The organism is Methylosinus sp. LW4 (assembly GCF_000379125.1).
Lineage (GTDB): Bacteria > Pseudomonadota > Alphaproteobacteria > Rhizobiales > Beijerinckiaceae > Methylosinus.
Genome location: NZ_KB900627.1, coordinates 59983 through 117653 on the forward strand (window position 1 = coordinate 59983; position 57671 = coordinate 117653).

The 57671-nt window shown below is 64.6% G+C and carries 34 protein-coding genes (2 of these 34 only partly in view); 17 read left to right on the top strand and 17 right to left on the bottom strand.

Translation table 11 applies throughout. The features are described from left to right. Together METLW4_RS0120075 and tam are read right to left on the bottom strand one after the other, a co-directional pair. On the bottom strand, positions 1 to 168 hold the 5' end (the start) of the coding sequence (locus tag METLW4_RS0120075; RefSeq protein WP_157235511.1) for a hypothetical protein. It extends 528 nt beyond the left edge of the window; only the first 168 of its 696 coding nucleotides appear in the window; its start codon is at positions 166 to 168; its stop codon lies beyond the left edge, outside the window. Positions 169 to 324: 156 nt separating this feature from the next. Further along, positions 325 to 1101 (bottom strand): trans-aconitate 2-methyltransferase, encoded by a 777-nt coding sequence (gene tam, locus METLW4_RS0120080; protein ID WP_026191668.1) that lies wholly within the window; start codon positions 1099 to 1101, stop codon positions 325 to 327. Between the two features lie 316 nt (positions 1102 to 1417). Between tam and METLW4_RS0120085 the strand changes: the two genes are divergently transcribed. From METLW4_RS0120085 to repC, 4 genes are all read left to right on the top strand, one after another. Beyond that, positions 1418 to 2596, top strand: coding sequence for a Fic family protein (locus METLW4_RS0120085; RefSeq protein ID WP_026191669.1), 1179 nt, complete (start codon positions 1418 to 1420; stop codon positions 2594 to 2596). Between the two features lie 601 nt (positions 2597 to 3197). Further along, positions 3198 to 4403 carry a plasmid partitioning protein RepA gene (repA, locus tag METLW4_RS0120090; protein WP_018268027.1) on the top strand — a complete coding sequence of 402 codons (1206 nt, stop codon included), beginning with the start codon at positions 3198 to 3200 and terminating at the stop codon, positions 4401 to 4403. 2 nt (positions 4404 to 4405) lie between these two features. Further along, the gene (repB, locus tag METLW4_RS0120095) at positions 4406 to 5422 is read left to right on the top strand and encodes a plasmid partitioning protein RepB (RefSeq protein WP_026191671.1); all 1017 of its coding nucleotides are present in this window, start codon (positions 4406 to 4408) and stop codon (positions 5420 to 5422) included. 208 nt (positions 5423 to 5630) lie between these two features. After that, positions 5631 to 6965, top strand: a complete 1335-nt coding sequence (gene repC, locus METLW4_RS0120105; RefSeq protein ID WP_083919329.1) for a plasmid replication protein RepC — start codon at positions 5631 to 5633, stop codon at positions 6963 to 6965. A 42-nt stretch (positions 6966 to 7007) separates the two neighbouring features. On the opposite strand, the gene METLW4_RS0120110 is transcribed toward repC, so the two are convergent. The 5 genes from METLW4_RS0120110 to METLW4_RS0120125 form a co-directional block, all read right to left on the bottom strand. Continuing rightward, positions 7008 to 7943 carry a recombinase family protein gene (locus tag METLW4_RS0120110; RefSeq protein WP_018268031.1) on the bottom strand — a complete coding sequence of 312 codons (936 nt, stop codon included), beginning with the start codon at positions 7941 to 7943 and terminating at the stop codon, positions 7008 to 7010. Further along, positions 7940 to 8263: a hypothetical protein gene (locus METLW4_RS28900; protein WP_371212333.1), complete on the bottom strand. Its 324-nt coding sequence runs from the start codon at positions 8261 to 8263 to the stop codon at positions 7940 to 7942. Before METLW4_RS28900 ends, METLW4_RS0120110 begins: the two co-directional genes overlap by 4 nt. Continuing rightward, positions 8160 to 9026 (bottom strand): IS21-like element helper ATPase IstB, encoded by an 867-nt coding sequence (gene istB, locus METLW4_RS0120115; protein ID WP_018268032.1) that lies wholly within the window; start codon positions 9024 to 9026, stop codon positions 8160 to 8162. The genes METLW4_RS28900 and istB overlap by 104 nt, the downstream gene beginning before the upstream one ends. Next, positions 9023 to 10288 carry an IS21 family transposase gene (istA, locus tag METLW4_RS0120120; RefSeq protein ID WP_026191770.1) on the bottom strand — a complete coding sequence of 422 codons (1266 nt, stop codon included), beginning with the start codon at positions 10286 to 10288 and terminating at the stop codon, positions 9023 to 9025. Before istA ends, istB begins: the two co-directional genes overlap by 4 nt. Before the next feature lie 128 nt (positions 10289 to 10416). After that, positions 10417 to 11394, bottom strand: coding sequence for a Fic family protein (locus METLW4_RS0120125; protein WP_018268034.1), 978 nt, complete (start codon positions 11392 to 11394; stop codon positions 10417 to 10419). 688 nt (positions 11395 to 12082) lie between these two features. Here METLW4_RS0120125 and METLW4_RS0120130 point away from each other — a divergent pair. Both METLW4_RS0120130 and METLW4_RS27945 read left to right on the top strand, forming a co-directional pair. Next, positions 12083 to 12355 (top strand): arginase family protein, encoded by a 273-nt coding sequence (locus METLW4_RS0120130; protein WP_018268035.1) that lies wholly within the window; start codon positions 12083 to 12085, stop codon positions 12353 to 12355. 617 nt (positions 12356 to 12972) lie between these two features. Then, positions 12973 to 13170, top strand: coding sequence for a hypothetical protein (locus METLW4_RS27945; protein ID WP_157235513.1), 198 nt, complete (start codon positions 12973 to 12975; stop codon positions 13168 to 13170). Between the two features lie 23 nt (positions 13171 to 13193). On the opposite strand, the gene METLW4_RS0120145 is transcribed toward METLW4_RS27945, so the two are convergent. Beyond that, positions 13194 to 13529, bottom strand: a complete 336-nt coding sequence (locus tag METLW4_RS0120145) for a hypothetical protein (RefSeq protein ID WP_043333288.1) — start codon at positions 13527 to 13529, stop codon at positions 13194 to 13196. A gap of 55 nt (positions 13530 to 13584) precedes the next feature. Between METLW4_RS0120145 and METLW4_RS0120150 the strand changes: the two genes are divergently transcribed. Continuing rightward, positions 13585 to 15696, top strand: a complete 2112-nt coding sequence (locus tag METLW4_RS0120150; protein ID WP_018268039.1) for a phosphocholine-specific phospholipase C — start codon at positions 13585 to 13587, stop codon at positions 15694 to 15696. Positions 15697 to 15925: 229 nt separating this feature from the next. Here the strand turns inward: METLW4_RS0120150 and METLW4_RS0120160 are convergent, their stop codons facing one another. The 9 genes from METLW4_RS0120160 to METLW4_RS27950 form a co-directional block, all read right to left on the bottom strand. After that, entirely contained in the window at positions 15926 to 17131 is a 1206-nt protein-coding gene (locus METLW4_RS0120160; protein WP_018268041.1) for a PepSY-associated TM helix domain-containing protein, read from the bottom strand. A gap of 3 nt (positions 17132 to 17134) precedes the next feature. Next, entirely contained in the window at positions 17135 to 19555 is a 2421-nt protein-coding gene (locus METLW4_RS0120165; RefSeq protein ID WP_018268042.1) for a TonB-dependent siderophore receptor, read from the bottom strand. A gap of 182 nt (positions 19556 to 19737) precedes the next feature. Next, the gene (locus tag METLW4_RS0120170) at positions 19738 to 20670 is read right to left on the bottom strand and encodes a FecR family protein (RefSeq protein ID WP_018268043.1); all 933 of its coding nucleotides are present in this window, start codon (positions 20668 to 20670) and stop codon (positions 19738 to 19740) included. A gap of 75 nt (positions 20671 to 20745) precedes the next feature. Further along, positions 20746 to 21249, bottom strand: coding sequence for an RNA polymerase sigma factor (locus METLW4_RS0120175; RefSeq protein WP_018268044.1), 504 nt, complete (start codon positions 21247 to 21249; stop codon positions 20746 to 20748). A 61-nt stretch (positions 21250 to 21310) separates the two neighbouring features. Next, complete coding sequence (locus METLW4_RS0120180; protein ID WP_018268045.1) at positions 21311 to 21700, bottom strand: hypothetical protein; 390 nt, start codon at positions 21698 to 21700, stop codon at positions 21311 to 21313. A 414-nt stretch (positions 21701 to 22114) separates the two neighbouring features. After that, positions 22115 to 22573: a hypothetical protein gene (locus METLW4_RS26665; RefSeq protein ID WP_157235517.1), complete on the bottom strand. Its 459-nt coding sequence runs from the start codon at positions 22571 to 22573 to the stop codon at positions 22115 to 22117. A 14-nt stretch (positions 22574 to 22587) separates the two neighbouring features. Continuing rightward, a complete protein-coding gene (locus tag METLW4_RS0120190; protein ID WP_083919330.1) occupies positions 22588 to 22998 on the bottom strand; it encodes a DUF3617 domain-containing protein in 411 nt (136 codons plus the stop codon). Between the two features lie 12 nt (positions 22999 to 23010). Next, complete coding sequence (locus METLW4_RS0120195; RefSeq protein ID WP_026191673.1) at positions 23011 to 23976, bottom strand: OmpA family protein; 966 nt, start codon at positions 23974 to 23976, stop codon at positions 23011 to 23013. Positions 23977 to 24011: 35 nt separating this feature from the next. Beyond that, complete coding sequence (locus METLW4_RS27950) at positions 24012 to 24248, bottom strand: hypothetical protein (protein WP_157235519.1); 237 nt, start codon at positions 24246 to 24248, stop codon at positions 24012 to 24014. A gap of 78 nt (positions 24249 to 24326) precedes the next feature. Here METLW4_RS27950 and METLW4_RS25510 point away from each other — a divergent pair, with 78 nt between their 5' ends. From METLW4_RS25510 to METLW4_RS28395, 10 genes are all read left to right on the top strand, one after another. Next, entirely contained in the window at positions 24327 to 25139 is an 813-nt protein-coding gene (locus METLW4_RS25510; RefSeq protein ID WP_157235521.1) for a hypothetical protein, read from the top strand. Between the two features lie 381 nt (positions 25140 to 25520). Beyond that, a complete protein-coding gene (locus METLW4_RS0120205) occupies positions 25521 to 26360 on the top strand; it encodes a glycine/sarcosine N-methyltransferase (protein WP_018268050.1) in 840 nt (279 codons plus the stop codon). Next, positions 26353 to 27225 (top strand): SAM-dependent methyltransferase, encoded by an 873-nt coding sequence (locus METLW4_RS0120210; RefSeq protein ID WP_157235634.1) that lies wholly within the window; start codon positions 26353 to 26355, stop codon positions 27223 to 27225. The genes METLW4_RS0120205 and METLW4_RS0120210 overlap by 8 nt, the downstream gene beginning before the upstream one ends. 48 nt (positions 27226 to 27273) lie before the next feature. Further along, positions 27274 to 28665, top strand: a complete 1392-nt coding sequence (locus METLW4_RS0120215; protein ID WP_198290227.1) for an MFS transporter — start codon at positions 27274 to 27276, stop codon at positions 28663 to 28665. Positions 28666 to 29299: 634 nt separating this feature from the next. Further along, positions 29300 to 29707 (top strand): ExbD/TolR family protein, encoded by a 408-nt coding sequence (locus METLW4_RS0120225; protein ID WP_018268054.1) that lies wholly within the window; start codon positions 29300 to 29302, stop codon positions 29705 to 29707. Continuing rightward, on the top strand, positions 29707 to 30399 hold the full coding sequence (locus METLW4_RS28390; protein WP_018268055.1) for a hypothetical protein: 693 nt from the start codon (positions 29707 to 29709) through the stop codon (positions 30397 to 30399). The genes METLW4_RS0120225 and METLW4_RS28390 overlap by 1 nt, the downstream gene beginning before the upstream one ends. Positions 30400 to 30418: 19 nt before the next feature. Further along, a complete protein-coding gene (locus METLW4_RS25515) occupies positions 30419 to 32914 on the top strand; it encodes a TonB-dependent receptor (protein ID WP_018268056.1) in 2496 nt (831 codons plus the stop codon). A 2-nt stretch (positions 32915 to 32916) separates the two neighbouring features. Then, positions 32917 to 33528, top strand: coding sequence for a MotA/TolQ/ExbB proton channel family protein (locus METLW4_RS25520; protein WP_018268057.1), 612 nt, complete (start codon positions 32917 to 32919; stop codon positions 33526 to 33528). Between the two features lie 29 nt (positions 33529 to 33557). Next, complete coding sequence (locus tag METLW4_RS0120245; protein WP_018268058.1) at positions 33558 to 35462, top strand: bifunctional 2',3'-cyclic-nucleotide 2'-phosphodiesterase/3'-nucleotidase; 1905 nt, start codon at positions 33558 to 33560, stop codon at positions 35460 to 35462. A gap of 220 nt (positions 35463 to 35682) precedes the next feature. Beyond that, positions 35683 to 57671, top strand: partial view of a LamG-like jellyroll fold domain-containing protein gene (locus tag METLW4_RS28395; RefSeq protein WP_018268059.1) — the 5' portion only. Its footprint extends 4582 nt past the window's final position; only the first 21989 of its 26571 coding nucleotides appear in the window; the start codon lies at positions 35683 to 35685; its stop codon lies off the right edge, out of view.

Here is a 57671-nt window from a genome sequence, read left to right on the forward strand (position 1 = left end):
CTCTTTCGCCGGCAGCGACGAGCCGATCTCCCGGGTTCTCACGAGCAGGCTGTCGCCATTGACGCGCACGACGGCGATCTCATCTCGCCGCTCGCGGGCGGTTCCGCCCTTCTCGACCATGATATGGTAGGTCCAGGCTTCCTGCGTCGAAAGCTTCGGCCGATCCAATTCGCCCGCATGAGCGAAGGACGCACCTCCGAAAATGACCAAAAGAATGCTTTTTGTCCGCATCGCCGCGCACAGAGCCGAGTTGGAAGTCGAATGGTCGGATTCTAGACCGATCCCTCCGCCTGAACAAGCTCATGCGATCACGATTGACGGCGGCTATGATTTCTGCGCGACGAAGAATAGGCGCGGATAGCGGAGCAGAACCTTCCCGTCCGGCTGCAACGGATAGGCGGCCGCGAGCTCCGATTCGTAACGAGACAAGAAGAGTGAACGCTCGATCTTGCTCAACGGATCGAGGAACGGCCGCAGCGCCGAGCCTTCGAACCATTCGACGACGCCCTTCGCGCCGTCGAGCGGATGAACATAGGTGGTTTGCCAGGTCTCGAATACGGACGCATGCGCGGCCAGCCGCCGATAATATTCTTCCGGCGGGCTGATCACGGGCCGCGTCTTGGCGATGGGAACGAGGCGCTCCGCCCAAGGGCCGTCGGCCGCGATCATGCGCATCAGCGCATGCGACATCTCCTGCGTCGTGTTCGGCATTTGTACCGCGAGCCAGCCGCCCGGCCGCAGCACGGACAAGAGCCTGACGATCGCCTCGTCGTGATCCGGGACGAATTGCAGCGCCGCGTTGGAGAAGACGAGATCCGGCGGCTCCGCCGGGCGCCAGGCGGCGATGTCCTGCTTTTGAAATTGCGCGGAGGCGATGCCGCGACGACGCGCGACCTCGAGCATTTCGTCGGAGGTGTCGAGGCCGACGAGAGCGGCGCGGGGAAATCGCGCGGCGAGGAGCTCGGTGCTGTTCGCGGGACCGCATCCGAGATCGAAGACCGTGGTCGGCTCGAACTCCGGGATGCGCGCGAGCAGATCCCTCGCGGCCCGCGTGCGCTCCCTCTCATATTTCCGATAGAGAGCAATGTCCCAGTCGCTCACGTTGAGGCTCGCCTTCCGATCTGCGGCGCATTGATGGTCCCTACGGCGTCTATCGCTCGGGCGATCGGCGCCGGGCGCTTGCCCATTCGCATTCGCGCCTTGTCGCATGAAAATCGCTTCGAAGCCATCTCGCCGCCGCGGCGCGTGGCGGGAAGACGCCCGCAACGCTTGCGCCGTCGACGCTCGAGGTGCCTACGAACCCGATTGGCGTGCTTTTGTGGGACGCCCGGTAAATTAAGCCGCGTTAAAACTCCAGGCCGGCTATTTAAGGAAATACCGAATTGCTTAAATAAGAAACCTGGGTCATGCTGCGCCGATGAGCGCTCAGAATTCCCATAGTTCTAGGCTCGGTCGCTACGTGGAAGCGACTGTCGGCGGCGAAGTCGTGCGCGCCTTCGTTCCCCCTCCCCTGCCGCCGAGCCCGGACATCGATCTCCTGCCCCTTCTCGGTCGCGTCAGCGCCGCGGAGCGAGCGCTCGGCCGGCTCGATGGCGCAGCCGTCCTGCTGCCGCGACAGGAGCTTTTTCTCTACATGTACGTCCGCAAGGAAGCTGTGCTCTCCTCGCAAATCGAGGGTACGCAGTCGACCCTCGCCGATCTCCTTCGGTTCGAGACGGAGGCGTCGTCGGGCCAACCGATCGACGACATCCGGGAAGTCTCGAATTATGTCGACGCGATGATGTACGGGCTCGAACGGCTCGAAGAGTTCCCGCTCTCGCTTCGACTCATTCGTGAGCTCCACGCGCGCCTCCTGCAGAGCGGTCGCGGTGAGACGAAAGACCCCGGAGAGTTTCGGCGCTCGCAAAATTGGATCGGCGGCACGCGGCCCGGCAACGCGCTGTTCGTGCCCCCGCCCCCCAGTGAGCTCGGCGGCTGTCTCGACGCTTTCGAGCGCTTCATTCACGAAACCGGATCGCAATTGCCGCCGCTGATCAAAGCCGGGCTGCTTCACGTTCAGTTCGAGACCATTCATCCGTTTCTCGACGGGAATGGTCGTGTGGGGCGCCTTCTGGTCACGCTGTTCCTTTGCGCCAATGGCGTGCTGCGGACTCCCCTCCTCTATCTCAGCCTTTATCTGAAAACGCATCGCGCGGACTATTATCGTCTTTTGCAAGAGGTGCGCGAGAATGGCGCTTGGGAGAGCTGGCTCGAATTTTTTCTGGAGGGCGTTGCCGAAACGGCAAATCAGGCCTTCGAAGCAGCCGTGCGGATCGCGGGTCTTTTCACGCGCGATCGGGAGCGGATAGCAGCCGAAAGCGATCGGACGGGGTCCTCGCTTCGCATTCACGACTTGCTTCAGCTGCATCCATTCGCCACCGCGAACGATCTCGTCGCGCGTACCGGGTTGAGCGCGCCGACCGTCAATGCGGCGCTGGCCGATCTCGAGCGCCTGGGCGTCGTCGCAGAGATTACGGGCCGTCGGCGTGGGCGCGTTTTCAGCTACCGTGCTTATCTCGATATTCTCAGCGAAGGAACGGGACCGCTGCGTGGGTGACCTCCGGCTTTGGCCTTTCCGGGGCGTGTAAAAAGAGCCCCTCGTTCGAGAGAGTTTTCTCGCCGTTGACCACTCTCCGCCGAGTTGCACGCGGACAACTCAGGAACGAGTGTGCCGCGCCTTGGATCAAACAGAGCCGGCGAGTGGCCCCGGGCGCCTCCCGTCGAATTTGAGGATGATGCGCGTGCAAGACGGCCCTCGACCCAGCGGGAGGGCTCCGCGTGAGGCATGCGATGCGCCGATAAGAACGGTGGCGGGGAGGAGCAGTAGTGGATTGTGCGCTCGGTCCTTTAGCGCCGATAAGAACGGCTCCGGCGATCGGCCGTATCGTTCTTTGATAGTATCTCGATCGTGCCGAATCGAGTTGCACGCGTGCAACTCCCGAGCCGGTGCAATTGTCCTCCAAAGTCGGGGTGACCGAGCGGCCGAGTTGTCCGCGTGCAACTGGTGAGTGAGCCGCCTGACAGCGAGGGCGCGATACGTGGCGGTAACCGCTCGTTAAATAAAAACTCCTTGCGGCGTAGAGCGAATCGGCCCTTATTCCTCGATCAGCGCATTTCAGGGCCACCAGCTGAAATTTCCGCAGATCCGAGGAAGTCTAATGCCGTCATCGATCATAAGCCAGCAGCGGGGTCCCGACGACCTGCGGTCGCTGATCAATGCCGACGCCGCCGAGCTGTCTTTGCGTCTTCGCGCGCAGCAGATCAGGGATTTCCCGCCGGCCGCGCAGAAGACTATTCGGCGATTTTCCCCAGCGGAGGCCGCGCGCTTCATCGGGATACACGAAGGCTATTTGCGGCAGCTCGTTGCAGAAGGGAAGGGGCCTCCGGCCCAGCCGAACAATCGACGCACCTATTCGATCGAGGACATCGAGGGGCTCCGCGCCGAACTCGACCGCAATGGCAAAGGCGCGCGCCGCTATGTGCCGCATCGCAAGGAGGGCGAGCCTCTTCAAATCGTCTCCGTGATGAACTTCAAGGGCGGAAGCGGCAAGACCACGACTGCTGCGCATCTCGCGCAATTCCTGGCGTTTCGGGGATATCGCGTGCTGGCGGTCGATCTCGATCCGCAGGCCAGCCTCTCGACCTTTTTCGGCCATCAGCCGGAGCTCGACGTCGGCGAGGGCGAGACGATCTACGGAGCTATTCGCTATGACGCGCAGCGACGCGATATGGCGGAGATCGTCCGCGCCACGTACATACCGAATTTGCATGTGGTTCCCGGGCAATTGGAGCTCATGGAATTCGAGCATGAGACGCCCAAGGAGCTCATGGGGCGGCAGGGAAACAGCTCGCTGTTTTTCGCGCGAGTCGGGGAGGCGCTCGCGCAGGTGAGCTTCGCTTACGACATCGTCGTGATCGATTGTCCGCCGCAGCTCGGCTTTCTGACCCTTTCCGCGCTCTGCGCTGCGACCGCGGTCCTGATCACCGTGCATCCGCAAATGCTCGACGTGATGTCCATGTCGCAGTTCTTGAACATGACGGGCAGTCTGCTCGACGTCGTCGCAAACGCGGGCGGCGAAACGCAATATGATTGGATGCGATATCTGGTCACACGCTACGAGCCGAGCGACGGACCGCAAACGACGATGGTGGGGCTGCTGCGATCGATCTTCGGCTCGCGTGTGCTCACGCATCCGATGGTGAAGAGCACGGCGATCGCCGACGCCGGCCTGACGAAGCAGACGCTCTATGAGGTCGAAAGGCAACAGTTCACGCGGGGAACCTATGACCGCGCGGTCGAGGCGCTGGATCTCGTCAATGGCGAGATCGAAGGTCTCATTCGCGGCGTTTGGGGAAGGAGCTGACGATGGCGCGGAAAATCATCTTCGACGCGCCTTTGGAGGAGACGAAGCCGCCGGAATCGCTGGCGCGCGCGACGGCGCCGCATCCGGCGCGTCCTCTTCTCGGTCTCGACCGGCCGATCAAGCAATCGAGCGCTCTCGGCGCCATATCGCAATCCTTGGGAGATATCTCCGAGCGCGTGAAGCGAGCCGAGCAGATCGAGCAGAAACTGGTCGCAGGGCAAACCGTCGTCGAGATCGATCCCGATCTCATCGACGCCTCTTTCGTGCCCGATCGCATGGATGCGACGCCGGAGCAGGATGCGGCGTTTCGCGAGATGATCCGCGAACACGGGCAGAATGTGCCCATTCTCGTCCGCCCCAAGACGCCGGAGCGTTTCGAGGTCGCCTTCGGTCATCGCAGGTTGCGCGCCGCGCGCGAGCTCGGAATTAAAGTCCGCGCCGTCGTGCGCGATTTGACCGATGAGCAGCTCGTCATTGCGCAGGGGCAGGAGAATAGCGTCCGGACCGATCTCACCTTCATCGAGCGCGCCCGCTTTGCGGCGCGGCTCGAGGATCGAAAATTCTCGCGCGAGATCATCATGGCGTCTCTCAATGTCGACAAGGCCGCGCTGTCGCGCCTCATCGCCATTGCGACGCGCGTTCCCGGCGCGCTGATCGATGCGATTGGTCCTGCACCCGGATTTGGCCGCGTGCGCTGGCAGGAACTGACCGAGCTTCTCGATGTGGACGACAATCGCGCACGGGCGCGCGCCATTATCGCGGAGCCCTCGTTCGGAGATTTGGACACCGATAAAAGGTTCCAGACCCTCTATGATCGGCTGCGCGTTCGCGAAGCCCGCCTTCGCCCCGAGACCTGGAATGCAGAGGATGGGACGCGCGTCGCCCGCATCATGCGCTCCGGTAAAAAGCTGACGCTCACATTCGACGATCGTGTGGTCCCGCAATTTGGCGATTTCGTCGCCGAAAGGCTGCAGCTTCTCTATGAGGAGTACAAGGCCAACGGAGATCGTGGGAGCTGACGCTTCTTTCGCGCTGCGTATTTGGCGCTGTTCGTGCGTTCACGAAGGCAACGGAGATTTATCGCAAAAGAAAAAGGCCCCCGAAACGTCGTCTCGGAAGCCCTTCTCATCCTTCAGCAAGCTGAGAATCCCACTTCCGCGAATCACTGTCAAGAGTCGGCGCCGTTTCAGCGAGCGGATTTCTTTTGCCTGAACGAGGCAAAGGAACATGCAGACACGTTCAACGACGCCCTTCGGGCGGCGGCCGTTGTCGCTCGCCATGGTGGCGAGCCAGGCCGCGACCGAGAATTTCGCCGCCAAGCCGGGCGCATCCGAAACAGTCGTCCATAAGTGGCGGCTGTTCCGCGCGCTCACCGAGGCCAAAGAGCCGCTCGGCGTCACCGAGCGCGCGCTATCGGTGCTGCACGCGCTGCTGAGCTTCCACCAGGAGACCGCGCTCAGTCTGCCGGAGGTCGCTTCGATGTCCGCCGAGGCGGGCTCGGCCGGCGCCGGAATCGTCGTGTTTCCTTCGAACAAGGAACTCTCGATCCGCGCCCATGGCATGGCGCCGGCGACTTTGCGCCGGCATCTCGCCTGCTTGGTCGACGCCGGGCTCATCATCCGCCGTGATTCCCCGAACGGCAAGCGCTTCGCCCGGAAAGGGCAGGGGGGAGCGATAGCGGACGCCTTCGGCTTCGACCTCGCGCCACTCGTCGCGCGCTCGAGCGAAATCGAGAACCTCGCAGAGGAGGTGCGGGCCGAGAACCGCGCGATCGCGCTGCTGCGCGAGAAGATCACGCTCACGCGGCGAGACATCGTCAAAATGATCGAGACCGCTTTGGAGGAGGGCGTCTCGGGCGACTGGGACGAGGCGCATCAGCGCTATGCGACGCTCTCGGGGCGCTATGGACGGGGGCTTTCCTGCGCCGATCTGCAGGCTTTGGCCGGGGAATTGGCCGCTCTAGCGGCGGAAATCCACAAGTCGCTGGAAACGCACATAAAAGCTCAAAATATGAGCGGCAATGAGTCTCAATCTGAGCGCCACATACAGAATCAAACCACAAATTCTTCTGATCTTGAACCTAGCCTTCAAGAAGGCAGGGCGCAGCCACCCCAACCAAATCTCGAAGAGCCCGGAGGAGCGATCGATCGCGCCCCAGAAACATCCCCAGATCGCTCTCGAACCATCGATCCCAAGCCGGCCCTTCGCGCCTATCCCCTCGGAATGGTGCTGGAGGCCTGTCCAGACATCGTCGATTACGGCCCGAGTGGCGAAATCTCGTCATGGCGAGACCTCGCTGCTGCGGCGGCGACAGTGCGTTCGGCGCTCGGCGTTTCGCCAGACGCCTGGTCGCAAGCCCTGGATGTCCTGGGCGAGCATGACGCCTCCATCGTCATCGCCGCGATCCTGCAACGTGGCGATGAGATCAAGAGCGCCGGCGGCTATCTCCGCGTCCTGACCGAAAAGGCGAGGGCAGGGGAGTTCTCGCTCGGACCCGTGCTGATGGCGCTGTTGCGCGGCAAGGCCGCGAAGGCGGCGCGCGAACGCAAGAAAACAGGGTGACGCGGGATGGATGATCGGACCGAGGCCCGGCGGTCCGCTCGCTCACAGCGTTTCGGCGTCGAGCAATCGGAGCTTTTCGGCGCGATCGAGCAGGCTTTTGACGGAGGAGGGCGCCCAGCGGGTTCCGCCGCGCGGCGTGCGCTCATACATGGCCTCGAGCTGCGCGCCGATCTGCGCGAGCGTCAGATCGGGATTGGCCCGCTTGATCCCGGCGACGAGCGTGACCAGGCGTTCGCTGCTGATTTTTCGGCTGGCGGCTTGATGGAGGAGGCGGGGCTCGATCAAGCCCTCGGCGACGAAGCATTTGACGGCGCGCTTCAGGCTCTCGACGGTCCATTGGGGCAGGGGAGCGCCTGAAGCGGCATCGCGCTTGGCGTTGAGCACGCGCACGACATCCTGCCAGCGGTGATCCGGGCGCATTTGCCGGACGACCGGCAGCCAATGTTCGGCCGTTCGGTTGACGCGCTCGAAATAATTCGCCGCCTTGGCGTCGACGATGCGCTGGATGGCGTCGCGGTCGCCGGCGCGGAGCTTTGGATTGCCGCCGATGCGGCCGCGCTTCTTGGCGGCGCGCAGGCCGTCCTTGGTGCGCTCCCGGATCAGGGCGCGCTCCAATTCCGCTACGGCGCCGAGAACCTGCAGGGCGAACCGGCCTTGCGGGGTCGTGGTGTCGATGGGATCGGCGAGCGATTTGAAATGCGCGCCCTTGGCGTCGAGCTCGGCGATCACGGCCAGGAGATGCGACAGCGAGCGGGCCAAACGGTCGAGCCGTGCGACGACCAGCACATCGCCGCGTCGCACGCGCGAAAGAGCCTTGGCGAGTTCCGGCCGTGAGGCTTTCGCCCCCGACATATGCTCACGAAAAATCTCGACGCAGCCGGCCGCCTTCAGCACATCGGTCTGCGCGTCGGTGACCTGCTCCTCGGTCGAGACGCGAGCATAGCCGATAAGCCGGCCCCTGACGTTCGAATCCGTCATCGGGAGACGACGTCCGATCCGCCGCGGTCGGAAAGAAGCGTCAGCAGGGAGGGGTTCGTGTAAATTTTCTCTCTGCCTGCTTCAATCTCTTGAAGAAGCTCGAGGGACGCGAGGGCTTTCAGATAAACGGAAGCGGATTGGCGCTTGGTGTAAATGCCGATTTTAATTTCCCCAGAAGCGCCGAAGTAAAATTCCCCAGTCTGGCGGGCGTGGCGATCAGCCGTCGATGTGATCTGCTCCTCCGTTTTTGGGCGGTCGTCCGCGGCGCCTGAGCGTCGGCGGGATCGGCGCCGGCTGAATGCTGGCTTTTGTCCGAACATGTTCGGGCAAGAGGTCAGCGTGCTCGCGCAGGCGATAGCTGGAGCCTTCGATTTGGAAGACGACGGCATGATGTAGGAGGCGGTCGAGAAGCGCCGTGGCGACGACGGCGTCGCCGAAGATGTCGCCCCATTCCGCGAAGCCGCGGTTCGAGGTGAGGATCATCGCGCCTTTCTCATAGCGGGCGTTGACGAGCTGGAAGAACAGATTGCCGCCGCCCGGCGTGACCGGCAGATAGCCGATCTCGTCGACGATCAGCAGCGCGAACCGGCAGAAGTAGCGGATCTTCTCCCGCAGCGTTCCCTCGCGCTCGGCTCTGGCGAGCACCGCGATGATGTCGGCGAGGGAGGCGAAGTAGACGCTGCGGCCGGCTTTGACCGCTTCGACGCCGAGCGCCAGGCCGAGATGGGTTTTCCCCGTGCCGGGCGGGCCGATGAGATGGACGGCTTCGGCGCGGTCGATGAACTGCAACTCGGCGAGCGCCATGACGCGGCTCTTGTCGAGCGAGGGCTGGAAGGAGAAGTCGAAGCCGGCAAGCGTTTTGACGGCGGAGAGGCGCGCCATCTGAAGAGCCATCCGGACGCGGCGGTTCTCACGCAGGGTGAGTTCCTCGGCGAGGAGAATGTCGACGACATCGAGCGCCGTGGCTTCGCCGCGCTCGACGGCGCGCAGGGTGACGTCGAGGATCTCGAGGGCGCGCGGCATCCTCAGGCCGACGAGATTGCGTTTGACGCGGTCGATGATCGCGGAGGGAGCGGCGTTCATCGTGAGCCTCCCTGCGCGGCCAGGCGGCGGCCCACCGCGTCATAGAAGGCCAGAGGGCGCCGCGCGGCATGATCGCCGGCACGCCGCAACACGGGCTGCGGCTCTTCGGGCGGGCGTCGGCCCGGCGCTGGCGACGGCGTTCGGCGATGCGCCGGATCGAGACACTTCTCGCCGCGGCTTTCGAGCGGCGCATGTGTGGCGATCAGCTCGCCGTCCTCGAAGATGCGGATCGCGTCGGCGAAGACATGGACGTCGAGGACGCGCCGCCGCGTGGTGTCCGGCACGCTGTAGAGATTGCCGCCGACGCTGACCATGCCTTCATGCGAGGCGCGTCGTTCGAGCCGCAGCACCGCCTGATAAGCCATGGCAGGCAAAGCTTCGAGCGCCGCCTTCTCTTCGGCGAAGGCCTCGTCGACGACGCGCTTCGTCGTGGCATGGACGCGCGGATTGGCGATCGTATCGAGCCAGTTCCGGAGCTGAGCATTCAGATCGTCGAGATCGCGGAAGGAGCCGCCGAGGAAAAAATCCTCGCGGATATAGCGGAACGGCCGCTCGACCTTCCCCTTCGTTTTCGCGCGATAGGCTTTGCAGGCGCGCGGCCGGAAACCGTAATGGCGGGCGAGATCGAGTAGCGTGCGATTGTAGACGACGAGACCGTCCGGGTCTTCGCCGATGACAGCGGTCTTCATGCGGTCGTAGAGGATTTCGCGGGGAACGCCGCCGAGCGCCTCGAAGGCGGCCATGTGGCAGCGCAGGACGCTCTGCATGTCCTGATGCAGGACGAAGCGCGCCCAGATGAAGCGGGAATGGCCGAGGACCATGGAAAAGAGCCAGACGATGCGCTTGACGCCGGGCGCGTCGAGGAACTCGAGGTCGAAGCGGGCGAAGTCGACCTGCGCCTGCTCTCCAGGCGGGGTTTCGAAGCGGACCTCGAAGCCTTTGGGACGCGGCGGGCGAAGCTCACGCAGCAGGTCGGTGACAGCGGTATAGCCGCCGGCATATCCATGCCCCTTAATCTCCCGCCACAGCCGACGGCCGCTCAAGGCCGGATAGGCGGCGAGGCGCTCCCGCAGATAGGCCTCGAAGGACGCGATCGCGCGCTCGCGCGGCGGTCTGGCTTTGTAGCTGGGCGCCGCCAGCCCCGCGGCGATGTGCTTGCGGACGGTCTTCCGGTCGATTCCGAGCTGGCGCGCAATGGCGGACACCGAGACGCCCTGACGATGTAGTTCCAGGATCATGACAATTTCCCCGAGTTTGATCACCGCGCCCTCCCTCCCGCCGAGGGGAGCAGCATCGGCGAATTGGCGCGTCGCCGGGCCTTCCAGGGCATGCCCTGGAAGGCCCGGCGTCACGAAAACTGGGGAATTTTCAATCGGCACATTTGGGGAGTTTACGCCCGGCACTCACACTTGGCGATGCCCGCGCCGACCAGATCGGCGATTCGGCAATAGGGATTGACGAATATGATCTCGGCCAATTCGCGAGAATAGATTTTCGGCAAGCCGCGCCGGATTTGTTCGGCCGTCACATCGAGCAGGTTGCGGATCGCCCAGATTTTTGCGGTCGACCACGTCGCGGTTTCGCGTATGGCGGCGAGCATGAACAAGATCCATGGCTCCCACGCGTCATCCGTCGTGACCGCGAGCAGGCCATCGTAGTATGACTTTTTATTATCAATGATATAGCGGCTCAAATACAGGACGGGAATGTCGAGCAGTCCTTGTTCGACGAGGAACAGCAGATTGAGAACTCGGCCCGTGCGACCGTTGCCGTCTGTGAACGGATGGATCGCTTCGAACTGATAATGCATGATGGCGAGCCGGATCAGCGGATCGACGCTGTCGTCCGCGTGGATGTAGCGTTCCCAATCGGCGAGTTTATCGCGCAGCAATTCGGCTCCCTCGGGCGGCGTGTAAACCACTCGGCCCGTCGCCTCGTTCAGCAACGCCGTGCCCGGGGTTGCGCGGATATCGAGATCCACTCCTTTGATGGTCCGACATATCTCGATGGCGTTCCGCGTCGAAAGCGGGCGATCTTTCAGACTCTCGAAGCCCTGATAAAGCGCCGTGCGATAGCGGAGCGCCTCCTTGGTCGCGGGGTCGACGCCAGCTTCTGGCCGGTTGGCGAAGCGGAATAGCCGGTCCGTGGTCGTGACGATGTTTTCGATCTCGGAGCTTGCTTGCGCTTCGAGGAGGGGAATCGAATTGATCAGAACCGACGGGTTTGGGATCAGCCGGCCCGAAATCTTGAGCTCGGCCAGCGCGGAGCGGGCGCCGACGCAGGCCTTGAGAATGGCCTTGGTCTCGACGTCCTGGCTCGGCGGCAGAGCTGGAAGGTCATTGTAAGGGCGTGCAGGGTCGAACGACATGTCGAAGAAACCTCTGTCGATCGACAGATTGCTCCCAAGATGTCGATGAGATCGACAAATGCCGGAAACGTGTCGATGATTCGAGTTTCTATCGACATACAAGCTCCAGCGCAATAGGCAAATACATAATTGCACGTGACTACAAATCGGTCGTTTGAAAACGCAGCCGAAGGCCGAAGTTCGCCGATCCGACCCGGGGGACAGCAGGAGAAAGGCCCGAAAACCACGCCTTTTCGTCGATTTGTGGGCCGAAACCCCGCCGCCAGCGCCGTGACGAGGCTCGCTTTCGGCGGCCGCGGCGGCGCTTTTCGATCCAAGCCGCGAAGGAGAAAAAGGCATCTTCTATCATTCAAGCTAAATTTGAAATAACTTGAAAAACATCTTGGTTCGCACGGAATTAGAATGCTGTTAGATCTTCCCGGCTCGGTTTCATTCGAACGCCTACAAACGCCCTTCGAGAAGGCGTCGGACGCTCTCGCGCGTTCCGACGAGCGGCTTCGTTCCAGTCCGTCGCCGAAGCCTTCGTTCTTCGCGCGCATTTCCACGACGCCGGCGTGGCCTGTGGCGCGTGGGGGAATTCCTGCAATTCGAGGAAGCCCGTGCTCCATGGCGCGGGAACGGACGTGCGTACGCCGCGGCATGAGCTCGTGCGGGCCGCTGAGGCAGGCCGCAGGAGACGGCGTCGGACGTGCGTCTGCGCCAGGAAGCCGGCGCGGGGCATAGGCTTCGTATCGACTTCGATGTTCTCGACGAGGCCGTCTTCCCGGCGGTCGACTATTCGACGCCGGGAGGACTTTCCTGGAACGAACTCACAACGCTCGTTCATCCCTTCCTACCCGCCGGCTCACTGATCGGCGTTTCGACCGCTTGCTACAATCCCGATAAGGACGCCGACCTCACCGGGGGACGACAGATCGTCGGATTTCTCCATCGAGCGCTCGTATCGGGCGAATTCGAATGATCGATTTTAGGTCTGGAAGTCGCGCGCTTCGACGCGCGTCGCGGAGGATCTGCCGTCATGCGCTTCATCTCGACGACTTATCTGGCGCTGGCACATTCGCGGAGCGTTGGCGCCGTCGCGGAGTCGAGCGGCGCCGTCGACGTCACAAGCGAGCGTCCTGCGTTTTAGATATATAAACGGTATCGAAACGGCGCTTGCCCTGAAACGCCTTTGGTCGTCCCAATGCCTCCTACTTCAACTCCCGTCTACGCATCCGCGTCAAATCCAAATCGGCTCGAGGCGTCTCGATTTCTGGATAGAGGCTGTAACGCAGCAATTGCGTTCCGTTTCTTATGGCCAGACCGTCCTGTTCAATTTGGTGGATGGTCCAAGATTCGAGCTTGTCGCCGACAATTTTCCACTCGCCTCGAGGGGTGTTCGCAGACGTCAGAAATGCCTTCGCTAAGCTTCTATACTTGACGATCGCCTTCAAAGAGACTCTGGCAGGAGGGGACGGAGCGGCGGGGTCTGGCGCGTGGGGACTTGCCGCGCTTTGAGGGCGTCTGGTCCGGGAAAATATCGGTCGAGACAAAGTGTGCAGATCGACGCCGCTATAATCGCGCGTCGGAGCAACAGAAGTGAATGCCGGCGCCTTCCAGGCAACGCTCGGGCTGGGTATTGGCGTGTCACGCCGAAAATATGCAGACGTAGCGAATGTTGCAGCCAAGGCGGTCAATGCCGCTTCGCAAAGCAAGATGATCATCATCAAAGGTGACGGTCGCACACTCGCAGTGAGCGAGCCGAGCACTTTGCCAGAAGTCATAATCGTCCCGTAGCCTCGCTAACTCGAAAGCCTTCGTCATAGACGTCGAAGCTCAAACTTCCGCAGGTCATGGTCGAGCGCCGATGGTGCGAATAACCAATACTGGCGCAGGCCGCGGAAATATCGAACGAACAGGCGCCGACCGCGAGCGCCGGATGCCCATACGTGATCCACAACCTCGAACTTCGTGCCGCCTTTGCTGAGAGTGGCGGGTTGTTCGAACTCGATCTCCACGAACTCGGCGTTGGCGGTGAGCGTGAGTGTCCTCTCTGTTCCTTTCGAACTGCAATAGTTCTTCGCCGCGATCAGGTCGATCCATAAAAGAATCGCCTGATGCGCTTCATCGAAAGTCCACAAAAGTTTCACTCGCATGTCGCCCCGAAGGCGTAGCCGAATCCTAGTTTAACCAAGTCTGGATATCGATAACATGACCAATAGTGATCGCCGTGATTTTCTGCGCCTCCTGGGAGGCGCGACGCTCGCCACGAGCTTTTCACAGAGCATCGAACGCGCTATTGCGTTGCCTGGCAATCATCGCACCGGCACGATTCAGGACATAGAGCACATTGTCGTCCTGACGCAGGAGAACCGCTCCTTCGATCATTATTTCGGCAGCCTGCGCGGCGTGCGCGGCTTCGGCGATCCGCGTTCGGTCTTGCTTCCGTCCGGCAAGCCGGTGTGGCGTCAGCCCTATGCGACAGGCGAGCTTCTCCCCTATCGTCCCGACGCGCATCCGGTCGGCTCCCAATTCCTGGCTGGCACGCCGCACAACTGGCCGGACGCGCACAAGGCCTGGAACAACGGCAAATACGACCAGTGGATTCCGGCCAAGGGTCCGGTGACAATGGCGTATATGACGCGAGAGGACATTCCTTTCCATTACGCCCTGGCCGACGCCTTTACCATCTGCGACGCCTATCATTGCTCGGTGATGGGAGCGACCGATCCCAACCGCTATTACATGTGGAGCGGCTGGGTCGGTAATGACGGCGCCAATGGCGGACCGGTCCTCGACAATTCCGAAGCCGGCTACGACTGGCGCACCTATCCCGAGCGGCTGGAAAAGGCCGGCGTGTCTTGGAAGGTCTATCAGGACGTCGGAACAGGGCTGACCGCCGACGGCTCGTGGGGTTGGACCGACGATCCCTATATCGGCAATTACGGCGATAATTCTCTGCTCTATTTCCATCAGTATCAGAAGGCCCAGCCGGGCGCGCCGCTCGCCGACAAGGCGAAGACCGGCACCAACATCTCGACCGGCGGAACGCTGTTCGACGTCTTCCGCGACGACGTGCTCCGCAACACCCTGCCCCAAGTCTCCTGGATCGCCGCGCCCGAGGCCTATTCGGAGCATCCCAACTTCCCGCCCAATTACGGCGCATGGTACATCACGCAAATTCTAGATGCGCTGACCGCCAATCCAGAAGTCTGGAGCAAGACGGTCCTGCTCCTCAATTACGATGAGAACGACGGCTTCTTCGATCACGTCGTGCCGCCGTCCGCGCCGCAATCGGCGTCGCAGGGCCTCTCCACCGTCGACACGACGAACGAGATCTATCCAGGCGGATCGCACTACGCCGCGGGCCCCTACGGCCTCGGCGCGCGCGTGCCGCTGATCGCCGTCTCGCCGTGGAGCAAGGGCGGCTTCGTCTGCTCGCAAGTGTTCGACCACACCTCCGTCATCCGTTTCATCGAGCAGCGCTTCGGCGTGGTGGAGCCGCAAATCTCGGCGTGGCGCCGCGTCGTCTGCGGCGATTTGACGTCTGTCTTCGACTTCACGCGGCCGCGCGCCCGTTTCGTCTCCCTGCCCAGCACGGCCGCCTATGCGCCGCCGGATCGGGTGCGGCATGCGAGCTATGTCCCGACGCCGCCGACGGCGCAAGCCATGCCGCACCAGGAGCCGGGACTGCGCTTTGCACGCGCTCTGCCTTACGCCCTCCAAATGGAGGGCGAGCTCGACGCGGCAAAGACCACGCTCCAGCTCCATTTCGCCAACCAAGGCGACGCCGGCGCTTGGTTCCACGCGCGCTCGGGCGATGGCGTGTCCGGTCCGTGGGGCTATACGGTCGAAGCCGGCAAATCACTCTCTGCGAGCCTGAGCGTCCCCGCCGGCGGTCGATACGACTTCTCGGTCTACGGCCCGAACGGCTTCCTGCGCACGTTCAAAGGCGGCGCGGCATCTGGCGCGGAGGAGCTCGAAATCCGCAGCCATGTCAAGGCCGAGGAACACGGGCTCGAGCTGTTCATCGTCAATCGCGGTCGCGGCGCAGCGACCGTCACTGTCGTCGACGCCTATACGCGTGAGGCGGTGCGGCGCCACCTTGCGCCGGGCGCGCGCATCGAGAAATTCTGGCCTCTGCACGCCAGCTTCGGCTGGTACGACCTGCTGATCACGATCGCGGAGAATACGAGCTTCGAGCGTCGTCTTGCCGGACATATCGAAAATGGCCGGGAGAGTGTCAGCGATCCGGCCTTCGGCGGGAACGGCGCGCAGGTCGCCTCGGCATTGCCCGATCACGGCCACGGCCAGGACGATTGAACGAGAGCGCGTCGAGCGGCGGACAACCGCTCCTTCACTCCCTTCTTCCGATCGAAGCCGGCGTTCGCGCCGGCTTTTCCATGTTCGGCGCGGCGAGGCGCGAAATCATCGTTCTCTGCGTGCGCGTGAATCGAGCCCTCTATTCAATCGAGTCTTGCCGGAGGACGCGCTGGTGATCTTCCGGGGTCGGCTCCCGCGCCTCGAGACGAGTGGCGCGTCGGGAAGCGTGTCAGGCCACGACACGGGCGACGGATCGTCTCGGCGTGGAATCTGCGCGGGCGCGCCGCTTCTTCCACCAGATAGTGACGCCGGTGAGCGAGAGGATGGCGATGAAGACCCCGAGGAGGCCGACGAAGATGCGATATGGCGGCCCGAACACATTGGCCATGTGTAGCTCCATCAACCAAGTGGTCAGCGTATTGCCCGAGCGACGGCCAGATGGCGCGTCGAGGCTCAGAAGCGCGCCGGAACAGGCGTCGAAATAGACCGAGGTGCTTCCGTATTTCTCGCCGATGTCGAGGCTGCTGTGCGCGCTGTAGCGATAGCGCCCCTCGGAGCGCTCCGCGGCGAGCGCGACCTGCCGGTCGACTGTGAAGCCGTTCGCCTGCGCCTGCTCGTCCATCAGCCGCGCGCCGATCGCCTGCGCCTCCCGCCATCCCAGCGGAGCGCGATCCGCATGCGAGAGCGGCGGCGCGGGCAGCGCCCAGATCGGCCGTTCGAAATCGAACAGCAGCTCCGTGACGCTCATGTAGAAGGCGTTCATATTCATGAACACGCTCGACCAGGCGAAGACGAACAGCGCCGCCCACAGCCACAGGCCGCCGGCCCGATGTAGATCGAAATTGACGCGATAGAAGGAGGCTCGGAATTTCACCAGCCAGGACGGCTTCCAGCGCTCTAGAAAGCCACGCTTGTGCGCCCCGCCCGGCGAAGGCAAAGTCAGATAGAAGCCGACGAAGCAATCGAGCGTCCAGGCGATCGCGACGAGGCCGAGAATCCAGCCGCCCGGCTCGCCGAGCGCCAGCGCATAATGAAGACGATAGACGAAGGGCAGGATCGTGTTCGCTCCATCGGGAAGCCCCCTCGTCGAGCGGCGTCCCAACTCCTCGCCGGAGCCTTCCCCGAGGAAGAGCTGGTCGAACTCCAAGGGAGGCGCGCCGGGGCGCGCCTCAATGCGAATGGTCGCCGAGCCCATTCCGTTGAAGAAGACAGATTGGACTCGGGCCTCCGGGACCAACGCCTCGGCGCGAAGCGCCAGCGCGCTGGCGTCGAGCGCGACGCCTGCCGACCCGCCTGGGAAGAGCCGCGGCGACAGCCAGTGATTCAGCTCCGGCAGAAAGGCGAGCAGCGCGCCGGTGAGGCCGACCAGGATCAGAAACCCGGCCATGCTCAGCCCGACCCAACGATGCACAAGGACGAAGACGGCGCGCCGCATCTCTCAGAACTCGACCTTGAGCGAGCCGAGGACTGTGCGTGGCGCGCCGGGAGTGATGAAGGTCGCGCTGTTGGTGCCGATCCAATAGGTTCGGTCGAATAGATTGTCGACGTTGATCTGAGCGGTCAGCTTCTTGCCCTGGAACGTGAAATTGTAGCTCGCCATCAGATTGAAGACGGCGTAGCTCGGCAAGACGAAGGTATTTCCGGCATCGCCATATCGATCGTCCGACGCCACAACTCCAGCTCCGACCTTCAGCCCGGAGAGGCCGCCGTTGTCGAACTCGTAGGTGCTCCACAAGCTGCCGGAATTGCGCGGAACCAGGAATAGCCGCTTCCCCGTGTAGCCGAGACCGCCGTCCCAGCCGACGTCACGAATCGTCTTCGCGTAGCCGATATGCGTATAGGCTGCGATGATGCGCAAGCCGGGCAGAACCTCGCCGGACAGATCGAATTCGACGCCCCGAGACCCCGCCTGTCCGATCGTGCGCGTGAACATCGGATTGACAGGATCGGGCACGCCGATGTTGTTCTTCGTGAGGTCGAAAAACGAGGCTGTGGCGGACAGCTTTCCATCGAAAAACTCCGTCTTGACGCCGCCTTCCCATTGCCGCGCCGTCTGCGCCGGCGCCATGTTCGATGTCATCGAGCGGTAGATGCTGTTCGAAACCCCGAAATTCTCGGTGTAGCTGCCGTAAACGGACAGCCACGGAACGGGGCGCCACAATGCGCCGGCGCGCGGGCTCACTCGATTGTCCTTCGTTGTCACGAGCTTGGCGACATTGTCTTGGCCGCTCGCATCGTCATATCGAAGGCCTGCGAGCAGGAAGATGTCGTAGGGAAGCTCGATTTGATCTTGAAAATAATAGCCGCTCCAAGACTGCGTGTAGCTGACGCGGCCGTCGAGCGCATGATCGCGCGGCGTCGCAAAGGACAGGTAGGCGGGCGCGAATATGTTGAACGCCGGAGCGGCGGCGCAGCAATTGAATCGAACAGAGTCGTCGATATGGAAATAATCATAGCCAAACAGCAGATTGTGCTTGATTCCGAAGGTTTCGACCTTGCCGACGAGATTGACGTTCGTGAAATAGCGGTCGGAGCGGTTGCCGGCATAGCTGATGTTCTCGAAGCGATCGAGGGAGCCGTCCGCATTGGCGGAGCCGAAAAACAAGCTTCCCCCGGCGCCGAATCTCCATAGCTCCCCGACGAATCGATGGCGCAATGTCCAATTCTTGTCGAGGTCGCGCGACCAGTTGAAGCCGAAAAGATAGCGATCGCCGGTCGAATTGCTGAGTTTCGGTTCGGAGACATAACGGTTGCGCGGAATGGGCGCCGGACGACTGCCCAGAGGCGGAATGCCGGGGTCGACCGGATCGTTGAAATGTTCGTACTCGAACTCGACAGTCGCCTGCGTATGACTGTCTATGTTCCACCTTACGACCGGCGCGACGAGAATGCGATCGTTGTGCATGAAATCTCGGAACGATCCAGCGTTTTCGTAGGCGACGTTGATCCGATACAGAACCGATTTTTCCGAGTCGATCGGGCCGGTCGCATCGAGGGTCGTGCGATAGAGGCCGAAAGAGCCGATTTGTTGCTGAATTGCATAACGACGTTCGTCGAGCGGCTGCTTGGTGATCAAATTGACGATGCCGCCGGGCTCCGAACGTCCATAGAGAATCGAGCCCGGCCCCTTCAACACTTCGACTCGCTCGAGATTTGCGGTGTCGCGCTTGCTGGTTCCGCCGCCGATGGCGTCTGGCATCAAGAAGCCGTCTCGATAGATCGTGCTGTTTGCGAAACCTCGAATGAGAAACGAGTCGGTGCCGCCTTGATTGTAAGGCATTTGAATGACGCCCGAGACATTCTGCAGCGCCTTCTCGATCCTCGTGACCTGCTGATCCTGCAGCACCGCCTGCGGAACCACATGGACGCTGGCGGGCGTCTCCATGATCGGCGTGTCGGTCTTGGTCGCGGAGCTGGCGTTGGGAAGACGATAGGCCTTCTGTTGCGCGGCGCCACTCGCGCCGCCGGGGACGCCTCGCGACTCCGCCCCGACATCGATCGGCGGCAGCGCCTCCGCCCCTCCCGCGTCATTGCGCACGACGTCGTTCTGCGCCAGCACGATCGACACCGATCGTCCATTGTCCGAAAAACGATAGCCGAGGCCCGTTCCCTCCAGCAGCCGATCCAAGGCGTCCGTCGTCGAGAACGCGCCCGCGAGCCCGCGCGTGCGCAGCCGCTCGGTCACGCGCGCCTCATAGGCGAGATGCAGCCCGTTGAGATAAGCGAATGTGTTGAGCGCCGGCGCCATTGGGCCGGAGGGGATTTCATAGCTCTGCACCCAGCCCGAGCGCTGTTGCGCCGAGATCGACGCCTTCGCGGGCGAGACGGCGGGCCCCGCCCCCGCCGCGAGGGCGCTCATGGCCGTGATCGCCAGAGTCACTCCCACTTTCGATCCCCCGATCTCGCCCGCGCGCCTGCGCTTCCCCATCCGCCTCGTCATTGCCGCTCCTCTCTGCTCGGGGCCTTCCCATTCGGCCTCGTCGAGTCCGACGCATGGGAGGAAGAGAGAGGAGGTCGGCGTTCGGAATTTTTTCGCGGCTCCTATCGGTAGAGCATGATCAGATATCCGGTCAGCGCGATCTCGCGCAGGCCGAGCGCAGCCTCGACCTCCTGCAGCGCCTCGCGCGGATCGTCGGAGCCGAACACGCCGCTGACGCGCCGCGCGCGCAAGGCTGGATCGGCGAGGAACACACGGCCGCGATGATAGCGGCCGATCGTCTCGATCACCTCGCCGAGCGTCGCATTCTCGAAGATCAGCGCGCCCTGTCGCCAGCTGGTCGCGCGCGCGACATCGGTCTCGCTCGGCGCCTGCGCCGCTGCATCCGGCGCATAGGCGCTTCTCTCGCTCTCGCCGACGACGATGGTGCGGCCGCCGCTCGTCACGGCGACCCGGTGCTCGCCGACCGTCACATCCGTCCGCTCTTTCCGAAGCGCGACGTCGAAGGCCGTGCCGAGCGCCGTCACCGTCCCGCCGCCGGCCTCGACGACGAATGGACGCGAGGGATCGGGCGCGACCTCGAACCAGGCCTCGCCCTCGAGCAAGGTCAGCCGTCGCTCCCTCGGGCCGAAATGAAGGGTGATCGCGGAGCGCGCGTCGAGCTCGACGCGAGAGCCGTCGGCGAGCGTCACATGTCTCGGCGCGCCCGCGCCGGCGTAATGATCCGCGTGGAACAGAAAGGCGAGGTCGTCGAAGAAGAGGAACAGCGCGGCGGCCGCCAGGACGGCCGCGGCCGCCGCACCGCCGATGGCGCGGACGAACGGGCTGCGCCGGCGCGCGGGCGCGACGCCGAAGTCCATCGTCGTCAGCCGGCCATACATGGCGCAAATGTCCTCGAAGGCGGCGCGATGCGCGTCGTCCTCGAGCCATTCGGCGAGCTCCGCGCGCTCGGCGCGGCTGAGCGGGCCCTCGTTGCAGCGCATCAGCCAATCGATGGCCGCGTCGCGTGGGCTCGGCTCGTTCTGGTCATCGGTCATCGTGACAATCGGGACCCCGGCTGGAGGTGTTCATTATCTTCGACTCGCGCCGGCGACGAAAGAGGAGGCCGCACGCTATGGATCGAGCGCCGCGCGGCAGCGCTGCAGCGCGAGCCGCACATGCTTCTGCGCCATATTCCGAGAGACGCCGAGGCGGGCGGCGATCTCGACGGTGGTCAGGCGCTGGCCGACATAGAGCACGAAAGCCTCACGGCAGCGCGGCGGCAGCGCCGCCACGGCCTCGCGCAACGCCCGCATCGCTTCCTCCTCCTCGAGCCGCGCGCCCGGCGGCGCGTCCGGCGTCGGCGCATCCTCCGGCGGATCGCCGAATTCGAGACATGTCGCCTCGAACTTGCGCCGACGCGAAAAATCGCGGGCGAGATTGACGGCGATCTGCTGCAGGAAGGCGGGATGATCGGCCACCGCCTCTCCCTGATCGCGCCTCAGCAAGCGCAGAAACGTCTCCTGCAGCAGATCGGAGGCGTCCTCCGGCCCGAAGCGGCGCGTCAGATATTTCAAGAGATCGCGTTTGTTGCGCGAGAAGAGCTCGCCGATCGACGGCGGCTTGGCGTCCGACATTGCTGGGTCCGAGGGCGAGTGCATGGGCTGGCGCGATCGCGCCGGATGAAACCCGTTTCGCTCAGACTATCGAAGGCGGCGCGCGCGGAGACGACGCGCCCTGCCGGATCGGCGGAGGAGACCTCGGCGAATCCGCGAAGGTGCGCCTCGGCGCAGAGGGCGCGGGCATGGCGGACAAGAGGGCGACCGCCACGGGCGCGAGCAGCGCCGACGCCGTTTCGCGCTCGCCGAGGATGCAGGACGTACAATGGTGGGACGGATCGGGGCGAGTCGGCGCAGGATCGCTCGCCGCGCCGCCCGCCGTGCAGACAATGGCGTCCTGCCCGCTATGTGGATGATGCGCCGACGCGGAGACGGCGAGGATCAGCGCCTGCCACAGGAAGAGGCAAGCGGCCGCGCCCGCGACGAGCGGGCGCATCCATCCGCGCAGAGTCAGCAGAAGCGTCGCCATGGGCGATTGGTAGCACGGAACGGGGCGCGGTCAACGTGGGGGCGGCAGATATTGCGGGAATGTGGGATCCCGTGGTTTTCTGCCGAGCGGTAATGGCGCCAGAGGCCTTGTCCACCTTCATACCGGAGCAGCCTTCGGCGAGGACGGCGCTCGCTGAGCGAGCCAGCACGTTCTTCGCGTCCAGCTTCGAGAACGTCTTGTATGAAAGCGGGGTTGCCAAAAGAGACGGGCATGCTCGCTGGAAACGAGGGGCGATATTTCCACGGTGATCGTGATGTCGAGCGTCGACGATCTTTTCGAAGGCAGAGGATTCGATCGCGAGGTCATCAATCGCCGCATGTCTGCGCTGCAAGCTCCGTTTCCGAAATGGCCGCCGGATTTGTCAGCGGCAGGTCAGCGCAGACGAGCCGCGCTTCACTCCGCGAGATATTTGTCATGGCCAGCGAGTTGTGGCGGCAGACCTCGCTCCTTCAACGCAGAGTCCGTGACCGTGACGTCGTCGCCGCAGATATTCGGTCGGCCATTTGTCGGAAGCACGATACGCCATTTTTCATCAGTCCGCCGCATCAAGACCTCGAGCTCCAGCTCCTCGGCCGATTGCTCGCAGCTCTCCCATAGCTTGAGGGGCTTGCCGCCGGGTCGCTGCGGATGCGCGCGGAGGAGCGCGTGTCCCTTGGCGACGCGCAGCCAGAGGACGCGAAACTCGATCGGCTTGCCGAACGCCGCCTCGGCGGAGGGGCGAAGCGCGTCGACGATGGCCGCGCGTTCCATCGAACCCTGCTTGGGCTCATAGAGAACATCCTCGCCGGCGAGGGCCATGGATGACGAGAGTCCCAGGCAGACGGCCAGCGGAACGAAAAACCGAGCGTGCAACCCCTGGTCTCCCCTCAAGGACATGCGCCGATGCGCCGGCCCCGCGTCCCGACGATCTGCCGATCGCCGCTCGGCCCCGACATCGTCATCGTCCCTTCATAGCTCGTCTTGGCGTAAGTGAGGTCGGACGCCATGGTCATGCCCTGACAAACGGTCGAGAAGCGGATTCTCGATCCGTCGATTTTGAGATCCTTGGTCGTGCATTTGCTCTTTTGATTTTCTGCGTCGAGGGCGGCGGCGATCCCTTTTTCATCGCCATTGGCGCTCTTGGCCTCTTCCGCGGTGATGCAACGCTCTGTGGCCGCGCCGATCGGCTGTCCCCGTAGCAATGGCGTCACCGACCACAAGCCGGGCTCCAGACGTTCCTGCGCTATCGCCGGAACGATGGCGCACAGCGCCAATGCGGCGAACATAATTCTCTTCATGCTCTCATGTCCTTATCGCTCGACCAGTTCGACGCGACGGTTTTTCGCCCGTCCGACGTCGTTATTGTTGAGGGCGATCGGCGACGACATGCCGGCGCCGAAAGATGTGAGCCGTGAGGGATCGACGCCGTGATCGCGCGTCAAGGCGGCGACGACGGCCTTGGCGCGGCGATCGGACAAGCCGAGATTATAGGCGAACTCCCCCTGATTGTCGGTGTGCCCGGCGACGATCAGCTTCAAGCCGGGCCGCGCCGCGAGCAGCTTGGCGATTTCGACCAGCGTCGGCTTCGATTCCGGCTTCAGATCCGACTTGTCGGTGTCGAAGAATATGCCGTAGAGCGCCACACGGCCCGAGGCGCCGAGCCCGGAGGCCATGGCGCCGGCGTCGAGAAAGACAATTTTGTCGACTTGAATCGGCTTCAGTTCCGCGGTCGTGACCGAGATGATCGGAGCGCTCCGGCTTTCGCCCACCAATATGGCGGCGTAGACATCGCCTTCCGCGCGCGCGAGCTTGGCCAGCACATAACGCACGCCTGAGCCGAAGCGCGCATTGACCATGGCTCCTTCGAGTTCCCCGCCGAGACGAAAATAGGAATTTTCGCCGCCGAGGCACGTTTGATCGCCGCATTCGAACAGAATTTCGAACCCTTTCGTCTCGAGAAAGGATTTGAAATTTTGTTCGATTTCGAGGGCCGAGCGATCCTTCGGCCCGTCATACCGTATGGCGGTGATCCTGCCCTGCAGCGTGAGACTGACGCCGGCCAGCTTGTCGCCGGAAGCTTTGAGATTCATCGGACGGTCGAGCAGTCGCGTTTCGCCGAACTGCGACTGCTTATAGGCCGTGATCTCCGAGCCGGCATAGCGGCCGACCAGAGGATGATCCTGCGATCCGCGAACATCGGCGGCGCGGGCCGATCCAGCGCAGAGCGCCAGCGACATCAGTGTGACCGCGGGAAGCAACAGCTCGTGTTTCGACATATTCCTGCTCCCGCCCGATTTGCCGGGAGCGAGGTCTAGGCGCTCAGACTGTCGAATGCTATTCCCCGCGCGGGGAGGTCCGCGCGATAATGCCCGCCAACAAGAACATGGCCCGGCGCAAGCTCCATGCGCTCGATCTTTTGTGCCGCGCCGGGACCGGGATCGCGCCGGTCGCCCCCGCAGCCTGCCGCCAGATTCGCGAGCTGGTCGGAGCCGATGCGGCCTCGATTTTCTGGCTCGACGAAAACGGCCTGCCCCAGGGCTTCTTCCATGAGGACTCGCCGGAGAGCGCGCGCGATCTGTTCGTCAATGAATTCGAGCGGCTGTTCATCGGCCCGGCCGAATTGAACGTGACGGCGCTGGCGCGTACGCCGGGGCCCCGCGTCGGTCGCATCGCGCGGCCGGACAAAGCCTATTTCTCCTCCAACACCTACAACCTATTGGTCAGGGCGAGCGGCCATCATCACAGTCTCGATTTGAGAATCGACCTCGACGGACGCGCGCGCGCCGTCGTGCTGCTGTTTCGCGGCGGTCAACGTGCTTTCGAGACGACCGATGCGGCCGCGCTGGAAAAGGTCACGCCCTATTTGCAGCAGGCCATCGCCTCGCCAGTGACAGAACAAGTCTGGAGTTGCAGCGCGAGAAGGGGACACATGCTGATCGATGTCTCCGGCGAGCGCTTGTCGATGCTCGATGAAGACGCCGAATTGCTGCTGAAGATGTGTACGCTCGTGGGACAGGAGATCCGCCTTTGCGGCCCCATCCGCTCGCCGCCCCGCATCGTGCGTGAATTGTGCGCACAGCTCCAGGGCCGAGCGATCGTGCGCGAGACGCTGCCGATCCCCGGCGGCCGCCTCGAGGTGACGGCGAGTCGGTTGATGGCTCCAGCGCCGGAGAACGGCGCCGAGCAGGTTCTCGTCACGCTCGAGCTGGAAGAACCGCGACGGCTCGAGACGATCGACCGTGTGCTCGCGCTCGACGTTTCTCCGCTTCAACAGAAAATCGCCTTGGTCGCGGCACTCGGGGGAGCGCGTGGGGACAGCCTCTCCGCGACGGGAATCAGCAACGAAGCTTTGAAGAAGCATCTCGCCGCGATCTATGCGGCCGCGGGCGTCGACAGCTGGGAAAAGCTCACGAGAGAACTGAACGTCGGACTCTCTTGATGCCTGTGCGAAGGCCTCGGAAATCGACGAGCTGAACCCTCGAAAGCCGCGCGACCGGGTCCTGAAGCTCGTCCGATCACGAAGCGCGAATCCCGCAATGAGCGGCTCTGCTTCACTCTCGGTACAAATTTGAATCTTGCAAAGGCAGCATCGGGCCTTCGCAAAACGGCGGCGATTCCGACGAACTGCCGAGCTCGTTCTTCGAACGCCTCGCACGGCGAACACGTCGTCGCCCCTATTCAGCCTTACCGTGACCATTACTCCGCGCACAATGGCGCCGTTTTGCCTATCGACACGCGATAGCGCCCGATTCGTTCGAGAGATTGAATATGCCCGATCGCTGCACGATGCACCGAGGCGGGCGTCGAAAGGAGAGCGACTATGACGCACGTGCCCGTCACGGAGTCCGCGGTACAGAATTTCGGTCACAATCCGCTGTCAGTGCGTGACACTGACCATTATGAGCAGGAATATATCGAGGCCTTCGTCGAAAAATGGGACGAGCTCATCGACTGGGACGCGCGAGCGCAGAGCGAAGGCGGCTTCTTCATCCAAGTGCTCGCGGCCGCAGGCAAGCGCCGAGTCCTTGATGTTTCGACCGGTACGGGATTTCACTCTGTCCAGCTCTTACGGGCGGGCTTCGACGTCACCAGCGTCGACGGTAGCGCGAATATGCTGATCAAGGCGTTCGAAAACGCGAAACGCCACAATTTGATTTTGAATACGATCCAGGCGGACTGGCGTTGGCTGAACAAGGCCATTCAGGGCAAATACGACGCCATCGTCTGCCTCGGCAATTCCTTCACCCATTTATTCGACGAGATGGACCGCCGCCGCGTGCTCGCGGAATTCTACGCGGCTCTTAGATACGATGGCATGCTGATTCTCGATCAGCGCAACTACGACGCCATTCTCGACGTCGGTTACGACAGCGCGCATAAATACTATTATTGCGGCGATCGCGTGGTGGCGGAGCCCGAACATATCGACTCCGAGCTCGCGAGATTCCGATACGCATTTCCAGACGGGCACGAATTCCATCTGAACATGTTCCCGCTTCGCAAGAACTATGTCCGCAGACTCATATCGGAAGCGGGATTTGCGCGCGTCCGCACCTATGGCGACTTCCAGGAGCAATATGGTGAGCACGATCCCGATTTCTTCATCCATGTCGCGACCAAAAACGCTCCCCGCGGAAATGGAGATGGCTCAGATGAGTAACGCGCAAAGAGTCACGCGAGCCGTCGAAGCCTACTACGACAGCAAAGACGCCCACGCATTCTATCTTCACATCTGGGGAGGAGAGGACATCCATATCGGTCTCTACGAATCCGCGACCGACACGATCGCGGACGCCAGCCGCAGGACCGTCGCCGCTATGGCGGATAGAATCGTCACGCCGCTCGATGAAACGCATACGGTGCTCGATATCGGTTCCGGATTCGGCGGCGCCGCGCGCTATCTTGCGAAGCGGTTCGCCTGTCACGTCGTCTGCCTGAATATCAGCGAGGTGGAAAATGAGAGAAACCGGGCGACCAATCGCGAAAGAGGCGTCGGCCATCTGATTTCCGTTCGCCATGGCGACTTCGAACACATCCCAGCGGAAGACGCCAGCTTCGATTTCGTCTGGTCACAGGATGCGATTTTGCACAGCGCCGACCGCGAACGCGTGATCGCCGAGGTCTCTCGCGTTCTGAAGCCCGGAGGCGAGTTTCTTTTCACAGATCCGCTGCAGGCGGACGACATTCCGCCGAATGCCCTGCGAGCGGTCTACGATCGCATTCATCTCGACTCCCTCGCGTCGGCGGAATTCTATCGAGCGACAGCGATGCGGCACGGGTTTGCCGAAATCTCGATCCAGCTGTCGCCGCATCATCTTCTCAGCCACTACGGAGCAGTGCAAGCACAGCTGAAGGCGCGCTATCGAGAGATGATCGATGTTGCATCGCGAGAGTATGTCGATCGCATGCTCGTCGGCTTACGGAATTGGGTCGAGGCGGCGGAGATCGGTTACCTCGATTGGGGAATTCTGCACTTCCAGAAGCGGCGCGCGGCGCGGACCGCTTCTACCGATCCGATTTCCTGAAAGCGCTGATGGCCATCATCGTCGGTCTGTTCCGAGGCGGAGATCGGATTGCGCGAAAAGGACAGGAGCGTCGGGAATATGCAAGCAATTTTTCGCACGGAAGACGCTGCGACCGATCCCGCCTCGACAGGGGTCGACCCGGAAGATGCGCCGCTCAATCGCTTCCATTGGCGCCTGACTTTTTATTCGGGGGGCGGCCCGTTTCTGGACGGCTATATATTGAGCATCATTGGCGTAGCAATGGTCCAAGCCACTCCCGAATTGGGATTGTCGACGTCCTGGCAGGGCCTGATTGGGGCGTCCGCTCTGATCGGCATTTTCTTCGGAGGATGTCTCGGCGGTTGGCTGACCGACAAATTCGGCCGCCAAGTTTTATACACTTTGGATCTGATCCTCATCATCGCTTGTTCGGTCGCGCAATTTTGGGCGCAAACCGCATTCACGCTTTTCATCCTGCGTTTGTTGATTGGCGTCGCGGTGGGCGCCGATTATCCTATCGCGACCGCGCTATTGGCCGAGTTCGTCCCGAGGCGCTACAGGGGCCCTCTGCTCGGCGGCTTGATCGCCATTTGGTTCGCGGGCGCGGCGGTCGCCTATGTGGTCGGAGAGCTACTGCTCCATTTCGGTCCTGATGGATGGCGCTGGATGCTGGCGAGCGCGGCTCTTCCAGCGACTGCGTTCGTCATCATGCGGCACGGCACGCCCGAGTCGCCACGTTGGCTGTCGCGGCAAGGCCGCCATGCCGAGGCGACGATGGTGATCCGACAAGTTTATGGGACGAATGCGAATTCGAAACCGATTTCGTCGAGTTCTGACCACGAACGCCTCGACGGATGGGCGCTTTTTCGTTCTGGTTATGGCGATCGCCTGTTTTTCGTGACCGCTTTTTGGACCTGCTCGATCGTTCCGCTGTTTGCGGTCTATGCGTTCGGCCCGACGATCCTCGCGTCTCTCGGGCTGGATGAGGCGATGGCGAATTTCGGATCGGCATTCATCACGGCCCTTCTCTTGGCTGGGTGCCTCGTCGCGATGGCCATCGTAAACAGGCTGGGGCGGCGCAAGCTGATGCTCCACAGCTTTCTATGGTCGGGCATAGCGCTTTTGCTGCTGAGCATTGCGACGGGAAGTGCGCCGATTATCGTGTTATCCTGCTTTTCGGCATATGCGCTATTCATCGGCGGCGCACAGGTGCTCACATGGGTCTACCCGAATGAGCTATTCCCCACGGAGATCCGAGGCACCGCGATCGGAATGGCTTCGTCTTTGAGCCGGATCGGCGCAGCGGCGGGAACTTATTTGGCGCCGATTTCGCTCGACACTCTCGGAATAGGCGCAACGATGTCGATCGCAGCTTTCATCACCTTCGTCGGGTTTGTGGTGAGCTGGCGGTGGGCGCCTGAAACCACGGACTTCGGCCTCGACCAAAGTGCGTCCCTTTGAGTTTTGTGGCGGCTGGTCATTGGCTATCCGGCGAGATGAAAATTAAATCCGGGTGGACGGCGGGACCCGGCGCAAGAGTCCTGGGCGCGCGCAGCGCTCGCGCGTCAATGACGCCGATCGATTGCGAAAATATTTGGCCCGCTTCGAGCTCGACTGGAAAGCGATTTCGGCAAAGTAGGCCTTTGAGCATGCGTCGGAAACTTTTCCGGCTCTCGATAAGCGCACATTATCGGGGTCTTTTGATTGGGGATGACGAAACGGCCCTTTTAAAAGGGCCGTTGGACAGCTTCGAGGTCATCGGAGACCTCTCCGGGCGGCTGGCGCGGCGGAAGGGGTGTTTATAGCCGTTTCCTCGATATTAATGGGAGCTGGCATGCGCCGCAGCCGGTCTTCCTGCCCTGTCCAACGCATGGGATGGCGTCCGTGGGGGCGCGCGCAGATTTCAGGGCGCCTGTGGCAGAAGCGCAACAATAGCGTCGATGTGCAGCAACCTCAGCAAATGCCGAGGCGACAGGCCAATTAAAGCAGGCAGACGTCTGATTTTTGAATTTCTGATGACTTTTCTTGTCATGAATCTGAATCGAACGCCCCTTCATGAGTAGCCGAATTCGGCATCTACGTAGGGGGTTGGCCGATGCGGAATTGGCCGGAGCGCCGCGAGAGACACGCGCGCATCGAAATTATTCCGATGATCGACGTGATGATGTTCCTGCTGGTCTTCTTCGTGTTGATCAGCATCAATGTGCTTCCGGCGCTCGGACTCAAGGTCACGCCGCCGAGCTCGGCTCATCCAGACAAGATCGTCGAGCGCACACGCGTGACGATCGGCATCGATCGCGCCGGCGAAACCTTTCTCGATGGCAGGCCGGTCACGCTCGCCGAGCTTCCCGAGCGCCTTCGCGGCCTCGCGAGCGAGGACAAGCCGCTCGCCGTTGTCATCAGCGGCGACGAAGGCGCCGGACTTCAAAATCTCATATCCGTGCTGGACGCGCTCAAGGCGGCGAAGGTCGCGAGCGCCTCCATCGTGACGAGGCCGAAATAGTGCGGCCGAGACAGGCGATCGACCGCTTGGACGTCGCGAGCAACGCCGCTGGCCTCGCCGGCGCGCTGACGCTGCTCGCCCTGGCGCTGACGATGGCGCCCGAGGCGGCTCTCGTCTCGCCGGCCGATCCGGGCGCGCAGACGACGGAGATCGCGCTCGATCTGCCCGCAGAGGCGGAGGCCTCCGAGCCGCCCCCGCCGGAGCCGCCGCAAGAGACGCCGATCGAGGCGCCGCAGCCGCAAATGATGGAGGACACGCCGCCGCCGAGCGACGCGCCTGCGCCGATCGCGGCGCGGCCGCAAAAGCTCGAAAAGCCGAAGCCGAAGGCGGAAGAACATCCGCGCAAGGAACGCAGCGACGACAGGAAGGCCGCTTCGAGCCGAGAGACGTCCGAGAAGCTCGCCGCCTCCCGGCGCGGCGAGGCTGCGGCGGAGCGAACGTCGCACGCCGCTGGCAATGTCTCCGCCTTCCGCGCCTGTCTCGCCGGCGCGCCCTATCCGACCTCCAAGGACGCGCGGCTGCAAAAGCCCTCGGGCGCCGTCGGCATCGCGGTCTCTGGCGGCTCGGCCTCCGTCACCAGCAGCTCCGGCTCCGCCCTCCTCGATTCCGCCGCGCGCTCGCGCGCCGTCGCCTGCGCGTCCGCAGCGGGCGGAGGCTCGCTCAGCGGCGTCGTCGTCTTTCACCCGAGATAGTCGCAACAGAGGTCCACCGATGAAGTTCCGTGTCCTGACTTTCGCCCTGCTCGCCGGCGTCTCGACGCCGACTCTCGTTCTGGCGCAATCGGCCGGCGAGCCGCAAAAGCCCGCGCATGACAGCCGCTCGCAGAGCGGCCTCACCGCGGCGCCGACCGATTTCGGCCGCGTCGACATCTATGGCAACGGCGCCGCGCAGCCGGCGCCGGACGGCGTCAATCGCCAGGATCTCGGCGGCGGCTATATGATCGAGGAAGAGGCGGTGAAGACGCGCTCCACGGTGACGCGCGACGCCATCGCGAAAATGTCGCCGACCGCCAATCCCTATCAGATGATCAATCTTCTGCCCGGCGTCGTCATCACCAGCCCGGACAATTCCGGCCTCAACGGCGGCAACATCCGCATCCGCGGCTACAATAGCGATCAGCTCGGCCTCACCATCGAGGGCATGCCGGTCAACGACTCCGGCAATTACGCGCTCTATCCGCAGGAATATGTCGACAGCGAGAACATAGAGCAAATCTCCATTGCGCAAGGCTCGCCCGATCTCGACAGCCCGCACATCGGCGCCTCCGGCGGCGTCATCAACATCTATATGCGCGATCCTTCGAAGACGGCCGGCGGCTTCGTCGATTTCTCCTATGGCATGCACAGCACGGCGCGCGAATTCGCCCGCGCGGAAACCGGCCAGATCGGCGATTTCCGTGGCTATGTGTCCTATTCGCATTACACGGAAAATCATTGGTCCGGTCCCGGCTCGAACGAGCGTCAGCACGTCGACTTCAAAGGCGTGTGGGAGCCGAGCCAAGGCAATCGCATCGGCCTTTCGGTGATTTTCAACGACGCGCTGAACAATTTCTATCAAAATCCGACGCTCGGCAGCTACAATACGCTCGGCGCGCGTTCGGTCGGCTATAATAACGCGCTGCCCTTGTCCTATTTCGTCGCGCCGGCTGGCTCGCCGCCCGGCGCCTGGGACCGCTCCGCCAATCAGGCGAGCCTCTATTACAAATGGCGCATCAATCCGTTCCGCAATCTGATCGTCAGCGCGCCGTCGACCTTCACCATCAGCAAGGACGTGACCTATGACGTCATTCCTTATTTCTGGTACGGCTATGGCAATGGCGGCGGCGCGACCTCGGTGACAGAAAACGCGACGGCGACCGGCAATTCGTTCTATTACGGCCGCTTCAACATCGGCGCGGCGGATTGGAACAACAATGGCGTCGTCACCAAGAACGACAAGGGAATGTATTACAATCCCTCGATCACCGAGACGCTCCGTCCCGGCCTCATCAACAAATTCACCTTCGATCTCGGCGATCACAAGCTGATGCTCGGCTACTGGTTCGAATATGCGAACCACCGCCAGACCGCGCCTTACGCCTTCCTCAACGCCGACGGCTCGGTCGCCGATCCCTATATCGACTCCGGCGCGATCGCCATTCCGGGCGTCGGGACGCCCGAGTTTCGCAACCTGCTGACGCAGACCGTCACCAATACGGGCTTCGTCAGCGACGCCTGGTCATTGCTCGACGACAAGCTCACCATCGAATCGGGCGTGAAGGTCTCGTCGATCCATCGCTCCGTCTATAATTTCCTGCCCGGCGTGACGCCGCTCAACACGCAGAGCGATCTCGTCGCGCTGCCGCAGGCCGGCTTCCGCTACAAATTCTGGGACTATCACCAGATCTTCGGCTCGGTCGGCACCTCGTTCCGCTCGACGCCCAATTTCGCGCTCGCCGATACGGTGAACACCAGCAGCGGCGCCTACACGCCGGCCAACCGTCTCGCGCCGGAGAAAGCCGTCACCGTCGAGCTCGGCCATCGCTATCAGAGCCCGCTGTTCGCCACATCTGTCTCCCTCTATGGCTCGCATTACGAGAACCATCAGATCAGCACCAACATCTTCCTGCCCAACAGCGGCTCCTCGGTGAGCACGACGATCAACGCCGGCGCGGTCGATCTCTGGGGCGTCGCGGCGGAGATCGGCACGCGGCCGATCTACAATTTCCGGCCCTATCTCTCGGCGAACTATCTGCAGACGCGCATTCTGGACAATCTGTCGACCTCCGGCGCGACGCCGGCCGGCGCGCCCGTCTCCTCGATCAACGACTTCCTGCCGACCAAGGGCAAGCACCTGCCAAATTCCCCCACATGGACGGGCGCGCTCGGCGTCGACTATGACGACGGCCATATTCTCGGCAATCTCGCCGCCAAGGTGACGAGCCGGCAATATTCGACCTTCATGAACGACGAATCGATCTCGCCCTACGCCCGCATCGACGCGATGGTCGGCTATCGCTTCGACGATATCGCCTTCGGCAAGAAGCCGGAGCTGCGCGTCAATCTCTACAACATCACCAACACGCATTCGCTGACCGGCGCCAACAGCGTGAAGAACAACGCTTCGCCGACCGTCGGCGTTTATGGCAATGTGGTCTCCGCCAGCGCGCCGACCTATTATGTCGGCCAGGGCTTCTCGGCGACGGCGACCTTCTCGATGGGCTTTTGACCATGCAGATCGATCACGCCTTCTTCCATGAGGTCTGCATCGACATTCTCTACGGATGTCTCGTGCTGCTCGCCTTCGTGCTCATCGAACGGCTCGTCTATTACGCGCTGCTGGCCCTGCGCGCGCGTGAGATCGGCGCCGCGATAAAGGCCCATGCGCTCGGAACCTCATCGACGCCGATGCCCTTCGGCGCCGATGAGCTCAGCCGCAGCTTCGCCGAATATGTCGCCGTGCAGAACGAGCCCGGCTGCACGCGCGCCCGCGTCGAGGACCTGTCCTCGGCGCTGTTCATCCGCGTCGACTCCAAGGTCAGCGCGCGCCTGTGGATTCTCGACACCATCGTCACCGCGGCGCCGCTGCTCGGCCTGCTCGGCACCATTCTCGGCATCATGGACACGTTCAACGCTCTTTCGTCGGGCGGCGTCTCCGATCCCGCGGCGGTGAGCCGCGGCATCGCGGCCGCGCTCGTCGCCACGGCGGTCGGCATCGGCACGGCGCTCGTCGGGCTGATCGCGCATAATCTGCTGCATCGCCAGGCCGACGTCATCATCGACGGCTTCAAGAGCGCGCTGCTCGCGGCGACGCGCGACAGGCTGCCGGCGGCGGCGGAATAGCAAGGCGCGAGCGGAAGAGGGAAACGTCCATGCCGATCACGCGACGTGAGCTTCTCGCCGGGAGCGCGGCGTTCGCCGTGGGCTTTCCCGCCATCGGCCGTGCCGCGCCGCGCGTGGAGCTGCGTCTGCTCGAGACCTCGGACCTGCACATGTTCGTGCTGGACTGGGATTATTATCATGCGCGGCCGGACCCGACCGTCGGCCTGAGCAAGATCGCGCGCCTCGTGAGAGAGGCGCGCGCGCAAGCGCAAAATGCGCTGCTTTTCGACAATGGCGACCTTCTCCAGGGCAGCCCCCTCGGCGATTTCGTCGCGCGGCGAGCAGGCGCCTCCGGCGCGCATCCCGTCTTCCGCGCGATGAATCACATGCGCTATGACGCGGCGACGCCGGGCAATCACGAATTCAACTTCGGATTGGACTTTCTCGAGCGGTCGCTCGCAGGCGCCGGCTTCCCCTATGTGAGCGCCAATATCGAACGCGCCGATGGCGGGGCCTTTCTGCCGCCGTTCCGAGTTCTCACGCGGCGGCTCATGGATGACGGCGGCGTCGCGCAGGAGCTGCGGATCGGGGTCATCGGCTTCGCGCCGCCGCAGATCATGATCTGGGACAGAGGCCATCTCGAAGGCCGCCTGCGTTGCGGCGACATGGTCTCCGCCGCGCGTCGCCATGTGCCCATTCTGCGCGCACAATGCGACATTCTGGTCGCGCTCTGCCATTCCGGGATCGACGCCCGCGCCGCGGTCGACGCCGAGAACGCCTGCCTGCAGATCGCCGCCATCCCCGGCGTCGACGCGATCATGATGGGCCATGCGCATCGCGTCTTTCCCGGACCCGATTACGCCGGCGTTGCGGGCGTCGACGCCGAGCGCGGAACGCTCGCTGGAGTTCCGGCGGTGATGCCGGGCTTCTGGGGCAGCCATCTCGGCGTCATCGATCTGACGCTCGCGCATGACGGCGACCGCTGGGCCGTCGAGCGGTTTCGGACGGAAGCGCGGCCGATCTTCGCGCGCGAGGCCGGAAAAGCCGTGGCGCTCACGGAGGCCGATCCCGCGATCGCCACGATCGTCGCGCCCGAGCACGAGGCGACGCGACTCTGGGTCGACGAGCCGATCGGCGAGATCGCGACGCCGCTCGTCTCCTATTTCGTCTGGATCGGGATCGATCCCGTCGGCGCGCTCGTCAATGCGGCGCAGATCGCCTATGCGCGGCCGCTGCTCGAGGGAACGCCTCACGAGCGGCTTCCTCTGCTCTCCGCCGTCGCGCCGTTTCGCGTGGGCTACACGCCCGATTCCTATATCGATCTCGACCCCGGCCCCGTGGCGCTGCGCCATGTCGCGGACATCTACCCCTATCCCAACACGCTGGTCGCCGTGCGCGTGACCGGCGCGCAGCTGCGCGAATGGCTCGAATGCGCGGCGCGCGTGTTCCGGCGCATCGATCGCGACGCGTCGGAGCCGCAGCTTCTCGTCGATCGGCGCACGCCCTCCTATAATTTCGATGTGATCGCAGGCGTCGACTATCGCATCGACGTCTCGGCGCCGGCGCGCTATGACGCGAGCGGCAATCTGCGCCGCGACGCCGCGCGCATCGTCGATTTGCGCTATGGCGGCCGCGCGATCGATCCAGAGCAGGAATTCATCGTCGTCACGAACAGCTACCGCGCCGACGGCGGCGGCCGCTTCCCCGGCCTCGACGGACGAAACATCGTGCTGCGCGCGCCCGATTCCAACCGCGACGCCGTCGAGCGCTTCCTGCGCCGCGGCGGATCCATCCCCGATACGAGGCCCCGGTCGTTCGCGCCGCTCGGCCGGCGCGTCACGGTCGCCTTCGACTCCGCGCCCGCGGCCGCCCGCCGTCTCGTCGCGGCGCCCGGACTGCGCGCCACAATGCGCGAGGAAGCGGGCTATTCGCGTTACGAATACGATCTCGCTTGAGCCGCGAGATTCCTCGGCGCCTCCACCGCGGCCCATCCGAATGCGCCCAGGGCGGTTTTGTCGCAACTCATCATTTCCCGACCGGCCGTTCGGCGAAAGGCGGTTTCTGCTGTCAAATATCTGCAATATGACTGACGCAAAGCGAAGCTAAGCTGTTCCCGTTTTCATGCGGGGTCGGCTGATGTCTATGGCGGAGTCATTTCAAAATCGCGGGCGGCGTATGTTTCTTCGGCTGCTACGGCCGCAAGCTCCCGCCAGTCGCAAATCGCAGCTCGAGAGCTCGACCGCGCTCATCCCCCCGCCGCCCGGCCGACGCGCGAAGATCGTCTTCGACACGCTCGAGCCGCGCGTTCTGCTGAACGCCGACGTTCTGGCCGTGAATCTGGCGGCGGCGGTCCCGCAGCAGCAGGCCCATGACGTCGTCGTGCAGCTCGTCGATCCTGCGAGCGCTCCGCAGACGGGCGCGTCGGCGCAATCGCCGTCGACGGCCCCATCATCGGCCGGCCCGCAAGTCGAGGTCGTGGATCGCAGCAATTCCGTCATCCTCGCGCGGGCCAATCTTCTCGGCCTCGATCAGGTTACGATCATCGGCGGCGTCGGCGCGGACAATGTGACGATCGACGCCCAGTCCTTCGCCGGCCACGATGCGCCGCATTTCACCTTCTCGGGCGGCGAAGGCGCCGACACGCTGGCGCTGATCTCCGGCGCCCCGGCGAGCTGGACGCTCCACGATGATGGCTCGGGCGCCGTTGTCGGCTCGGTGAAGGCGAGCTTCGATGGCGTCCAAAATCTCATCGGCGGCGGCGCGGACACGCTGATCGGCGCCGTGACCGACACGAATTGGCGGATCGATGGCGCGGGCGCGGGCTCGGTCGGCGGATTCGTGTTCAGCGGTTTCGCCAATCTCGCGGGCGCCGCAGACAATAACGACACCTTCGCCTTCTCCGCCAGCGGCAGTCTCGCCGGCGCGGTGGACGGCGGAGCAGGCGGGTTCGACACTCTGGCGCTCGACGTCGGCGTGGCCCAGAGCCTCGTTTCGACGGCCACGGGCCCGGACAGCGGCACGATCGCCTATGACGGCCGCATCGTCGCCTATCGTGGCCTCGAGCCGGTCACGATCAGCGGTTCGGTGACGGATCTCTCTTTCGATCTCGGATCGCTGGCGGGCGGCTCGAGCGGCGTGCAGGCGCGGCTGAAGGACGCGGGGACGACGACCGACGGCGTCATGACGCTTGAGAGCCTCAATGGCAAATTCGAGAGCCAGACCTTCAACGCCCCGACGCATTCGCTCACCGTGATCGGCGGCTCGGGCTCGGACAGCGTCGACATCGCGTCGCTCGACAGCACGTTTCATGCGGCGCTGTCGGTGAACACGCTGCTTTCGGGCTACGATCCCTTCGACGATGGCGGCCTCCTGCCCGGCGACAATCATCTGACGCATAAGAGCGTCGTCAGCGTCTCCGGCGATATTGCGCTTCACGGCGGCGCGCTCACGCTGCAGGCGGACACGATCTATGTCGGCGAGGTCGCCGATCAGACCGGCGCCAGCGGCTCCTGGACCGCCAGCGAGACCTACACGCATGTGGCGGCGACCGGCGGCGCTGGAACGGGCGCCGAGGCCACCATCGCCGTCGATACGGACGGCGTGGCGACCGCGCGGCTCAGCTCCGCGGGAACGGGATATAGCGTCGGCGACGTGCTGACCTTCGCGCCCAGCGGCGGCGGCTCCGTGACGATGACGCTGCGCAATGTCGCGAGCTCCGCGATCGTCTCCACCGCGCTCGCCGGCGGCAACGCCGGCGAAATCCTGCTCGGTCATCAAAAGACCAACGCCGACGGCACGACGAGCCTCGCCGGCGGCGAGTGGATCGCGCTCGGCCCCAATGCGCAATTGCTCGCCGAGGCCGATACGGCCGCTGGCCACAAGGCCGGCAAGATTTCGCTCGCCACCTCCGATGTCGCGACGCGTCTCGTCAGCTGGCCGGGCGATTTCACGGCGAAGAACGCCGCCATCGACATTCAAGGCGCGATCATTCGCGGCGGCTCGATCAAGGTGAACGCCACCGCCAAGGACATCAACCTCAACAGCGACGCGCCGGCCGCGGCGGCCGGCTTCACTGGCACGCTGACGAGCCTGCTGGGGCAGATACCCGGCGTCGTGCTGAGCGCCGCGACCGGAATCGATCTCTCCGTCATCCTGCGCGGCGCCGACGCCAAGATCAATGTCGACGATGCGACGATCGAGGCCGAGGGAACCGTCGACATAAAGGCGGAAACCAAGGTCGACACGCAGGTGTTCGCCATCGCTTCCGCGCTCGGCAGCGGCGGCCTCGCGAAATATACGGGGCTCGAATTCGCCGGCGGCTATGGTCTCGCGCAGAGCGATGTCGAGGCGAATATCGGCGGCTCGACCGTCATCGACGCCGGCGGCAGCGTCACAATTTCGGCCAAGGGCTCGACCTCGACGAAGACGGTCGCTCGCGCCTCGTCGAATCTCGACAGCACGGTCAATCCGACGGCCTCGTCCATCGCCATCGCCATCGCGCATACGGATCTCACCGCTCTGGCGACCGTCGGCCTCGACGCCGAGATCACCTCGCGTGGCGGCAATGTCAATGTCATCGCCAATGGCGCGACCAAGACGACGCCCGACGCCAGCACCATCAGCCCGGTCGACGGGCGAGCCGGCGTCGGCGTGGCGCTCGCTTTCGAGTTCGGCACGGTCAAAGCCTCGCTCGACGGAACCATCAAAGCCGCCGGCACGGTCGCCGGAGACAGCACGGACACCAAGACATTCGATCCGATCGGCGGCGTCGATCCCACCACAGACACGATCACCCTGCCCAATCACGGCTTCACCAATGGGCAGGCCGTCGTCTACACGCCCTATCTCGTCAATACGTCGGTCGCCGGCTCCACCGTGCTCGCTGTGCAGGGCCAGCAGAGCGATTCTGTCGGCGGGCTCGACAAGGGCAAGACCTATTATGTCATCGTCGTCGATCAGGATCATATTCAGCTCGCCAAGGAGCCGCCGATCGATCTCGATCCCGCGGGCGTCGATCCGACCTCCACGCAAACGCTGAATGTCGTCAAATCCAAGCTGTTCGACATCGACGCGATCGACGCGAGCGCGCATACGATTCAAATCGCCGGCCATGGATTCGAGACCGGCGATCAGGTCGCTTACGACGCCGGCGGCAATACGACGATAACCGCTCTCGCCGACAAGGCCGTCTATACGGTCGAGAAAATCGACGATGCGCGCTTCGCCCTGAAGGACAGTTCCGGCAATCTTATCCAGATCGCGCAGGGCGCGGCGCTCGGAACGCAGAGCTTCACGCGTGCGTCGGACAATAAGAAGGCCGAGATCGATCTCGCCAGCGTGGACGCCAACGGCCGCATTCACGTGAAGAACCATGGCTTCGCGATCGGAACGCCGATCGATGTGACGTACGACACGCTCTCCGAGAATGATGTGACCCTCGGCGGCGTGCAGGCGGCGCATCAATATAAGCTGGTCGCCACCGACGCCGACACATTCGAGCTGCGCGACGAGCAGACCAATGCGCGCATCACGCTCACTGATCCCGGCTCCGCGGCCACGCATGCGCTCGACTATATCGGCGCGATCAAGAGCTTCGCGCCCAGCACGGCGGTCGACGGCTCGCTCGACACCATCGCCATCGCCAATCATGGCTTGAAGGACGGCGACGCTGTCATCTACGCCGTCGATCCCACCAAATCGACCACGCTGTCGCGCGCCTTCGAGCTCGATGCGATCGATCCGACGGCCAAGACGATCCATATTGCAGGACATGGCTTCTCGACCGGCGACCAGGTGACCTATGACGCTGGCGGCAACACGCCGATCGCAGGCCTCGCCAGCGGCGCCGTCTACACGGTTCAGAAGATCAGCGATGATCTGTTCCAGCTGAAGGATTCGAACGGCGTCCTCGTTTCCATGGCGCAGGGTGCGACGCTCGGAACGCACAGCTTCTCCAACGCCGCGACGCAGACGACGGCGAGCGTCACGTTGGCGCGCATCGATGCGACGACCAATCGAATCTATCTGCAGAACCATGGATTCACCGCGACTGCGGCAAATCCGCTGCTCGTCGACTACGCTTCGCTCGAGGCGCTCGGCGCCTCCGCCATCGGCGGATTGCAGAGCGATCATCAGTATAAGCTCGTCGTCGTCGACGCCAATTCCTTCGAGCTGCGCGACGCGACGACCGGCGCGCTGGTCACGCTGACCGGTCCCGGCGCCGCCTCCGTGCATGTCATCGCCGAGGATCGGGTCTATCAAGCCTCGCGCGGCAATGTGCATGATCTCACCGCCGGCGACCGCGAGATTCGCGGCCTCACCGCGGGCGAGCAGTACTATGTCGTCAAGGTCGACGACAATCACATTCGTCTGGTCGAGGATGCGAGCGAGGTCTCCGCGGTCAAGGCGATCAATCTCACCAGCGACGGCAAGGGCGCCAATCACACTCTCGCGGCGAGCACGAGCACGGACGGCATAGGCGTTCAGGCGATCCTCGACTCGCAGACGCGAAGCAAGGCCAAGCCGGAAGTCGGCAGCAAGTTCAATCCGACGAAATACAAGGACATCTTCACCAAGCCGGACATAGCGCTCGCGACCATCTTCGGTCAGGCGTCGGCGGCCAGCGGCAAGCAGAATGTGCTGGACGCCAATGGCGCGCAAGTGATGGACGACAAGGGCAAGCCCGTCACCAAGGACATCACCAATGACGGGCTGAGCGCCGGCGGCGCCGTCGCCGTCAATGTGGTGAAGAACGACGTCGAGGCGACCATCGGCAAGAACGCCACCGCCGCCAAGCCCACGACGTTGCAGACGGATCACAATGTCGAGGCGCTGGCGACGAGCACGCAGCGCACGCAGCTGATCTCGCAATCGGACGTCTCCAAGTCGAAGACGAAATCCGCGACCGCGAAGGCGGTCGACATCTCGCTCGCGGTCGGCGTCTATCTCAACGACGCCAATGCGACGATCGCCGGAAACACGATCATCGACGCCGGCGAGACGGTGAAGGTCGCCTCCTCGCTCTCCTATCCCTTCCTCATCAATCCGCTCGATCTCGTTCTCGGCGTTCCGCAGGACATCGTCACGCGTGGCGTCAGCGGATTGACTGATCTGCTGGACGGCACTTTCGGCGTCAGCTCCAAATTCATGAACACTTGGGTGATGGCGCGCGCCAAGGCCCAGGACACGCAGGCGACCTCCGTCTCCGGCTCCATCGCGGTCAACGCCTATATCGATCACAGCACGGCGGTCGTTCAGTCCGGCGCCCGCATCAATCAATCGCCGCCGTCGGCCGGCTATAATCCCTCGGCGACGCAATCGGTCACTGTCATGGCCGATGTGATGATGCAATTCGCCGAGATGGCGGGCATCGGCAAATGGTCGCTGAGCGAAAGCCCCTTCGGCAAGGCGAAATATGAGAATAAGAAGGCCGGCGAGCTGCTGCGCGGCGGCGATGTGGTGGATGTGTTCGGCCGCTCCGGCTCCAAGGCGATCGGCGGCTCCATTCTCGTCGACGACATAGAGAACACCGTCTATGCGCGCATCGAAGGCGACGCCAAGGTGGGCATTGGCGCGAGCGGCGCGCTGACCATTCACGCGACCGAGGATATTTTCCGTCTCGCCATCGCGCAGTCGGGCGGCAAGACGGATGACGGCGGCCAATTCGCCTTCGCCGGCAGCGGGCTCGCTCTGCGCCAGCGCAGCGACATAGAGGCCGGGCTCGTCGCGACGGCGAGCTTCGGGCCGACGGTCACGGGCGGCGGCGCCGTCGATATTGCGGCGACGACCGGCGGAACCGAGGTCGAGATCGCGGGAACGATCGTCGTCGCCGGCAAGGGCTCCAATGGTCTCGGCGCTTCGGTGCTCGTCAATGACGTCGAGCGCAACGTCTATGCTTTCATCGGCGCCGATCCCAGCAAGGGCGGCGATCCGAATGCGACGCCGGCCGGCGCCGTGTCGATGAATGTCGGCGACACGTCTCTGTCGGCGACGACGACGGGCGTCGTCGTCGGCGTCGTCGGCACGGCGACCGTGCTGACCGGCCCGCAAGGCGCGCCGCAAAATCTCGGCTCCTCGGCGAGCGATCCGCTCGACGGCATCTCGCTTCCCGCGCTGTTCGAGGAGGCGCCCAAGCCCAAGAGCGGCTATGGCGTCGCCGGCAGCGCCGGGATCAATGTCATTCGTGACACGGACCTCGCCTATATCGATGCGCGCGGCGCCATGTCTGTCGGCATATTGTCGCTCACCGCGGACGACACGCAGACGATCGTCGCCATCGTCGGCGGCGTCGCGGTCTCGGTCAACGCCGGCACGGGGCTCGGCGGCGGAACGACGATCGGCGGCGCTTTCGCGCTCAATCAGATCACCGCGGATACGGAAGCCTTCATCGCCGATCGGCTCGCCGTCTCCGGCTCGCCGGACGCCAATGGGCTCGTCATCGCCAGCCATGCCGCGGCGCTCGCGACGCGCGACGAAATTTCGCTGAAGGCGACGCACGGCGGCACGCTGGCGAGCTTCTCCGCCGCCGTCTCCGCCAACACCAATGAGCAGGGCGACGCTTTCGCCGGCTCGGTCTCGATCAATCGCATCGTCGACACCACAAAGGCGACGATCGACGGCGCCAAGGTCAGCGCCAATGGCGATGCGGCGCTCACCGCGCGGGACGAGGCGCAGCTCATCGCCATCGGCGGCGGCGCCAGCTACACGGCGGGCGCCAAGGGCGTCGGCGCCTCGCTCGGCTTCAATCAGCTCAGCGCCAGCACTATCGCCGGCGTGCTCGGCGAGAAGCGCCGCAGCGCGCTGACGCTCGGCGACGATCTCTCGATTCTCGCGGTCGATGATGAAAAACTATGGGCTTTCGCCATATCGCTCGGCATTGCGACCGGCGGCGGCGTCGACAGCAAGGCCGTGGCTTTCACGCTCGGCATAAATGTCGTCTCGACCGATCAGAAGATCTTCACGCGCGACAATTCCGCGCCGATTCTGGCGACGATCCAGAACGCCGATGTGATCGCCTCGGGCGTTTCGCTCGAAGCCAAGGACAATTCGGTCATCTATGCGGTCGCCGGCGCGCTCGGCGTCGGGGCGCAGGGCCAGGCCTATGGCGTCGGCCTCGGCTGGAATCAGGTCGCGCTGCAAGTGCGCGCCACGGTCGACAATTCCAGCATAACCGCGGGCGCCGGCGGGATCGGCCTGACGGCGCATTCGACGCAGGACGGGCCGATCTCCGTCGCCGGCAAGATCGCGGCCGCCGCATTGGGCGGCTCCAAAGGCAATGGCGCGACGGTCGGCGCGAGCCTCTCGGTCAATGGCGTCTACAACACCATCGAGACGATCGTCTCCAGCGGCTCCACGCTGCGCACGACGGCGGGCTCGGGCGGCTCGGTGAGCCTGCGCGCGAGCGACGAGTCGACGATCAACGCGCTGACCGGCGGCGTCGCCATTTCGAGTTCGGGAAGCGCTGTGGGCGCGGCGATCAGCGCCAATTACATCGCCAATCAGGTGACGGCGAAGGTCGATGGCTCGACCATCGACTCGAATGGCGACGTCCTCGTCGAGGCGGAGGAGACCGCCGCGATCCATTCGCTCACGCTCGGCGGCGCCGGCGGCGACAATGTCTCCTTCGCCGGGTCGCTGTCGATCAATGTCGTCGACGACACGGTGACGGCGGCCGTCGTCGGCGCGACCTCCAATCTCTCCGCGCGCAATAATCTGCGCGTGATCGCCGATGACACGGCCAATATCGTCGCCATCGCCGGCGGGCTCGCCGCGGGCGGCGACGCCGGCGTCGGGTTGGCGGCGACCAATGTCACCATTCTCGACACGACCAAAGCCTATGTCGATGGCGCCGCGACTCTCTCGGCCGGCGGCGCCGGCGCGGGTTTCACCGATGTGAACGGCCAATCGCGACGCGGCCTTTCCATCGAAGCGAACGCCGGAGAATCGGTCGTCATCATCGGCGTCGGCGGCGCCTTCGCGGGCGACGGCGCCGGCGCTGGCGCGCTCACCCTCACCTATATCGATGTGAGCGCGCTCGCCTATGAGGATGCGCCGAGCGCGACGCCGGCGGCGGGCGCCGGGCTGCATTCCGATCACGACGTCGACATCGTCTCGCACGGACATTTGTCGCTGGTCGGCGTCGCCGGCGCCATCGCCGGCAGCGATGTGGGCGTCGGCGCCGGCGCGGACGCCGGCTATGTGAAGCGCCGCCTCGAGGCCTATGTCGGCGCGGGCGCGACGGCCAAGGCCGGCGACAATGTGATCGTCATCGCCCAAGGCGATATGACTCTCACTTCGGTTTCGGCCGCCGTCGCCGGCGCCGGCGAGGGCGCGGGCGGGCTGACCACCGGCGTCTCCGTTCTCGATCTCACCGCCAAGGCGCATATCGACGCCGGCGCCGTCGTGCGTTCGGACGGCAATGTTCTGGTCTCCGCCGAGGACGACACGACGCTCGATCAAGTCTCCGGCAATGTCGCCGCCGCGGGCACGGGCGCCGGCGGAATCGCCGTGGGCGTCGGCTATGTGAAGAAGACGACCGAGGCCTATATCGCCGCCGGCGCTTCGGTGACGGCGCTGGCGAAGTCCGGCAAGAGCGGAATCGTCGCCGATACGGGCGAGTTCGGCGCGCCGCCGGCGACCGCCAATGCGCAGCAGCAGGGCGTCTCCAAGGATTTCGCCACCTCGGCCGTCGATTACGGCGCCGATGCGATGACTGTCGCCGGGCATGGCTTCAGCACCGGTCAGGAAGTCGTCTACACCGGGCAATCGCTGGCGCTCGGCGGTCTGCAGACGGGCGGGCGTTATTTCGTCATTCGCATCGACGACAATCATTTCGCGCTCGCCGCCAATAAGGCCGACGCGCTGAACGGTCAGAAGATCGATCTCCTCGACACGGGCGTCGCATCGACGGCGCGCCATGTCGTGCAGACGCTGAACAGCACCGGCGTTCCGTCGATCAGCAATAAGGATTTCAACGATCCGACGCTCGCGAATAATCGCGATCGCAAGCCGCTCGTCGCCACGCAATCGGGCGTGATCATCGTCGCGGTCAGCGTCAATGATCTGACCAGCGCCGGCGTCGGCGTCGCCATCGCCGGCGAAGGATCGGGCGCGCTCGCCGGATCGGTGAGCGTGCATCAGATCGACACGCTCGCCCATATCGACCAGGGCGCGCGCATAAATGCGGATGAGGATGCGGGCGCTGGCGCCGGGCAGAATGTGCTGGTCGCGGCCGGCCGCGCCTATAATGGCCTCGCGATCGGCGGCGGCCTCGCGGGCTCGGGAGGCGTCTCGGTGGCGCCGGCCTTCGCCGCGCCGGTGCTGAAGGGCGCGACGGAAGCCTTCGTGCAGGGCGCGACCGCCGGCAATGCTTATGACACGATCGTCAATGCCGCCGGCGATGTCGCCGTCGTCTCTCATGCGGTGACGGATGTGCTCAGCATCGCCGCCGGAATCGCCGCTTCGGGAGAGGTCGCCTTGGCCGGCTCGGCCGCGGTGATCGTCATCGACACATCGACAATCGCCTCCATCTCCGGCCGCGTGCGCGTGTCGGCGACGGGCGATGTTCTGGTCGCCGCGAAGGACGACACGACGACCTACGCGATCGGCGGCGCCGTGGGCGTCGGCATAGGCTCGGGCGGCGGCGCGGGCGCCGTGGACGTCACCTCGATCAAGAAGACGACGCTGGCGACCATCGGCGATCATGCGATCATCGACGCCTACGCCAATAGCGCCTCCTTCATCTCGGATGCGCCGGACGGCGCCTATTCGAGCAATGGCGGCTTCTCGCAGAAGACCGTGCGCGGCGTCGCCGTTCTCGCGGCGACATCGGAAAAAATCGTGTCGGTCGGCGCCAGCCTCGGCGCCGGCGCTTATGCCGGCATAGCGGGCGCGGTGACGGTGGAGATCGTCGACTCCGACACGCTGGCGACGATCGGCGACGGCGCGCAGATCAATCAGAACACGGCCGCGACTGCCGCCAATTCGCAGAGCGTCATCGTCGCCGCGACCAACAAGCTCGATCTCCTCACTTTCGCGGGCGGGCTCGGCGCCAGCCTCGGTGCCGGCGTCGGCGCCTCTGTGGACGTCGGCGTGCTGCGCAATGACACGCAGGCGCTGATCGGCGCCGCGAGCGTGCGCGCCAAGGGCGACACGGATGTGCTCGCGCTCTCGCGCTGGACGGTCAACGCCAACGCCATCAGCGCCGGCGCCGGCCTCGTCGGCCTCGGCGGCGGCATAGTCGTCTATACTGTCGGCGGCAATTTCACCGATAGCTACTCGACCTCGGGCGGCTCCTCCTCGGCGCTCAGCGGCGATAATTCGACCGTGCTCTCATTCGTCGAGAGCACTGTCGGCACATTGTCCGGCCGCATGCAGACGAGCGACGCGTCATCGGCGACCTTCGATCCGGCGCAGAAGGTGAACGGCGCCGCCGACACGATCGATCTCGGCGCCGATCGCGGGCTGAGGACGGGCGACGCCGTCGTCTATGACGCGGGCGGCGGCAATGCGATAAAGGGGCTGAAGGACGGCGAGGTCTATTTCGTCATCATCGACAGCGCGCATCCGCAGCTGGTGAAGCTCGCGGCCTCTTATGAGGACGCGCAGAAGGGCAAGGCGATCGACATAGACGCGGCGGGCGCCAGCGGCGCGGCGCATCGTCTCGCGGCGGGCAATGCGCAAATCGCCAATATGGCGCGCGGCGCCTCCGCGGCGAGCACGCCGGCGGGCCGGGTGAATTCGGCGACCAAGGCGACGAGCGGCGTCACCAGCGGCACGACCGCCGGCATATTGCAATATGCGGATATAGCGACCGGCAATCTCGACGTGATCTCGCGCCAGGCGCTCGATCTCACGGCGCGCGCCGGCGGCGTGGCGGGCGGCGCCGCGGCGCTCGGCGTCGGTCTCGGCGTCGTGAGCATAGATGCGGATTCGACCGCCTTCATCGCGCCGCAGACGACGATCACCGGGCTGAACCCGAGCGCCGGCGAGCTCACCGTCTCCGCCAATCTCGACTCCAACGCGCATGTGCTGGGCTTCGCCGGCGCGGTCAGCGGCTTCGTCTCGCTGGGCGGCGCCGTGTCGCTCATCGACGACAATAGCTCGGCGCGCGCCATGCTGGGAGCGACGCCCGGCGCCTCGCATGACGATTCCTCGACGATCGAGGCCTCCTCGCTCGTGGATGCGACGATCGTCACCGGCTTCCACGACGTCAGCGTCAAATCCATCGCCAATGTGAATCATTTTCTCGCCGACGGCGCCTGGTCGGTGTCCGGCGTCGCCGGTCTCGGCGCGGCGGTGAGCAAGCTCACCATTGCGGGGACGTCGCAGGCGATCGTTGGCAAGTTCACGCAGATCGGCTCCGATGCGGCGCAGATCGCCGGCGATGTGAAGATCGACGCGCAGCGCACGGTCACGGTCAATCCGCTCGACGCCAATCAGCCCATGGGCATCGCCATCGGCGGCGGCCTCGTCGGCGCCGCGGCGGGCGCGACGCTCATCACCGTGAATGGCGCGGTCGCCGCGCGGATCGGGGATGACGCGGCCGTCTACGCCGGCGGCGAGGTCGATGTTCACGGAACCAGCACGACCACCGCGAACAATCTCGAGATCGACGGCGGCGCCATAGGCGGCATTGCGGTCGGCGCGGTGATCGCGCAAGCCAAATTCGCGCCGGTCATGGCGGTCGGCGTCGGCAAGCGGGCAATCATCCGCAGCCGCGCGACGGATGTCAAAGCCACGCAGACAACATCGGTCAAGCTGCTCGGCTATGCGGCCGGCGGCGGCGTAGCGAGCGGGCAGGGGCTCGACATAGAGCTCGAGATCGATCCGACGACGACCGTCGTCATCGACGACGGCGCCGATATCGCCGCCACGCAATCGGCCTCGGTGCAGTCGGTCACGACGACGACCTCCTTCGCGACCGGCGACGCCGGCAATTATGGCGGCGTCACCGTCATCGAGGGCGGAAGCACGAGCACGCTGAAGAACGCCAACAGCCTGCGCGTCGGAACCGGCGCGCATATAGCGGCGGGAACGGGCCTGACAGTGCTAGCCGACACCACCAATAATGCGAAGGCGGATGGCGACGGCGGCGCGGGCGCGATCGTCTCCGTCATCGGCGCGACCTCGACCGTCAACGCCTCGGATGCGACGACGACGACGATCGGCGGGAACGCGCAGCTCGCCGCGGGCGGCGATCTCTCGGTCGAATCGCGCACGTCCAGCACGGGCAAATCCGCGCCGCACGCCTCGGCCGGCGGTCTCGGCGCCGATACGCGCGTCACCGGAAATCTGACCTATGGCGGCGCGACAAAAACCGATATCGGCGCCGCGACGCTGACCGCCGGCGGCAAGCTCGACGTTCTCGCGCGCGTCACGACGCTCGATCTGAAGATCGACGCCGTCGCCGAATCGAGCGCGCTCGGCGCCAATTCCGAGGCGCATGCGACGCTGAGCCGTCCAGAGTCGGCGCCGGGCTCCTCCAGCCCCACCTCGGACGCGCTGGTCGATCTGCACAGCGGCGCTTCGCTGAATGGCGGCGGCTCCGTCAATGTGAAGGCGCGCCACGAATCCGTCGCCAGCCTCGCCGGCGCCGACGCCACGACCAATGGGCTCGGCGCCTCCACCAACAGCTATGCGAAAAATGATTTCGATGTGACGACGCGCGTCGTCGCGGAGAGCGGGAGCGCCGTCCATACGCGCGCTCTGACGGTCGAAGCCTATGGCTCGCCCAATGTGTCCGGCTTCGTCGACGCGAGCTCGCATGGCGCGCTGATCGACACGGGCGACGAGCATCCGTCGAAGACCGTCGCCTATCAGCGCACCATCGATTTCAACGCCGATGTGTTCCTGTCCGGGCCGCCGGCGCCCGAGCTCGTCATCGATGCTGCGGGAAATATCGTCAAGAAGCAGGGCATAGGCGCGGTCACGCTGCAGAACGGCGTCTTCATCGTGCCCGATATCGTCAACACCTCCACGGCGGCCGGCACGGCGACCTTCTCCATTCCGAGCTGGGGGCAGGACCCGACACCCGCCGGCTATGGCACGACGCCGGGCGAGGATTCGATCAAGGGCGCGCCCAAGATCACCTTCCTCACCGCTTTCGATCACGTGCTCATTCAGAACGCGTCGAATTACGACGTGCAGATCGGCCTCATCAATCCATTGGCGGCGACGCCGAACTTCGCGCAGAACGTCGTCGTCGACGTCACCTATAAGAAGGACTTCCTGCCGGTCACGACGTCCGACCCGGGTCACACCGCCGTCACCATCGCGAACACGTCGACCGCGGCGCGCACGAAGGTGACGCTGAACGACGCCATTCTCGACGCGCTCGGCCCGGTGTCGATCTCGACGGCGAATGGCGACATCATCGCCAATGCGAATGGACGCATAGAGGCGACCACTCTGTCGCTCACGGCGCCGAAGGGCGTGATCGGCTCCGCCGCTTCGCCGATCCGCACGGCCTCGACGCGTCTCGACGCGCTCGCGCGCGATGGAATCTTCATCAGCGAGACGGGCGATCTCGAGCTCGGCTCGGCGCGCTCGACGAGCGGGACGGTGAGCCTTTCTGCGACGGGCTCGATCCTCGACGCCGACTCCAGCGTCACGGTCAATGTGAGCGCGCCCACGCTCATTCTCAATGCGGGCGGCGGCTCGATCGGCGCGAAAGCGGATGCGCTGCGCATCGACGCCGATCGCGCGGCCGGCTCCTTCACCGCTTCCGCCAAGGGCGATGTGGTCGCGGCGGATATCGCGGGCGGAGTCGGCGTCGGGACGGTCGCTTCGACGAGCGGCGATGTCCTTCTCTCGACCTATGACAGCAATGCGGTCGGCGAGGACATCATCTTCGGCGCGACGTCTTTCCTGAGCGCGACGACGGGCGCCGTGTCGCTCGCCGCTGGCGACAATATCGTCATGGCCGTCGGGGCGACCTTGAACGCGGCCAAGACCGCGACGCTGACGGGCGACGCCGGCAACGCCGATTCCGGCGTCGGCGCGCTCATCGATCTCGAGGGCGCGATCGCCGCGGCGGCCGTATCTGTGGTCGGCGGCGCGGATCGCGACACGATCGTCATTCGCGGCGTCGCCGCCAATGCGCCCATGACAGTGGCGACGGGCGGCGCCGAGGATGTGATCCTCGTCGGCAGCCGCGCCAGCGCGACGACCAATGCGAGCGGCGAGCTGACGGGAACGAGCAATGTCGGCGGCAATCTCGCCACGATCGTCGGAACGCTGACCGTGACGGGCGCGAGCGATGGTCTCGCGTCCCTCGATCTCGACAATTCCGGCTTCGCGCAGGGCGTGACCGGAACCGTCTCCGACAGCGAGATCGCCGGCTTCGGCATGACGGGCAAGGTCGTCTACAGCGATCTTCGCGCTCTGACTCTGCATCTGGGCGCCGGGGCCGATACGGCGACCGTGCGCTCCACGGCGGCGGCGACCATCACCTCGCTGCATCTCGGCGACGGCGCCGACTCCGTCATCGTCTCGGGCGTCGATGGCACGGTGAATAGCGTCGCTGGAGCGCTCATTCTCGACGGCGGCGCTGGCGTCGACACGCTGCTCGTCGACGACAGCGGCGATACGGTCGCCAACGCCGGCGTCATCGGCGGCGCCAATGGCAATCGGATCTTCGGCTTCGGCATGGGCGGGGCCGACCAGACCGTGGTCGATCCGAACAAGGGCGTCACCTATGGCGATTTCGCCACTGTGACGGTGAAGGCCGGCTCCGGCGCCGATCGGATTTCGATCGCGGCCAGCTCGACGGATACGATCGTCGATGCGGGCGCCGGCGCGGACGCCATCACGCTGGGGCCGAACCTCGCCAATATTCGCGGCCATGTTCTCGCGCGCGGCGGCGGCGATGCGGGCGACGCTTTCTCGGTGAGCCCGACGGTCGACTCCAATCTGACGCTCGACGCCGTATCGGCGACGCGCAGCCGCATCACCGCGGTCGGAATGGCGCAGCCGGTCGACATAGAAGGCGTCGATGCGACCACCGTCGCTCTTTCCGGCGCGACCACCAATACTGTCGTCATAAACGGCTCGGCGACGCCGATCGTCGTCGACGCCAATGGCGCGGTGGACAAGATTTTCGTTCACGGCGCCGGCCGGCCGACCACGATCAATCTCGGCGCGGGCCTCGATGAGGCGATCGTCTATGGAACGACCGCGCCCTTGCTCGTCACCGGCGCCGGCGCAGCCGACAAGCTCACCGTCGATCTCTCGGGAACGCCGGCCGCGACGACGACGGGCGTGATCCATGACGGCGCCGCCGTCGGCGAGGGAATCGTCTCCGGCCTCACCACGGGCGACGTAACCTTCCGCTCTCTGGCCGAGGTCGATGTGAAGCTCGGCGACGGCAATGACACATTCACGCTGAACGTCCACGCCGCAACTCTGCCGGCGACCGTGCTCGGCGTGTTCGGCGGCGGCGGCGACGATCTCATCCAGGCGCGCAGCGTCAGCACGGCGCGCACCATCGTCGACGGCCAGTCCGGCAAGGACACGCTGCAGGTGGAGGTTTCGGCGCAGCCGATCGCCAATCAGTTCACCTCCATCGACAAGACGGTGGAGCAGCTCATCGTCGACAATTCGGCCAATGCGACGACGCCGATCGCCTGGACGCTGCTCGACACGGATCTTCAGGCGGCGACGCTTCCTTCCGGCTCGCCGGTCTCGGTGATCTCGACCGCCGGCGCCGATCTGACGCGCATTCTCGGCGGCAAGACGGGAACGGACACGCTCGATGTCGTGTCGACGACCACCGCCAATGTGAATGTCACGATCGACAATAATCGCATCACGCTGCAATCGGGTCTCGTCGTGGTGACGCAGCCCGATCCGGCGAATGATTTCGATACCTATCGCAATTACGACAAGGTGCTGAATTTCGACGGGCTGAGCCAGGGCGACGTCGCCTATGCGTCGAACGGGTTCCGCCTGTCGACCTCCAATGCGCTCGGCTTCATACGTTCGGACGCCATCAGCCCGGCGGCGCAGGCGCGCGCGAATGACGACGTGCTCACGCTGGCGGCGGCGAAGGCGGATGGAACGCCGAATGGCGACGGCTTCACGCTCTATTCGCTCGAGCTCGCCAATACGGCGGCGAGCGGAACGGCGGTCGTCGTGTTGATCGGCCATACGATCGGCGGACAGACGGTGAGCGCCGAGCTCAGCCTCGTCGCCGGCGCCGGCTTCCAGCGTTTCGATACCTCGCTGGCGAGCTTCTATGGTCTCGACAAAGTGACTTTGAAGGCGAAGGACGCCTCGACGCCCTTCGGCTCGATCCTCGTCGACAATATTGTCGCGGTGGACGATCTGCCCAACGCCGCCGCGACCGTCGCGCCGGCGACTGTGCCGACCTATATGTTCTCGAGCGATTTCTCGATCGACACGACGGTCTATTCGGGCCAGTGGGTCTGGATCAATTCCGGCAAGATCGCCGTCAATTACAACAATGGCGGAACGGCGATCGACGACACGCTCGATTTCACCAATGGCGGCTGGTGGTATCTCGGCTACAGCCAATCGGGCTTCTCCATCACTGCCGATCAGGGCGCGACAGGCTCCAACAATGGCATGGTGTCGCTGAATTTCGCCGGCGACCTCAGCCTGCCCGCCAATCGCAAAGTGTCCGCTGCGGGCGCGAATGTTCTGTCGTTCAATGTCGCCAACAACGTCCAGCTCGCCGATAGCGTCACCTTCGATCTCTCCGCGCATAATCAGACCGCGGGCGCCGGCGGCGGCGTGGCGGGCGGCTCCGGCGGCGCGGGTTCTGGCGCGGTCGGCGGCTATGGCGGCGGCGGCGGCTCCAATGGCAGCCTTCCGTCCGACTTCACCTTCCAGGGAACGACCGCCGCGGGACAGGGCGTCGGCGGTCCCTATGGCACGGGCGACAATCACGGAGGCAGCGGCGGCTATGGCTCCCCGAGCTATTACGGCGGCGGCGGCGGTGGCGGCGGCGGCGGCGGCGGCTACCAGGATTTCGGCCGCGGCGGCGGCATAGGCGGCGATGGCGGCTGGGGCTATTACGGCGCCTCGGGCGTCGGCGGCGGCGGCGGCGGACTCGGCGTCGGCAATCAATCCAATGGTTCGGCGGGCGTGGGCGGCTATGCGGGCTATGCCGGCTACGGCGGCTATGGCGGCGGGGGCGCTTATGGCGCCTATGACATCGTCAATGGCAACCGTCTGCGCGACGGCGACGGCTATGACGGCCAGGGTGGCGGAACCGGCGGGACGGGCGGAACCGGCGGCGACGGCGTCGGCGGCGCCAATTCGGCGACCGGCCTCGCTATATCCGGCGGCATGGGTGGCGGTGGCGGCGGCGGCGGTGGCGGCGGCGGCTCGGGCGGCGGCGGCGGCGGTGGCGGCGGCGGCAATGGCCGTCACTGGACGAGCGGCTTCCTCGGCCTCACCGATAATTACATCGGCGGCGGCGGCGGCGATGGCGGCGGCGGCGGCGGAGTCGGCGGCAATGGCGCAGCGGGCGGCCTGGGCGGCGCCGGCGGCGGCGCTTTCCAGCTGGTGGCGCAAGGTCAAATTCGCGTCGGCAATAGCGACGCTTTCGCCGCACTAGGCGGCGCGGGCTCGACCGGCGGCGGTGGGCAGAACCCCGATCCGAATTACGGGCCGACTTCGAGCGGCGGCGGCGGCGGCGACGCGTCCGACGCCCATCACGGCGGCAATGGCGGCGCCGGCGGCGCCGGCGGCCCGGGCGGCGACGGCGGCGATGGCGCGGGCGGAGCCGGCGGCGCGATCAAGCTCTATGCGACGGATCTCGCCAATGGCGGCGCGACGTTGAAGACCTCCGTCACGACCTCCGGCGGCGTCGGCGGCGGAACCGCGCCCAAGGGCGGCGAGGGACGCTTCATTCTGGGCAGCAACACCTCGCTCACCTTCTCGAGCGGCGGCGCCGTCTCCGGCAATGGCGGCCAGACCGCTTTCGCCGCGACCGATCCGAGCGTCGAGCATTTCAGCGGCCCGCGCCTCGCGAACAGCTATATCGCTGGCGCTCCGCTCACTCCGACCATCGTCGGCCTCGCCGGCGGCGCGGATATTTACGGCGTCGTCTCCGGGCTCGACGCCGCCTCGATCGACTTCGACACCACCACGCCGCAGCTCGATCACGCGCCTTCGGACGCGCTGCTCGCGGTCATGCTGCTCGACAAGGGCGTCGGCGCGCTGAACCAGGATTACACGGGCTTCGACGTGCTGCTCGTCGCCAATGTGTCGACGATCAACATCGCCAATCCGACGCTCAGCCTCGATGGCGCGGCGGCGCAAGCGTTGAAGACGCATGGCGTCGGCGCCGATCAGGCGCTGACGAGCCTCCCTCCGGGGCAGGTGTGGGAGATGCTCGTGCCCGAGGGCGGCGCGCATAATCACACCTTTGCCGCCTCGATCGGCGTGAACGCCGCGGGCGCAACCACGCTCACCGGCAACACGCTGTCGCTCAGCGGCAATGTCCAATATCTCTCGATCGCGCGGCCGTCGGCGCCGACCGTCGCGCAGCTCACCGGCTTCGACGCCATTGCGGCCGATCCGGGCGCGAACCACATCTTCGGCGTCTCCACCGCGACGAACTCTCTCGTCGTCGTGAATGCGGATGACGGATCGCAGCGTCAATTGTTCAAGGAGGCGCAGAACGGCGTCTCCGGCCTCACGAGCGTCTCCAATGTGCTCGTCACGGGAACCGACGGTTTCGTCGTCACGGAGAGCGCGACGACCGGCAGGCTCGCGACATTCAAGCTCGCCTCGGCGACCGGCGATCTTTCCTTCGCGCAATCGCAATCGGATGGCGGCGCCTATTACGACTCGATGCGCTATGACGCAGGCTCACATGTGCTGACGACGACGGGCGCGGCCGGCCAGCGCAGCTATTCGCTGAACACGGCGACCGGCGCGCTCACTCTGCTCTCGACCCAGTCCGGCGCGAGCAACGCCGCGACGGAAACGATCGCGCAGAATGGCTTCGTCTATTCGGTGAACGCTACGACCGGCAGCCTCACCGCTTCCAACGCGACGACCGGCGCCGCGCAGACGCTTTCCGGCGCCGCCAATGGACTCGTCGGCGCCTCCGATGTGGCGGCGAGCCCGGACGGCGGCTTCGTCTATGTGACGAGCCAGAGCGGCAATACGCTCTCTGTCTTCCAGGTCACGAATTCCAAGACGCAGCCGCTCGTCTTCGTCGAGACTCTGCGCAATGGCGCCAATGGCGTGCGCGGGCTCGACGCGCCGACCGATGTCGCCGTCACCGCCGATGGCCAATATGTGCTGGTGACGGCGCGCGGAGCCAATGACATCGCCGTGTTCCAGCGCGACCAGCAGACGGGCGAGCTCGGCTTCGTCCAAGTCGTGCGCGACGCCGTGGGCGGCGTGCGCGGCCTGCTGACGCCGACCTCGCTGATCCTTGGGCCGCAGAACGGCTCCTCGCTCACCGCCTATGTCAGCAGCCTCGGCTCGGCGACGCAGCAGGGCGGTCTCGCGACATTCAATGTCGATCTCTCGCCCAAGGCGCCGCCGATCGCCTTCACGACGGAGCACACGGATATAGAGTCGATCGGCGTCACGACGGGCGTCGGCGACGACACTGTGTCGCTCGTCTCCGCGCCGCCGGCGATCGTCACGGCGACCAAGGTGAATACGGGCGACGGCTCCGATCATGTCGTCGTCGCCGATTATCGCGGCGCGACCAGCGTCGATCTCGGCGCCGGCGCGGACAGTCTCGATCTGCGCGTCGTCAACGCCAAGACGGCGGCCGACACGCTCGCCATTCATGGCGGAGCGGGCGCCGATACGATCGATGTGCAGAACACGGGCGCAGGCGCGACGACGACGATCGACGGCGACGCCGGCTCCGATGCGATCACCATCGAGAAGGTGGGCGCCGCGGCGCATACGACCGTCTCCGGCGACGCCGATGCGGATATTGTGCGCATCTCGCTTCCCAATCTGCCGTCCGATGCGGTGACGACGCTGCACGGCGACGCGCCGGGCGTCGCGCCCGGCGACACGCTGATCGTCGATCCGCAGGATCCGAACGCCTCCATCCTCGTCGGCGGCGTCGCCGGCCTGCCGATCCCGCAGACCAATGGCTCGATCAGCCTCGCCGGCAAGGGCGCGGTCGCCTATGACACTTTCGAGGGTTTGACGGTTCTGTCCTCGCCGATCGTCTCCTTCTCCGCGCCGAGCTATTCGACCTCGGAAGGTTCCAGCGTGACTCTCACCGCCAATGTTCAGGCGTTGGGCTCCACCAATTCGTTGTCCGGCCCGGTCGTCTTCGACATAGACGGCGATGGACAATTCGGCGAAGTGACGGGAACCGCGCTCGGCGGCGGCGTCTATCGCGTGACGCTGCCTTGGGATCGCCTCGTCGATCTCGGCCTCGCCGACAATGGCCTCTATACGATCGCGGTGCGCGCGACCAATTCCGACGGGCTCTCCACCACGGCGGTGTCGAAAATCCAGATCGCCGATACGCCGCCGGCGGTCGCCGTCACCGGCGCCTCGCATGCGGCGACGGTCGGAACGCCCTTCACCATCGGCTTCACGGCGACCGATGCTTCGCCGATCGATCGCGTGCTCGAATGGCGCGTCGATTGGGGCGATGGTTCCGCTGTCGAGACCTTCGGCGCCGACGCCACACAGGCGAGCCATGTCTATGTCGCGCCGGGAAATGTCGCGATCCGCGCCACGGCGCTGGACAAGGACACGCGCCCGACGGGAGCGACCTCCGCCGCCTATGCGGTGACGGTCGGTCTCACGGCGAATAATATCGATACGGGCGGCCCCTATCGCATCGCGGAGGGCCAGTCGCTCACGCTGACCGCGCAAGCGACCGGCGCGCCGCTCTCCTATGGTTGGGACATCAATAATGATGGGACGATCGACAAGAGTGGCGCGACGGCGAGCTTCTCCTGGAGCGAGCTGATTGCGCTCGGCGTCAATGACAGCGGCGTCTATTCCACGCCGCATGTGATCGTCGGCTATGCGACGATCGGCTCGGCGACTCCGACGACGATCTCCAAGGCGGTCGGCGTGACGGTGGACAATGCGCCGCCGAGTTTCGTCTCCTTCGGCAATAGCGGCCCGGTGAGCGAAGGCGCGGCCTCCGCGACGGTGACATTCTCCGGCGTGACCGATCCGTCGCCGGTGGACGCGGCGTCGCTGACCTATCGCTATGACTTCGACAATAATGGAACCTTCGATCTCGTGCAGGGCGCGGGGCCGGCGACGGTTCCCGGCCAATATTTGCGGCAGAGCGGCGCGCTGCTCGTTCACGGCCAGATCGTCGACAAGGACGGCGGCGTCGCCGACGCCTATACGACGATCGCCATCAATGAGGTCGCGCCGACGCTGACCGTCGCGGGCGCCGCAACGGCGGACGAAGGCGCGATATACAGCCTGTCGCTGTCCGCGACCGATCCGGGCGCCGACAAGATCAAATGGTGGGATGTGAATTGGGGCGATGGCGCGCAGGATCACATTCTGATCGATGCCGCCGCCGCCGATGGCGATGTCGTCGCCACGCATAGCTATGCGGATAATGGCGCCTATACGATAAAGACCGGCGCGACCGACAATGACGGCTCTTATGTCGCCGCCGACAAAATCGTGACCGTGCTCAATGTGGCGCCCACGCTGCAGACTGTCGCCGTCACGCCGGCCGCGGGACCGGGACCGGCGGAGATCGCCGAGAACGCGTTCGCGCGATTGAGCGGCCGCATCGTCGATCCGGGCGCGCTCGACAGCTTCCGGCTCAATGTCGCCTGGGGCGACGGGCAGAGCGAGATCGTCGATCTCACGGCCGGCGCGCTCAATTTCGACGTCGCCCATCGCTATGTTCAGGACTGCGTCTACACGATCACGACCAATATCGTCGACAAGGATCAAGGCGCGAGCGCGCCGACGGTTCTCAGCCTGAAGGTCGATAATGTCGCGCCCGTCGCCGGCGCTCTGAGCGTGGTTCCGAGCGCGTCTCGAGAGGGCTCGTCGGTCACTGTCTCCGGCGTCTACACAGACGCCGGCCCGCTCGATCTGCATAGCGTCGCGATCGACTGGGGCGACGGCTCCACATCCACGAGCGTGGGAGCCGGCGCGACGATCGCCGTCGATGCGGTCAATCGCGCCTATGCCGCGAGCCATGTCTATCTCGACAA

Excerpts from the sequence above, each read along its gene's own strand:
- METLW4_RS0120085 (WP_026191669.1), top strand. The coding sequence starts at position 1,418 with ATGAGCGCTCAGAATTCCCATAGTTCTAGGCTCGGTCGCTACGTGGAA.
- repA (WP_018268027.1), top strand. The coding sequence starts at position 3,198 with ATGCCGTCATCGATCATAAGCCAGCAGCGGGGTCCCGACGACCTGCGG.
- repB (WP_026191671.1), top strand. The coding sequence starts at position 4,406 with ATGGCGCGGAAAATCATCTTCGACGCGCCTTTGGAGGAGACGAAGCCG.
- repC (WP_083919329.1), top strand. The coding sequence starts at position 5,631 with ATGCAGACACGTTCAACGACGCCCTTCGGGCGGCGGCCGTTGTCGCTC.
- METLW4_RS0120110 (WP_018268031.1), bottom strand. The coding sequence starts at position 7,943 with ATGACGGATTCGAACGTCAGGGGCCGGCTTATCGGCTATGCTCGCGTC.
- METLW4_RS28900 (WP_371212333.1), bottom strand. The coding sequence starts at position 8,263 with ATGTTCGGACAAAAGCCAGCATTCAGCCGGCGCCGATCCCGCCGACGC.
- istB (WP_018268032.1), bottom strand. The coding sequence starts at position 9,026 with ATGAACGCCGCTCCCTCCGCGATCATCGACCGCGTCAAACGCAATCTC.
- METLW4_RS0120125 (WP_018268034.1), bottom strand. The coding sequence starts at position 11,394 with ATGTCGTTCGACCCTGCACGCCCTTACAATGACCTTCCAGCTCTGCCG.
- METLW4_RS0120145 (WP_043333288.1), bottom strand. The coding sequence starts at position 13,529 with ATGCGAGTGAAACTTTTGTGGACTTTCGATGAAGCGCATCAGGCGATT.
- METLW4_RS0120150 (WP_018268039.1), top strand. The coding sequence starts at position 13,585 with ATGACCAATAGTGATCGCCGTGATTTTCTGCGCCTCCTGGGAGGCGCG.
- METLW4_RS0120160 (WP_018268041.1), bottom strand. The coding sequence starts at position 17,131 with ATGCGGCGCGCCGTCTTCGTCCTTGTGCATCGTTGGGTCGGGCTGAGC.
- METLW4_RS0120165 (WP_018268042.1), bottom strand. The coding sequence starts at position 19,555 with ATGAGCGCCCTCGCGGCGGGGGCGGGGCCCGCCGTCTCGCCCGCGAAG.
- METLW4_RS0120170 (WP_018268043.1), bottom strand. The coding sequence starts at position 20,670 with ATGACCGATGACCAGAACGAGCCGAGCCCACGCGACGCGGCCATCGAT.
- METLW4_RS0120175 (WP_018268044.1), bottom strand. The coding sequence starts at position 21,249 with ATGTCGGACGCCAAGCCGCCGTCGATCGGCGAGCTCTTCTCGCGCAAC.
- METLW4_RS0120180 (WP_018268045.1), bottom strand. The coding sequence starts at position 21,700 with ATGGCGACGCTTCTGCTGACTCTGCGCGGATGGATGCGCCCGCTCGTC.
- METLW4_RS0120190 (WP_083919330.1), bottom strand. The coding sequence starts at position 22,998 with ATGAAGAGAATTATGTTCGCCGCATTGGCGCTGTGCGCCATCGTTCCG.
- METLW4_RS0120195 (WP_026191673.1), bottom strand. The coding sequence starts at position 23,976 with ATGTCGAAACACGAGCTGTTGCTTCCCGCGGTCACACTGATGTCGCTG.
- METLW4_RS27950 (WP_157235519.1), bottom strand. The coding sequence starts at position 24,248 with ATGGAAGAAGCCCTGGGGCAGGCCGTTTTCGTCGAGCCAGAAAATCGA.
- METLW4_RS0120205 (WP_018268050.1), top strand. The coding sequence starts at position 25,521 with ATGACGCACGTGCCCGTCACGGAGTCCGCGGTACAGAATTTCGGTCAC.
- METLW4_RS0120210 (WP_157235634.1), top strand. The coding sequence starts at position 26,353 with ATGAGTAACGCGCAAAGAGTCACGCGAGCCGTCGAAGCCTACTACGAC.
- METLW4_RS0120225 (WP_018268054.1), top strand. The coding sequence starts at position 29,300 with ATGCGGAATTGGCCGGAGCGCCGCGAGAGACACGCGCGCATCGAAATT.
- METLW4_RS25515 (WP_018268056.1), top strand. The coding sequence starts at position 30,419 with ATGAAGTTCCGTGTCCTGACTTTCGCCCTGCTCGCCGGCGTCTCGACG.
- METLW4_RS25520 (WP_018268057.1), top strand. The coding sequence starts at position 32,917 with ATGCAGATCGATCACGCCTTCTTCCATGAGGTCTGCATCGACATTCTC.
- METLW4_RS0120245 (WP_018268058.1), top strand. The coding sequence starts at position 33,558 with ATGCCGATCACGCGACGTGAGCTTCTCGCCGGGAGCGCGGCGTTCGCC.